The sequence below is a fragment of the Blastomonas sp. UPD001 genome, from assembly GCF_003426715.1.
GTDB lineage: Bacteria > Pseudomonadota > Alphaproteobacteria > Sphingomonadales > Sphingomonadaceae > Blastomonas.
This window is the reverse complement of the sequence record NZ_QKVT01000001.1, coordinates 2,267,472-2,314,844: the sequence shown is the minus strand read 5'-3', so window position 1 is coordinate 2,314,844 and position 47,373 is coordinate 2,267,472. Positions and strand designations below refer to the sequence as shown.

54 protein-coding genes, 2 tRNA genes and 2 pseudogenes are annotated in these 47,373 nt (G+C 66.0%); 30 read left to right on the top strand and 28 right to left on the bottom strand.

What is annotated here, in order from left to right:
• Positions 1–188: 188 nt before the first annotated feature.
• The 11 genes from DM995_RS11785 to DM995_RS11735 form a co-directional block, all read right to left on the bottom strand.
• A complete protein-coding gene (locus DM995_RS11785; RefSeq protein WP_116969545.1) occupies positions 189–587 on the bottom strand; it encodes a GFA family protein in 399 nt (132 codons plus the stop codon).
• A 162-nt stretch (positions 588–749) separates the two neighbouring features.
• Positions 750–1,412 carry a cell wall hydrolase gene (locus DM995_RS11780; RefSeq protein WP_023839449.1) on the bottom strand — a complete coding sequence of 221 codons (663 nt, stop codon included), beginning with the start codon at positions 1,410–1,412 and terminating at the stop codon, positions 750–752.
• 197 nt (positions 1,413–1,609) lie between these two features.
• Positions 1,610–1,963: a DUF1491 family protein gene (locus DM995_RS11775; protein ID WP_116969544.1), complete on the bottom strand. Its 354-nt coding sequence runs from the start codon at positions 1,961–1,963 to the stop codon at positions 1,610–1,612.
• Positions 1,960–2,445, bottom strand: coding sequence for a PaaI family thioesterase (locus DM995_RS11770; protein WP_198669337.1), 486 nt, complete (start codon positions 2,443–2,445; stop codon positions 1,960–1,962). Before DM995_RS11770 ends, DM995_RS11775 begins: the two co-directional genes overlap by 4 nt.
• Positions 2,432–2,893, bottom strand: coding sequence for a PTS sugar transporter subunit IIA (locus DM995_RS11765; protein WP_023839446.1), 462 nt, complete (start codon positions 2,891–2,893; stop codon positions 2,432–2,434). The genes DM995_RS11770 and DM995_RS11765 overlap by 14 nt, the downstream gene beginning before the upstream one ends.
• Positions 2,894–3,091: 198 nt before the next feature.
• Positions 3,092–3,658: a ribosome hibernation-promoting factor, HPF/YfiA family gene (gene hpf, locus DM995_RS11760; RefSeq protein WP_023839445.1), complete on the bottom strand. Its 567-nt coding sequence runs from the start codon at positions 3,656–3,658 to the stop codon at positions 3,092–3,094.
• Positions 3,659–3,798: 140 nt separating this feature from the next.
• The gene (gene dnaQ / locus DM995_RS11755; RefSeq protein WP_116969543.1) at positions 3,799–4,500 is read right to left on the bottom strand and encodes a DNA polymerase III subunit epsilon; all 702 of its coding nucleotides are present in this window, start codon (positions 4,498–4,500) and stop codon (positions 3,799–3,801) included.
• 25 nt (positions 4,501–4,525) lie between these two features.
• Entirely contained in the window at positions 4,526–5,164 is a 639-nt protein-coding gene (gene coaE / locus DM995_RS11750; RefSeq protein ID WP_198669336.1) for a dephospho-CoA kinase, read from the bottom strand.
• Positions 5,161–5,973 carry a shikimate dehydrogenase gene (gene aroE / locus DM995_RS11745; RefSeq protein WP_116969542.1) on the bottom strand — a complete coding sequence of 271 codons (813 nt, stop codon included), beginning with the start codon at positions 5,971–5,973 and terminating at the stop codon, positions 5,161–5,163. Before aroE ends, coaE begins: the two co-directional genes overlap by 4 nt.
• 145 nt (positions 5,974–6,118) lie before the next feature.
• Positions 6,119–6,712, bottom strand: coding sequence for a Maf family protein (locus DM995_RS11740; RefSeq protein ID WP_023839441.1), 594 nt, complete (start codon positions 6,710–6,712; stop codon positions 6,119–6,121).
• Positions 6,713–6,739: 27 nt separating this feature from the next.
• On the bottom strand, positions 6,740–7,594 hold the full coding sequence (locus DM995_RS11735) for a pyruvate, water dikinase regulatory protein (RefSeq protein WP_031318747.1): 855 nt from the start codon (positions 7,592–7,594) through the stop codon (positions 6,740–6,742).
• Between the two features lie 283 nt (positions 7,595–7,877).
• Here DM995_RS11735 and hemE point away from each other — a divergent pair, with 283 nt between their 5' ends.
• The 6 genes from hemE (at position 7,878) to DM995_RS11705 (ending at position 13,161) form a co-directional block, all read left to right on the top strand.
• Entirely contained in the window at positions 7,878–8,930 is a 1,053-nt protein-coding gene (gene hemE, locus DM995_RS11730; protein ID WP_502696588.1) for a uroporphyrinogen decarboxylase, read from the top strand.
• A gap of 28 nt (positions 8,931–8,958) precedes the next feature.
• Positions 8,959–9,423, top strand: coding sequence for a CopD family protein (locus tag DM995_RS11725; RefSeq protein WP_116969541.1), 465 nt, complete (start codon positions 8,959–8,961; stop codon positions 9,421–9,423).
• A gap of 320 nt (positions 9,424–9,743) precedes the next feature.
• Positions 9,744–11,000, top strand: a complete 1,257-nt coding sequence (rho, locus tag DM995_RS11720) for a transcription termination factor Rho (RefSeq protein WP_023839438.1) — start codon at positions 9,744–9,746, stop codon at positions 10,998–11,000.
• Between the two features lie 24 nt (positions 11,001–11,024).
• Positions 11,025–11,696, top strand: a complete 672-nt coding sequence (locus DM995_RS11715) for a TerC family protein (RefSeq protein WP_023839437.1) — start codon at positions 11,025–11,027, stop codon at positions 11,694–11,696.
• A gap of 83 nt (positions 11,697–11,779) precedes the next feature.
• Positions 11,780–12,787, top strand: a complete 1,008-nt coding sequence (locus DM995_RS11710; protein WP_232824346.1) for a Vgb family protein — start codon at positions 11,780–11,782, stop codon at positions 12,785–12,787.
• A 50-nt stretch (positions 12,788–12,837) separates the two neighbouring features.
• Positions 12,838–13,161: a c-type cytochrome gene (locus DM995_RS11705; RefSeq protein ID WP_116969540.1), complete on the top strand. Its 324-nt coding sequence runs from the start codon at positions 12,838–12,840 to the stop codon at positions 13,159–13,161.
• A gap of 118 nt (positions 13,162–13,279) precedes the next feature.
• On the opposite strand, the gene DM995_RS11700 is transcribed toward DM995_RS11705, so the two are convergent.
• Positions 13,280–13,678, bottom strand: a complete 399-nt coding sequence (locus DM995_RS11700) for a nuclear transport factor 2 family protein (RefSeq protein ID WP_116969539.1) — start codon at positions 13,676–13,678, stop codon at positions 13,280–13,282.
• Positions 13,675–14,385 carry a dienelactone hydrolase family protein gene (locus DM995_RS11695; protein WP_116970434.1) on the bottom strand — a complete coding sequence of 237 codons (711 nt, stop codon included), beginning with the start codon at positions 14,383–14,385 and terminating at the stop codon, positions 13,675–13,677. Before DM995_RS11695 ends, DM995_RS11700 begins: the two co-directional genes overlap by 4 nt.
• A gap of 116 nt (positions 14,386–14,501) precedes the next feature.
• On the opposite strand from DM995_RS11695, the gene DM995_RS11690 reads away from it, so the two are divergent.
• Genes DM995_RS11690 through DM995_RS11665 form a run of 6 tightly spaced genes read left to right on the top strand, consistent with a single transcriptional unit; the run spans position 14,502 to position 20,246 of the window.
• Complete coding sequence (locus DM995_RS11690; protein ID WP_023839432.1) at positions 14,502–14,753, top strand: DUF6489 family protein; 252 nt, start codon at positions 14,502–14,504, stop codon at positions 14,751–14,753.
• A gap of 19 nt (positions 14,754–14,772) precedes the next feature.
• A complete protein-coding gene (gene mnmE / locus DM995_RS11685; protein WP_116969538.1) occupies positions 14,773–16,074 on the top strand; it encodes a tRNA uridine-5-carboxymethylaminomethyl(34) synthesis GTPase MnmE in 1,302 nt (433 codons plus the stop codon).
• Positions 16,071–17,828 carry a tRNA uridine-5-carboxymethylaminomethyl(34) synthesis enzyme MnmG gene (gene mnmG / locus DM995_RS11680; RefSeq protein WP_232824345.1) on the top strand — a complete coding sequence of 586 codons (1,758 nt, stop codon included), beginning with the start codon at positions 16,071–16,073 and terminating at the stop codon, positions 17,826–17,828. The genes mnmE and mnmG overlap by 4 nt, the downstream gene beginning before the upstream one ends.
• The gene (gene rsmG / locus DM995_RS11675) at positions 17,825–18,517 is read left to right on the top strand and encodes a 16S rRNA (guanine(527)-N(7))-methyltransferase RsmG (protein ID WP_116969537.1); all 693 of its coding nucleotides are present in this window, start codon (positions 17,825–17,827) and stop codon (positions 18,515–18,517) included. The genes mnmG and rsmG overlap by 4 nt, the downstream gene beginning before the upstream one ends.
• Positions 18,514–19,299: a ParA family protein gene (locus DM995_RS11670; protein WP_116969536.1), complete on the top strand. Its 786-nt coding sequence runs from the start codon at positions 18,514–18,516 to the stop codon at positions 19,297–19,299. Before rsmG ends, DM995_RS11670 begins: the two co-directional genes overlap by 4 nt.
• Positions 19,299–20,246 (top strand): ParB/RepB/Spo0J family partition protein, encoded by a 948-nt coding sequence (locus tag DM995_RS11665; RefSeq protein WP_116969535.1) that lies wholly within the window; start codon positions 19,299–19,301, stop codon positions 20,244–20,246. The genes DM995_RS11670 and DM995_RS11665 overlap by 1 nt, the downstream gene beginning before the upstream one ends.
• A 108-nt stretch (positions 20,247–20,354) precedes the next feature.
• Here DM995_RS11665 and DM995_RS11660 read toward each other — a convergent pair whose 3' ends face one another.
• The 4 genes from DM995_RS11660 to ftsE are packed head-to-tail and all read right to left on the bottom strand — an operon-like array spanning position 20,355 to position 23,270.
• A complete protein-coding gene (locus DM995_RS11660; protein WP_023836917.1) occupies positions 20,355–21,068 on the bottom strand; it encodes a lysophospholipid acyltransferase family protein in 714 nt (237 codons plus the stop codon).
• 2 nt (positions 21,069–21,070) lie between these two features.
• Positions 21,071–21,601 (bottom strand): YdcF family protein, encoded by a 531-nt coding sequence (locus DM995_RS11655; protein WP_023836916.1) that lies wholly within the window; start codon positions 21,599–21,601, stop codon positions 21,071–21,073.
• Positions 21,598–22,494, bottom strand: coding sequence for a cell division protein FtsX (locus tag DM995_RS11650; protein ID WP_116969533.1), 897 nt, complete (start codon positions 22,492–22,494; stop codon positions 21,598–21,600). Before DM995_RS11650 ends, DM995_RS11655 begins: the two co-directional genes overlap by 4 nt.
• Positions 22,491–23,270 (bottom strand): cell division ATP-binding protein FtsE, encoded by a 780-nt coding sequence (gene ftsE, locus DM995_RS11645; RefSeq protein ID WP_023836914.1) that lies wholly within the window; start codon positions 23,268–23,270, stop codon positions 22,491–22,493. The genes DM995_RS11650 and ftsE overlap by 4 nt, the downstream gene beginning before the upstream one ends.
• Positions 23,271–23,406: 136 nt before the next feature.
• On the opposite strand from ftsE, the pseudogene DM995_RS22775 reads away from it, so the two are divergent.
• From DM995_RS22775 to DM995_RS11635, 3 genes and pseudogenes are all read left to right on the top strand, one after another.
• A pseudogene (locus DM995_RS22775) lies at positions 23,407–23,571 on the top strand (MJ0042-type zinc finger domain-containing protein); the annotation flags it as partial.
• A gap of 93 nt (positions 23,572–23,664) precedes the next feature.
• Positions 23,665–24,258: an FxLYD domain-containing protein gene (locus DM995_RS11640; protein ID WP_232824499.1), complete on the top strand. Its 594-nt coding sequence runs from the start codon at positions 23,665–23,667 to the stop codon at positions 24,256–24,258.
• A gap of 131 nt (positions 24,259–24,389) precedes the next feature.
• Positions 24,390–24,476: transfer RNA gene (locus DM995_RS11635), tRNA-Leu, on the top strand.
• A gap of 32 nt (positions 24,477–24,508) precedes the next feature.
• Here the strand turns inward: DM995_RS11635 and asd are convergent.
• The 4 genes from asd to DM995_RS11615 form a co-directional block, all read right to left on the bottom strand.
• The gene (gene asd / locus DM995_RS11630; RefSeq protein ID WP_116969531.1) at positions 24,509–25,360 is read right to left on the bottom strand and encodes an archaetidylserine decarboxylase; all 852 of its coding nucleotides are present in this window, start codon (positions 25,358–25,360) and stop codon (positions 24,509–24,511) included.
• A gap of 50 nt (positions 25,361–25,410) precedes the next feature.
• Positions 25,411–26,442, bottom strand: a complete 1,032-nt coding sequence (locus DM995_RS11625) for a carotenoid oxygenase family protein (protein WP_286164961.1) — start codon at positions 26,440–26,442, stop codon at positions 25,411–25,413.
• A gap of 91 nt (positions 26,443–26,533) precedes the next feature.
• Positions 26,534–27,406: a manganese catalase family protein gene (locus tag DM995_RS11620; protein ID WP_031317716.1), complete on the bottom strand. Its 873-nt coding sequence runs from the start codon at positions 27,404–27,406 to the stop codon at positions 26,534–26,536.
• A gap of 54 nt (positions 27,407–27,460) precedes the next feature.
• Positions 27,461–27,649 carry a hypothetical protein gene (locus DM995_RS11615; protein WP_023836814.1) on the bottom strand — a complete coding sequence of 63 codons (189 nt, stop codon included), beginning with the start codon at positions 27,647–27,649 and terminating at the stop codon, positions 27,461–27,463.
• 234 nt (positions 27,650–27,883) lie between these two features.
• Between DM995_RS11615 and glf the strand changes: the two genes are divergently transcribed.
• Complete coding sequence (gene glf, locus DM995_RS11610; RefSeq protein WP_232824343.1) at positions 27,884–30,223, top strand: UDP-galactopyranose mutase; 2,340 nt, start codon at positions 27,884–27,886, stop codon at positions 30,221–30,223.
• Positions 30,220–31,656: a glycoside hydrolase 5 family protein gene (locus DM995_RS11605; protein ID WP_116969529.1), complete on the top strand. Its 1,437-nt coding sequence runs from the start codon at positions 30,220–30,222 to the stop codon at positions 31,654–31,656. Before glf ends, DM995_RS11605 begins: the two co-directional genes overlap by 4 nt.
• Here the strand turns inward: DM995_RS11605 and DM995_RS11600 are convergent.
• Genes DM995_RS11600 through DM995_RS11590 form a run of 3 tightly spaced genes read right to left on the bottom strand, consistent with a single transcriptional unit; the run spans position 31,653 to position 33,335 of the window.
• On the bottom strand, positions 31,653–32,198 hold the full coding sequence (locus tag DM995_RS11600; RefSeq protein WP_116969528.1) for a CinA family protein: 546 nt from the start codon (positions 32,196–32,198) through the stop codon (positions 31,653–31,655). The two genes, DM995_RS11605 and DM995_RS11600, sit on opposite strands and share 4 nt — an antisense overlap.
• 15 nt (positions 32,199–32,213) lie before the next feature.
• The gene (locus tag DM995_RS11595) at positions 32,214–32,717 is read right to left on the bottom strand and encodes a hemerythrin domain-containing protein (protein WP_023836818.1); all 504 of its coding nucleotides are present in this window, start codon (positions 32,715–32,717) and stop codon (positions 32,214–32,216) included.
• A gap of 24 nt (positions 32,718–32,741) precedes the next feature.
• Positions 32,742–33,335 (bottom strand): hemerythrin domain-containing protein, encoded by a 594-nt coding sequence (locus DM995_RS11590; RefSeq protein WP_116969527.1) that lies wholly within the window; start codon positions 33,333–33,335, stop codon positions 32,742–32,744.
• A 154-nt stretch (positions 33,336–33,489) separates the two neighbouring features.
• Here DM995_RS11590 and DM995_RS11585 point away from each other — a divergent pair, with 154 nt between their 5' ends.
• The 5 genes from DM995_RS11585 to DM995_RS11565 all read left to right on the top strand — a co-directional run bounded on the left by DM995_RS11585 (position 33,490) and on the right by DM995_RS11565 (position 38,784).
• Positions 33,490–33,738, top strand: coding sequence for a hypothetical protein (locus tag DM995_RS11585; protein ID WP_116969526.1), 249 nt, complete (start codon positions 33,490–33,492; stop codon positions 33,736–33,738).
• Positions 33,739–33,765: 27 nt separating this feature from the next.
• On the top strand, positions 33,766–34,749 hold the full coding sequence (locus tag DM995_RS11580) for a DNA topoisomerase IB (protein WP_116969525.1): 984 nt from the start codon (positions 33,766–33,768) through the stop codon (positions 34,747–34,749).
• A gap of 74 nt (positions 34,750–34,823) precedes the next feature.
• Positions 34,824–35,579 (top strand): trehalose-phosphatase, encoded by a 756-nt coding sequence (gene otsB, locus DM995_RS11575; RefSeq protein ID WP_157973179.1) that lies wholly within the window; start codon positions 34,824–34,826, stop codon positions 35,577–35,579.
• A gap of 8 nt (positions 35,580–35,587) precedes the next feature.
• The gene (locus DM995_RS11570; RefSeq protein ID WP_116970432.1) at positions 35,588–37,369 is read left to right on the top strand and encodes a glycoside hydrolase family 15 protein; all 1,782 of its coding nucleotides are present in this window, start codon (positions 35,588–35,590) and stop codon (positions 37,367–37,369) included.
• A complete protein-coding gene (locus tag DM995_RS11565) occupies positions 37,366–38,784 on the top strand; it encodes an alpha,alpha-trehalose-phosphate synthase (UDP-forming) (protein ID WP_116969524.1) in 1,419 nt (472 codons plus the stop codon). Before DM995_RS11570 ends, DM995_RS11565 begins: the two co-directional genes overlap by 4 nt.
• A gap of 90 nt (positions 38,785–38,874) precedes the next feature.
• On the opposite strand, the gene DM995_RS11560 is transcribed toward DM995_RS11565, so the two are convergent.
• Positions 38,875–39,588, bottom strand: a complete 714-nt coding sequence (locus tag DM995_RS11560) for a DUF4142 domain-containing protein (RefSeq protein WP_232824342.1) — start codon at positions 39,586–39,588, stop codon at positions 38,875–38,877.
• Positions 39,589–39,703: 115 nt separating this feature from the next.
• Positions 39,704–40,120: a response regulator gene (locus DM995_RS11555; protein ID WP_023836826.1), complete on the bottom strand. Its 417-nt coding sequence runs from the start codon at positions 40,118–40,120 to the stop codon at positions 39,704–39,706.
• Positions 40,121–40,229: 109 nt separating this feature from the next.
• On the opposite strand from DM995_RS11555, the gene DM995_RS11550 reads away from it, so the two are divergent.
• The 5 genes from DM995_RS11550 to DM995_RS11530 all read left to right on the top strand — a co-directional run bounded on the left by DM995_RS11550 (position 40,230) and on the right by DM995_RS11530 (position 44,168).
• Entirely contained in the window at positions 40,230–40,988 is a 759-nt protein-coding gene (locus tag DM995_RS11550; RefSeq protein WP_198669334.1) for a Crp/Fnr family transcriptional regulator, read from the top strand.
• Entirely contained in the window at positions 40,978–41,976 is a 999-nt protein-coding gene (locus DM995_RS11545; RefSeq protein WP_198669333.1) for a sensor histidine kinase, read from the top strand. The genes DM995_RS11550 and DM995_RS11545 overlap by 11 nt, the downstream gene beginning before the upstream one ends.
• A gap of 160 nt (positions 41,977–42,136) precedes the next feature.
• Entirely contained in the window at positions 42,137–42,751 is a 615-nt protein-coding gene (locus DM995_RS11540) for an SRPBCC family protein (protein ID WP_023836829.1), read from the top strand.
• A 44-nt stretch (positions 42,752–42,795) separates the two neighbouring features.
• Complete coding sequence (locus tag DM995_RS11535; RefSeq protein ID WP_116969521.1) at positions 42,796–43,965, top strand: zinc-dependent alcohol dehydrogenase; 1,170 nt, start codon at positions 42,796–42,798, stop codon at positions 43,963–43,965.
• A 23-nt stretch (positions 43,966–43,988) separates the two neighbouring features.
• Positions 43,989–44,168: a PLDc N-terminal domain-containing protein gene (locus DM995_RS11530; protein WP_023836831.1), complete on the top strand. Its 180-nt coding sequence runs from the start codon at positions 43,989–43,991 to the stop codon at positions 44,166–44,168.
• 13 nt (positions 44,169–44,181) lie between these two features.
• Here DM995_RS11530 and DM995_RS11525 read toward each other — a convergent pair whose 3' ends face one another.
• Positions 44,182–44,700, bottom strand: coding sequence for a DNA-deoxyinosine glycosylase (locus DM995_RS11525; protein ID WP_116969520.1), 519 nt, complete (start codon positions 44,698–44,700; stop codon positions 44,182–44,184).
• A 76-nt stretch (positions 44,701–44,776) separates the two neighbouring features.
• Positions 44,777–44,850, bottom strand: a tRNA-Gln gene (locus DM995_RS11520).
• 195 nt (positions 44,851–45,045) lie between these two features.
• On the opposite strand from DM995_RS11520, the gene DM995_RS11515 reads away from it, so the two are divergent.
• The 3 genes and pseudogenes from DM995_RS11515 to DM995_RS21845 all read left to right on the top strand — a co-directional run.
• Entirely contained in the window at positions 45,046–46,266 is a 1,221-nt protein-coding gene (locus tag DM995_RS11515) for a Ppx/GppA phosphatase family protein (protein WP_232824341.1), read from the top strand.
• On the top strand, positions 46,263–47,045 hold the full coding sequence (locus DM995_RS11510) for an RlmE family RNA methyltransferase (RefSeq protein ID WP_116969519.1): 783 nt from the start codon (positions 46,263–46,265) through the stop codon (positions 47,043–47,045). The genes DM995_RS11515 and DM995_RS11510 overlap by 4 nt, the downstream gene beginning before the upstream one ends.
• Before the next feature lie 95 nt (positions 47,046–47,140).
• Positions 47,141–47,373 (top strand): annotated as a pseudogene (locus DM995_RS21845) (hypothetical protein); the annotation flags it as partial.

The window sequence follows — 47,373 nt, the reverse complement described above, 5'->3', positions numbered from 1 at the left end:
CGAAACGATCGCCAGCGGCCAGCGCGCGATGGTGACGCTGATCGCCCGCGCCGAAGCCGGCGAGCGCTTCAAGCCCGGCGAGCGCATTGCCGTCGGCAGCTGATGCCCCTTCTCGATTACCAAACCCTTGGTAAACCCGACTGGACCGGTAGCCCCAAGCTGCCGGTCCTTTTCTTTGTCCGCCGGGCTCAGGCGTAATGATCGATCCCTTCGCCCACCACGTCTAACCAGCCATGCTTGCGATCCTCGTACACCGAATATTCCGGCGCGGGAAATCGCGGATCGGCGAAGAGACCGACGGGTATCGCCACCAGGCCGGGCATGGAATCGACCCGGTACATCACGCTGACCCCGCATTCGGGACAGAAATGGAAGCAGGCGGTCGAGCCGCCATCGCCGCGGCGGGTCCACACGCGCGCCTGTCCGCTCACGGCGACATCGCCATCGGGCCACAGCGCCTGCACCGCACAGACGCTACCGCTGCGACGCTGGCAATCGAGACAATGACAGACCGAGACCCGGCGGGGTTCTCCGCGACATTCGAGTGTCGCCTGGCCACAGGCGCAGCTTGCCTTGCGAACGGTCACATCTCTCTCCGCACCTTGCCCCGGGGTCCCTAGATCGGTGGGTCGAGCATGGCCGGATGTCAAGACAGGTCGAGGCGGGCGCTAGAGGAGCGCCCGCCGCAGTCCTTTGCGACCCAAAGGACTAGCTCTGAAGCTGTCGGGGCTGGTCCTGAGACCAGCCGATCAGCGATAGAAGACGTGATTGTCGACGGCGGCGAGGCGCTGCATGCGCCAGCCGGGCGAGACATGGCGCGCGTGGAAGAACAGCGCGCCTTCGACCGGGCTGTCCCAGCTGTCCTTCATCGCGATCTGCGCGATGGCGACGGCTTCCTTCCAGTCCTGGCTGGCGGTGGGAATGGCGGGCATGCGGCCGCCACGGACGAACGAGAACTGGCTGGGCTGATAGACCACACCGCACAGGCTGCTGGCAAAGCGGCCCGAATCGCGGCGTGCGATCACCACCTTGGCGACGGCGAGCTGGCCGTTCAGGGTTTCGCCCTTGGATTCGAAATAGACGGCACCGGCGAGGCAGCGGGTCTCTTCGTCGATCTCGGCGGGAATGTCGGACATCGACACGAGCTGCGCCAGGCTTTCGGCCTTGAGCGGCGGCTGGGCAGTCTGGGTGTCGATCTGCTGGGAGGCGGTTTCGGCCGTGGCGGCACCGGCTTCGACAGCGGCTTCAGCGGCGCTGGAGGCGGTGGTTTCGCTGCTCTGGGCGGGAACCGGCTGGATCATGTCGGCTATCAGCGGCGATGCAAAGGCGGCTGACGCGTCGGTGAGAGAGAGAGTGACAATCGAATAGACTGCCATGGCGGCCATGCTGGCGACCTTGAGGACCTTACTCATTGCAAACTTTGACTGTGCGGTGGATCACCACAGCCGGAACAGGAATCGGGCAGCAAGGCCCGGCCGGTTCCGGAAGGGAAACCCCCCGTCTGCGTGCTAGCCCCTGTTTTTCCCGGTCCTGCAAAAGACCGCGGAACCATGAAGGCCGCCTGCGCGTTGATCGGTGCAGCGGCCCCTCTAGCAGGGGGCTCGGCGAGTCAACTCGGCTCGTCGATTATAGCGTTGAACTGTGCGCGGCTGGCGACATCCAGTTCGATAATCCACAAATCCGCATCGCGCGCGCGCCGACGGTCGATATAGTCGGCCATGCTGCCATGGCGCGCGGGTGGTGCAGAATCTTCCGTCCACACCTCGTTCCAGCGCGCCTTGCCGTCGAGGCCGCTGAACATTTCGAACAGTGCTTCGTCCTGCCCGCGCACGCTGCGCGCGATGAGAATGGCGCCCGATACCGGATCACCCCTGGCGATGATCGTGGCAAATCCACCCGCTGCCGCAGTCAGCCGCTTGAGCGCCTCGATGCGGACGCTGGCCGCCAGCCGAGGCTCGATCACGGGCTGTCCGCGATCGGCTGCTTGTAGCCCTCCAGCCCCGACAGCGCGATATGCGAGCGCATGAAGGTACCGGTGCCGCGCGCGATTTCCTCGCCATGGCTATCGACCAGCCGCGATTCCCCCACCCAGACGCGCCGGCGCCCGCTCACCCAGTGCCCCTCGGCATAGACCGGGCCTGCACGCACCGGCGCGGTGAAATGCAGGTTGAACGCGGTGGTGAGCAGGAAGCGGTCGGTGACCAGCGCGTTGCACGCGTAGAAGGCGGCGTCATCGAGCATCTTGAAATACAAGGTGCCATGCGCCGCGCCCGCAGCGTGAAAATGCTCGGGCGTCACGTCGAAATCGATCCGCGCCTTGCCCGCAGCGGTGATCGTCAGCCGCGACGGGAACAGCCGGTTGATCGCGGCAGCGGCATAAAGGCGTTCGAGCGCGCGGAAATGCGCTTCCTCGCCCGGGCCTGTCGCCCGGTCAGGCAGCGTCACGATCCAGCTCGGCGGTGACCAGCGCATAGATCGCATCGGGATCGTCCGCGCCCTTGATCTTGGCGAGCGTCTTTTCGTCGCGCGTCAGCCGCGAGATGTGCGCCAGCGCCTGGAGATGCATCGCACCGGTGGCGACGGGCGAGAGCAGCGCGATCACCAGATCGACCGGCAGATTGTCGATCGAGCCGAACTCGATCGGCTTGCCCAGCCGCAGCACCACCGCCACCGAATGGTCCAGCCCGTCGAGCTTGCCATGGGGAATGGCGACGCGGCGGCCGAAGCCGGTCGAGCCGAGCTGTTCGCGTTCGAGCAGGCAGCCGAGCACCTTGTCGGCATCCAGCCCGTAGCAATGGCCGAACTGCTCGGCGGCCAGTTCCAGCGCCTGGTGCTTGTCCGCGACGCGCGCAGAGATCAGCACCGCCTGCTTGTCGAGTTCGAACCACGCCATGACAGTCAAAATTCTCGATTCTGTCGCGCCGCCTCCGGTCGTTGCGGAAGCGGCGCGTACGAATGGTGTTCAGATCATCGCCGGCCCTGCCGGGAGGGGGTTGCCTCATCCCGCCGACGCATTGCTGGCGCGCCCATGCACCATATCGCCCGAAAAACCAAGCCATGCGATGCACAGGCGCACAGTGCGCCAGATTTTTCAGGCGCGCGGTTCGACCCAGCCGATCGAACCATCGGGGCGGCGATAGACCATGTTGTGGCGCCCGGTGCCGGTATTCTTGAAGAACAGCGCATTGGTGTTGCGCAGGTCGAGCATCATCACGGCATCCGAAACGGTCGCCTCGGGCACGTCGACCCGGGTTTCGGCAATCACCACCGGGGCGTCACCGAGCACCTCTTCCTCTTCGCTGGCGCTTTCGAACACCACATAGGCGGCCTCTTCCTCGCGCGCGGCGTGCTGGAACTGTTCGTGGCGGCCCTTGAGGCGGCCCATATAACGGCGCAGCTGCTTCTCGATCTTGTCCGCCGCGCCGTCGAAGCCGACATGCGCATCCTGCGCGAGGCCATGGCCCTTGAGGATCAGGCCCTGCATCACATGCGTGACGATATCGCACTGAAACTGTTCGTGCGGCCCTCGAGAGAAGGTCACCTGACTGGATATGGCCTTCGAGAAATACTTTTCGACAATCGCATTGAGCCGGTCCGCGACGTGCACCTTGAGCGCTTCGCCCGTGTCGACCTGATGACCAGAAATACGAATGTCCATGTTATTCTCCATTTTTGGGGCCAGCCGTCAGACCATTGCCGCGACGGGCCGGATCGATACATCCTTGGCGTCTCACGCTAAGGATCGGGTGACAATTCGGGTAAAGACCTCCTTTCCGGGGTGGATTTCAGTAAAAAAGGTTAGCGTGTCGACAGCCAGAGCGGCTGCTTGATCTTGCCCAGAAATTCCGCATGCGCGGCCAGCTCTTCCGCGCTGGCGGAAAACGGGCGCGGCAGGCGGTGCGGACGCTGGACGCTGGGAATGAGACGGGGACGCGCGCCGGCGACGGTCGCCGCGTCGGCGCTGTCATCGGCCAGCCCGAGCCCGATCTGGCGACCCCCGGTCAGCTCGATATAGACCTGCGCCAGCAGCTCGGCATCGAGCAGCGCGCCGTGGAGCACGCGGTGGCTGCGGTCGACGCCAAAGCGCTTGCACAGTGCATCGAGGCTGGCGGGCGATCCGGGGAACTTGGCGCGCGCCATCGCGACGGTATCGATCACGCGGCCCATCGGGATGGCGGGCCTGCCGACCATGGCCAGTTCCGCATTCAGAAAGCGCATGTCGAACCCGGCATTGTGCGCGACCAGGGTCGCATCGCCCAGAAAGTCGAGCAGATCCTCGACGCCGGCGCCGAACAGCGGCTTGTCGGCGAGAAACGCATCGCCCAGGCCGTGCACCTTCTCGGCTTCGGGCGGCATCGGGATTTCGGGATTGAAATAGGCGTGGAAGGTGCGGCCCGTCAGGCTGCGACCGACCATCTCGATGCATCCGATTTCCACCATCCTGTGTCCTTCATCGGGGGACAGGCCGGTGGTTTCGGTATCGAAAATGATCTCTCTCATTTCCAATACTATTGGACCGATTTGCTCATCGTGCAAGGGCCGAACGTAAATTCTGAAGCAGCCCGCGCACCGCCTGCCGCGTCGCCAATTTGGTGCCGCCGGTGGGGATCACCCAATCGGCATGCGCACGCTTGTGGTGATCGGCCATCTGCAGGTGACGGATGTGGCGCAGGCGCGCCGCGGTCATTCCCGGTCGCGCGAGCACGCGCTTGCGCTGCTGCCACAGTGCGGCGGAGACGACGACGATGCCGTCGACATTCTGCGTGCCGCCCTTCTCGAACAGCAGCGGGATATCGAACACGATGATCCGGCGCGAGCGATGGGCGCGGACGAACGCCGCGCGCGCGCGCGCCACCGCCGGATGCACGATATGCTCGAGCCTCTTGAGCGCCGCCGGATTGCCGAACACCGCCGCGCCGAGCTTCGCCCTGTCCACCCCCCGCGGCCCGGTGGTGCCGGGGAACGCCGCCTCGATCGCGGGAAGCAGGGCGCCGCCCGGGCCCTGCAGGACGTGCACCTCGGCATCGGCATCGAAGACCGGAACGCCCTCGGCGCGCAGCATCTTCGCCACCGCCGACTTGCCCATGCCGATCGATCCCGTCAGCCCCAGCACCATCGGCCGGTGACGGTGGTGCGGCGGCAGACGCTTGATCGGGGCCATCATGCGGTGAGCATCGCCCGAAGCTCGTCGTCGCGATCCCGCGGTGGCGCGGCACCGAAAAAGATCTCGAACGCGAGCGCCGCCTGGCCGATCAGCATCTCGAGCCCGTCGACCGTCTCCAGCCCGCGCGCGCGCGCCGCCTTGAGCAGGCCGGTTTCGAGCGGATTGTAGACGATGTCATAGACCAGAGCGCTCTCGGGCAGCGGGTCGAGGTCGAGCACCAGCGGGTCGAAGCCCTTCATGCCGAGCGGGCTGGTGTTGACCAGCAGATCGACCTCGCCCAGCGGATCGTCCATACCGCGCACCTGGCCCTTGAGCGCGAAGCTCGCGAGCAATCCCATGGCCTTGAGCGGATTGCGTGCATGGATCGTGACGCTGCCGACCTCCATCCGCGCGAGGGCGAACAGCACCGCGCGCGCAGCGCCGCCCGCGCCGATCACCGCGACATCGGCGCCGGTAAAATCGCTCTGCCCCAGCGGGGCATAGAATCCGCCCGCATCGGTATTGGTGCCGAACAGCGCGCCCTGCTCATCGCGCGCGATCGTGTTCATCGCACCGATCGATCCGCGCACGTCGCCCGGATCGGCGACATGCTCCATCACCGCGATCTTGTGCGGAATGGTGACGTTGCACCCGCGCCAGAGCGGATCGGCGCGGCGTTCGGCGATATAATCGGCCAGCGCGTCGGGCGTGACATGGCACGCGCGGTACTCCGCGTCCGACCCGAGCTGTTTCAGCCAGAAATTGTGGATAAGCGGCGATTTGCTGTGCGCGATCGGGTCGCCGATCACCTCGGCATAGGGTTTGGACATTGTTGAACCCTTGGGCAAGCGTCCCTCGACGTCGCTCGGGACAAACGGAACAGGGTGTAGCGTTGCTAATTACCGGAAAAACTTTCCGAGTTCCCGAGCGAAGTCGAGGGACGTTGTGCGAAGGTTGCCACCAAGCGCAAAACCATCAGCTCGGCATCAGTTCGCGCTGGCGCAGGAAGCCGAGCAGCGGCAACAGTGGCATTCCTTGAACGGTGAACACATCGCCCTCGATATGGCTGAAAAGCTGGGCTCCGGCGCCCTCGATCTCGTAACAGCCCACCGTGTATCCAATGGTTTCCCAGTGCTTTTCCACATAGTCACGCACAAAGGCGGTGCCCAGCGGACGCACGTGCATCACCGCCTTGTCGACATGCCGCCAGATCGGACGGCCGCCCTCGACGATGACGGCGGCGCTCCACAGGCGGTGCGGCTTGCCCGACAGCGTTTCGAGTTGGCGGATCGCATCGTCGGGCGTCTGCGGCTTGCTCAGCATCTCGCCCTCGCTCGTTTCCAGGATCTGGTCCGAACCGAGCACCATCGCCTCGGGCCGCCGCGTGCCGACGCGCATCGCCTTGGCCTCGGCCAGCGCATCGGCAATGTCGCGCGGGCTCGTCCCCTCGGCGTGGAGCGAGGCGCGGATCGAGGATTCGTCGATATGCGCCGCGACGACCGAAAAGGGCACGTCGGCGGCATCGAGCATGGCCCGGCGCGCGGTGCTTTGCGATGCGAGTATCAGCATTTCCGTCGTCCTTATGCCTTGTGCAGTCTAGGCTTTATCCATTGGCGCGCTTGCCTGCCGCCTGTTTTCGCGCGCGGCTTCGCGCTCGTTGAACAGGTTGATGATCGCCGCCGCCGATTCCTCGATCGATCGACGCGTCACGTCGATCACCGGCCAACCATTATCCGCAAACATCCGCCGGGCAAAGGCCAGCTCGGCCTTCACCTTCTCGTCATTGACATAATCGGTTTCGGGGGCCTGGTTCAAGGACAACAGCCGGTTGCGGCGCACCGCGATCAAGCGTTCGGGATTGGTGGTCAGCCCGACGACCAGCGGATGCCTGAGCGTGAACAGCGCGGACGGCGGCGGGGATTCGATCACGATCGGGATATTCGCGGTCTTGTAGCCGCGATTGGCGAGATAGATCGAGGTCGGCGTCTTCGACGAGCGCGACACCCCGGCGAGCACGATGTCGGCCGCCTCCCAGTTTTCCCAGTTCTGCCCGTCGTCGTGTGCGATGGTGAACTGGATCGCTTCCACGCGCGCGAAATAGGCGGCGTCGAGCACATGCTGCCGGCCGGGCCGCGCCTTGGCCGCCTGGCCGAGCAGGTTGGACAAGGCATCGCTCACCGCATCGAGCGCGGGCACCATCGGCAGCCCGAGCACGCGGCAGCGCCGCTCCAGCTTGGCGCGGATATCGGGATTGACCAAAGTGAACAGCACCAGCCCCGGATTGGCCGCGACCTCGTCGAGGATGCGGTCGAGATGCGTCTCGGAGCGCACCATCGGCCAGAAATGCTTGATCACCTCGACCGCGTCGAACTGCGCCAGCGCCGCCTTGGCGATATTCTCCAGGGTCTCGCCCGTGGAATCCGACAGCAGATGCAGGTGAATGCGGCTCATGGCTCTGGTCTGTGGGCAGCGCGGGGATAAATCAAGGCATGATGTTGTGGGCAAAACCGGGGATGTTTTTGCTCCCCCCTGACCGGGGATTCATCACAGCGCTTGTCCACAAGGGACAGCTTTACCCACAGGGTGTTGATAGTGGGCACAAATTTGCCGACTCGTCAGGCAGCTGCGATTTGGCGACTGTCAATCTGTCGATACATAGGGCAAGAAAGCGTCATGCCGGTTTTCCAGCGGCCTTCTTCAACAGAATCCCTATATAAAGGATATAAGAATTAAGATGGGTGGGGACACAGCTCTGACGACGGCGCGAAAGGCGCCCTTGCTCGATTGCTTGAACGGACATGTGGCCACGGTGCCGCCGATGTGGATGATGCGCCAGGCCGGGCGCTACCTGCCCGAATATCGCGCCTTGCGTGCAGAGAAGGGCGGCTTTCTCGAGCTGGTCTATGACAGCCCTGCCGCGGCCGAGATCACGCTGCAGCCGCTGCGCCGGTTCGAGCTCGATGCCGCGATCCTGTTTTCCGACATCCTCATCGTCCCCTATGCGATGGGCCAGGACCTCAAGTTCCTGGTGGGCGAAGGGCCGCACCTGTCGCCCCGGCTGCTCGATCATGCGCTGGAGAGCCTGCAGCCGGTCCCTGAGCGGCTCGAGGCGATCTACGAGACCGTGCGGCTGGTAAAGGCCGAGTTGGCGCCTGAGAAGACGTTTCTGGGCTTTGCAGGGTCTGCCTGGACCGTTGCGACCTATATGGTCAACGGCGAGGGCAGCAAGGACCAGCACGCCACGCGCGAATATGCCTATCGCGATCCCCAGGGCTTCCAGGCGCTCATCGACGGAATCGTCGACCTCACCATCGAATATCTGATCGGCCAGATCGATGCCGGGGTCGATGCCGTCCAGATTTTCGACAGCTGGTCGGGGTCATTGGCACCGGCGCAGTTCGAACGCTGGGTGATCGCGCCCAATGCGCGGATCGCCGCCGCCATCCATGAAGCGCGACCGGGCGTTCCCGTGATCGGCTTTCCCAAGGGCGCGGGCGAGAAGCTCGCCGCCTATGCGCGCGAGACCGGGGTCGATGCCCTGGGGCTCGACGAGACGATCGATCCGGTCTGGGCCGCGGCGAACATCCCCGCGCATCTGCCGGTCCAGGGCAATCTCGATCCGCTGGCGCTGCTCGCGGGCGGCGAGCAGATGGAAAATGCGGTCCGCCACATCCTGCGCACCTTCGAAGGGCGGCCGCATATTTTCAACCTCGGCCATGGCATATTGCAGCAGACGCCCATTGAACACGTGCATGCACTGCTTACACTGGTGAAGCAGGGCGTATGACCGCCCTGCCGGATCCACGGCAGAACCCATGAACGAGCTTCTTCTGACAACGGATTATGTTCTCTCCATGCTTTATCTCTGGCTGAAAGCGGCGCATCTCATCTTCGTCATCTTCTGGATGGCCGGCCTGTTCATGATGCCGCGCTTCCTGGTCTACCACCAGGAGGCCGAGCACGGTTCGCCCGAGGCGACGCGCTGGATCGACCGCGAGTCCAAGCTCAGGAAGATCATCCTCAACCCCTCGCTGATCATCGTCTGGGTGCTGGGGCTGGTCCTGGCCAGCCAGGGCAACTGGTGGACCGCCGGCTGGCTGCACGCCAAGCTGCTCTTCGTGCTTCTGCTCAGCGGCTATCATGGCTGGATGATCGGCTATGCGCGGAAACTGGCCAAGGGCGAGCGCAAGCTGACCGGCAAGCAGTTGCGGCTGATCAACGAGGTCCCGGGCATCGCTGCCGCGGTGATCGTGATCCTGGTGATCGTGAAGCCGTTCTGATCCCCTTCTCCCCTCCCCTTGGGGAGGGGCAGGCCCGGTCTTCCGGGCCGGGGTGGGATAGGAGCACCACGGGTGGTCAGGCCCACCCCGGCCTTCGGCCACCCCTCCCGCATGCGGGAGGGGAGAGGTGAGTCTGTCGTCTCATCGCAGGCCCGATTGACTTTTGCGCGGCCTCCGCCTATTTCCGCTGGCGTCCCGTCCGGGACCTTCGACGACCCGCTTCATCAGTGACCGGATTACCGGTTGGGCGTCCCGCATCTCTTTCCAGACTGCCGCGTTGCGATTGTTGGCGGCACCCTTCCCACGGAATCCTGCACCTCATGCATCTCAAAGAACTCAAGCAGAAAACCCCCGCCGAACTCGTCACCATGGCCGAAGAGCTGGGCGTCGAGGGCGCATCGACGCTCCGCCGCCAGGACCTGATGTTCGCGATCCTCAAGGAACTCGCCGAAGACGGCGAGCAGATCATGGGTCTGGGCACCATCGAGGTGCTGTCCGACGGTTTCGGTTTCCTGCGCAGCCCCGAGGCAAACTATCTCGCCGGGCCCGACGACATCTATGTCTCGCCAAACCAGGTGCGCCGCTTCGGCCTGCGCACCGGCGACACGGTCGAGGGCGAAATCCGCGCGCCGCGCGATGGCGAGCGCTATTTCGCGCTGACCAAGCTGACCGCGGTCAATTTCGACGATCCCGATGTCGTGCGTCACCGCGTCAATTTCGACAACCTGACCCCGCTCTATCCGAACGAGAAGCTGCGGCTCGACACGCTCGACCCCACGGTCAAGGACAAGTCGGCGCGGGTCATCGACATCGTCTCGCCGCAAGGCAAGGGCCAGCGCGCGCTGATCGTCGCGCCGCCGCGCGTCGGCAAGACCGTGCTGCTGCAGAATATTGCCAAGGCGATCACCGACAACCATCCCGAAGTCTTCCTGATCGTGCTGCTGATCGACGAGCGCCCGGAAGAAGTCACCGACATGCAGCGCAGCGTGAAGGGCGAGGTCATCAGCTCGACCTTCGACGAGCCCGCGCAGCGCCACGTCCAGGTCGCCGAGATGGTCATCGAGAAGGCCAAGCGCCTGGTCGAGCACAAGAAGGATGTCGTCATCCTGCTCGACTCGATCACGCGCCTCGGCCGCGCGTACAACACCGTCGTCCCCTCGTCGGGCAAGGTGCTGACCGGCGGTGTCGATGCCAACGCGCTGCAGCGTCCCAAGCGTTTCTTCGGCGCGGCGCGCAACATCGAGGAAGGCGGTTCGCTCTCGATCATCGCCACCGCGCTGATCGATACCGGCAGCCGCATGGACGAGGTCATCTTCGAAGAGTTCAAGGGCACCGGCAACAGCGAAATCGTGCTGGATCGCAAGGTCGCCGACAAGCGTATCTTCCCCGCGCTCGATGTCGGAAAGTCCGGCACGCGCAAGGAGGAACTGCTGGTGGAAAAGGACATCCTTTCCAAGATGTGGGTGCTGCGCCGCATCCTGATGCAGATGGGCACCATCGATGCGATGGAGTTCCTGCTCGACAAGATGAAGGATTCGAAGACCAACGAAGACTTTTTCGATTCGATGAACCAGTAACCGCCAAGGGCTACGACACCCATCATGATGGAATTGTGGAACCATATCGTCGCCGATTTCTCGAACATCGGCTCCCCCTCCGCGCTGGCCGCCTTTGGCCAGGTGCTGATGATCGACGTGCTGCTGGCGGGCGACAATGCGATCGTCGTCGGCGCGCTGGCGGCGGGCCTGCCCGCGGACCAGCGCCGCAAGGTGATCCTGATCGGCATCATCGCCGCTCTGGTGCTGCGTATCGCCTTCGCGCTGGTCGTCACCCAGCTGATGCAGATTGTCGGCCTGATCTTCGCCGGCGGGCTGCTGCTGCTGTGGGTATCGTGGAAAATGTACCGTGAACTGCAACCGGCGGGCCCGGCCGGCGGTTCGCCCGAGGTCGAGGGCGACGAGCATAGCGGCGTCAAGCCCGCCAAGAGCTTTGCGGCCGCTGCCTGGGCGGTCGCCGTGGCCGATGTCAGCATGAGCCTCGACAACGTGCTCGCGGTCGCGGGCGCGGCGCGCGAGCATCCCGGCATCCTCATCGTCGGTCTGATCCTGTCAGTCGCGCTGATGGGCATCGCGGCCAATTTCATCGCCAAATATATCGAGCGCTATCGCTGGATCGCCTATATCGGGCTGGCTGTGATCCTCTATGTCGCGGGCAAGATGATCTATGACGGCTTTGTCGATCCCGGCGTCGGCGTGGTGACGCTGTTCAGCTGACCGTCCTATAACGCGCAACATTTCCTCTCCACCGGTGTTTGATCCCTGATAGGATCGCAACATCGGTCGGGGAGGATTTTTGCATGATCAGACTGGGCGCCGTTGCCGTTTCGCTCGCCGTGCTCGCCAGCACGCCGATTGCAGCCACCGCCAGGGAGAAGGCGCAGATTGCCGCCTCGGCCGAGATCGGACGCCATGTCCGGTTGTTCGAGCTTCCCAAGGGCTCGCGCCCGCACGATGTGGCGCCCGCGCCCGACGGCAAGATCTGGTACACCGCGCAGAAACAGGGCGCGCTGGGCATTCTCGATCCGGTGACCGGCCAGGTGGTGCAGGTTCCGCTCGGCCCGGACTCGGCCCCGCACGGGGTCATCCAGGGGCCCGACGGCATGGCCTGGATCACCGATGGCGGGCAGAACGCGATCGTTCGCTACAACCCTGCGGGCGGCAAGCTCGACGTCTGGAAGCTGCCCGCGGACACCGGCTATACCAACCTCAACACCGGCGCCTTCGACGGCCAGGGCACGCATTGGTTCACCGGACAAAACGGGATTTACGGCCGGGTCAGCGCGCGCGACGGCAAGGTGCAGGTCTGGAAGGATCCCAAGGGCCGCGGCCCCTATGGCATCGCCACCGCCCCCGATGGCAATGTCTGGTATGTCTCGCTCGCGGGCAGCCATCTCGCGCGTATCGACAGCGCCACCGGGGAGATCAGCGTGATCGAGCCGCCCACGAAAGACGCAGGGCTTCGCCGCGTCTGGGCCGACAGCAAGGGCGATCTGTGGATCACCGGCTGGAACAGCGGCGAGCTCTATCGCTACCGGCCTTCGAACAAGGGCTGGAAGACCTGGAAGCTGCCCGGAACCGCACCCAAGGCCTATGCCGTTTATGTCGACGAGCGCGACATGGTCTGGGTGAGCGATTTCGGCGACAATTCGACCCGGGTATTCGATCCGCGCAGCCAGCAATTCGTCGCGCGCTATCCCGGCAGCGGCGAGGGGGCGAATGTCCGCCAGATCCTGGGCCGCAAGGGCGAGGTGTTCCTGCCCGAATCGGGCACCGAGCGGCTGATGGTCATCCGGACCGACAAGTGAGTTGGCGATGGTCACTGGCGCTGCTGGCGGCGTCGCTGCCATCCTCCGCGATGGCGCAAGCGACGAACCAGGCGGGTGAGCGCGCGTTCCAGCGCTGCTATAGCTGCCATTCGGTTCAGAAGGGCGAAACGGGGCTGAGCGGACCCAATCTCCACCGCCTCGGCCAGCGCCCGGTCGCGGGCGACAAGACCTTCGTCTATTCCAAGGCTTTCAAGGCCTTCGCGGCCACGAACCCGCGCTGGACCCCCGAACTGCTCGACCGCTTTCTCACCGATCCCGAAGCATTGGTCCCCGGCAACCAGATGGGCTTTTTCGGCCTGCGCTCGGCCGAGAACCGCAAGGCGATCATCGGCTATCTGTTGCCAGGAAAATAACCGATAAGGTTAATTATCCCCGTCACCCCCGCGAAGGCGGGGGTCCCGCTTCCTCCGAACCGAAGCGCCGAAGCGGGGTGCCCGCGTGCGCGGGAATGACGAAGCTGGCTGAAAAAGCCTATCCCGCCTTGGCCAGCATCTCGCCCATTTTCTCCCAGACCTTGTTGATCGCCTTCAACGGCCGCACCATCACCTTGAAGTCCTCGATCTGGCCGTCGGCATTCCAGCGTACCATGTCGACGCCGTTGACCTCGATGCCGTCGAGCACCAGCGCGAATTCGAGCACGGCGGTGTCGCCATCGACGATCTCGCGGACATAATGGAAGCTGTCATTGCCCAGCACGTGCGACGCCGCATGCAGATAGGCGAAGACCTTGGCCTTGCCTTCCTGCGGGGTGTGGACGACCGGCGAATGGAACACCGCGTCGTCCGCCAGCATGGCCTTGAGCTTCTCGGGATCCGAGCCGCCGTGCATGTAATCATGCCAGGCGGCGATTCCGGCCTCAGCGACGCTCATGCCAGATGCTCCGCAAAAAAGGCGGCGGTGCGGCTGTCGGCGAGCTGCGCTCCGGCCTCGTCGCGGCGGTTGCCCATCTCGGCGGCAAAGCCGTGATCGAGCCCTTCATAATCATGCAGCGTGACCTTGGGGTGATCGTCGAGCCCGGCATGGATCGCCGCCTGCGCCTCGTGTCCGACGAAATGATCGGCGGTGGGGATGTGCAGCATCAACGGATTGGCGATCGCATGCGATTCGCCGAGCATCTGGTCGATCATCACGCCATAATAGCCCACGCTGGCGTCCACATCGGTGCGCGCCGCGGTCATATAGGCGAGCCGTCCGCCGAGGCAGTAGCCCACCGCGCCGACCTTGGCGACACCGTCCAGCCCGCCGATTCCCGAACGGATTGCGCGGATCGTCGCCTCGATATCCTTGACCCCGTCATTGGGATCGTATTGCCCGAAATAGCCGAACGCCTCCTGCAGCTCGGCCTCGACATCGGGGTCGAGCTCGATGCCGGGCTTGATGCGCCAGAACAGGTCGGGCGCGACCGCGAGATAGCCCTGCGCCGCCCAGTCGTCGCATTTCTTGCGGATGCCCGGATTGACGCCGAAAATCTCCTGGATGACGATGATCGCGGCCTTGGGGCTCCCTTCGGGCGCGGCGACATAGGCATCGAAATTGCCGTCATGGTCGAAAGTCGGGATGCTGTGCGTCGAAGCCATATTGCTCTCCATCATCAATTCGATTGATTTGAGTCGGATTTATACCCACTTTAGCGGGGCTGGTAAGCGGCAATTAGGGGCCGGGGGGCCTTTGTGCCAAGAGAGGATCGAAGCGCATGAAAGTGAATATCGAAGTCGATTGTTCCCCCGAAGAAATGCGCCGGTTCATGGGGCTACCCGATGTGTCGGATGTCAACCGGACCTATGTCGATGGTGTCGTCAATGCGATGAAGGGCACCAGCAATGTCGACCAACTGCAGAACATCGCCAAGAACATCGCGCCGATGGGCGAAATGGGGCTGCGCTTTTTCCAGCAGATCATGGACGCCGCGGCCGCGGGAGCAAGCGGCAAGAAGTCCTCGGACTGACCTTCCCCTTCATTAGACCATGACGGCGGGTGCGACGATCTATGCGCTGTCGAGCGGCGCACCCCCCGCCGCGCTGGCGATCATCCGGATCAGCGGGCCCGATGCCGGTGCGGCGCTGGCGGCGCTTGTTGGTGCGCTGCCCGAACCGCGCCGCGCTTCATTGCGGACCCTGCGCGATCCCGCATCGAACGATATTTTGGACCGAGCGCTTGTCCTCTGGTTTCCCGGTCCGGACACGGCCACGGGCGAGGATCTGGCCGAACTGCATCTGCACGGGGGCAGGGCGGTGGTGCGCGCGGTCGAGGCCGGGCTGTCGGCAATGGAGGGACTGCGGCTGGCGGAGCCGGGCGAGTTCACCCGCCGGGCATTCCTCAACGGGCGCATGGACCTGGCCGAGGCCGAAGGGCTTTCCGATCTGCTGTTCGCCGAGACCGAGGCGCAGCGCGTCGCCGCCATCCGCATGGCGAGCGGGCACCTGTCGCGCCAGGTCGAGACGTGGCGGCGCGAGGTGCTCAGGCTCTCCGCGCTGGTCGAGGCCGAGCTCGACTTCTCCGATGAGGACGATGTGCCCGAGCATGCCGTTGATGCGGTGGGCGAGGGGATTAGCGCGCTGGCGGGCGAGATCGACCTGACGCTGGCGCGTCCGCGCGCCGAGCGGCTGCGCGACGGCATCCGCGTTGTGCTCGCCGGACCGCCCAATGCGGGCAAGTCCACATTGCTCAACGCCTTGCTGCAGCGCGAGGCGGCAATCGTATCGGACATCGCCGGCACCACGCGCGACGTCATCGAAGCGCCGGTGGCGCTTGGCGGAATTCCCTTCTTGCTGACCGATACCGCCGGGCTGCGCGAGGAGGGCGCCGAGGAGATCGAGAGCATCGGGATCGTGCGCGCGCAACAGGCGATGGCGGGCGCGGATATCGTCCTGTGGCTGGGAGACGAGGGCGAGGGCCCGGATCATCCCCGGCTCTGGGAGATCGAAGCGCAGATCGACCGGGGCGGTGTTTCACGTGAAACAAGGCGCTCAGCGAGGCATCGGCTGTCCGCCAGGACGGGCGAAGGGTTGGAGGCGCTGGTCGCCGATCTGATCGAGACGGCGCGGACGCTCCTTCCTGCGAGCAACGACGTCGCGCTCAATGCGCGCCAGCACCGGCTGCTGTGGGAATGCGCCTCCGCTCTCCACGGAGCCGAAGTGCAATCCGACCTGTTGCTCCGCGCCGAAGGTCTGCGGCTCGCACGGCATGCGCTCGACCAGCTGCTCGGCCGCACGCATGTGGAAGACATGCTCGACGCGCTGTTCGGGGCGTTCTGCATCGGGAAATGAACCTTTCCCTTCCCGCTGGCGGCGCGATGTCGTGCAATCCGGCGATCGGCGGGCTCGGCAAGGGTCATCTGGTGCGCGAGGTCGATGCATTCGACGGGCTGATCGCGCGCGCGGCGGACCAGGCCGCGATTCACTATCGCATGCTCAACAGCTCGAAGGGTAGCGCGGTGCAGGGCCCGCGCGTCCAGGCCGATCGCAAGCTCTACAAGGCGGCGATCCAGGCGATGCTGGCCGCGCAGCAGAACCTGTCGACAGTCGAGGGCGAGGTCGCGGCGCTGCGGCTCGAGCAGGGCCGGGTAATGGGTGTCGATTTGGCCGATGGCAGTGCGATTGTCGCGCGCGCCGTGGTGCTGGCGACGGGGACCTTCCTGGGCGGGCGTCTGTTCCGCGGCGAGGAGCGGCTCGAAGGCGGCCGCATCGGCGAGCCCGGCGCGAGCCTGCTGGCGCAGCAGTTGCGCGCGGCCGATCTTCCGATGGCGCGGCTCAAGACCGGCACGCCGCCGCGCATCGATGGGCGCACCATCGACTGGGCACAGCTCGACGAACAACCGAGCGATGGCGAGGTCTGGACGATGTCGCCGCTGAGCGAGCGGCGCACGGTGCCGCAGGTTTTCTGCGCCATCACCCGCACCAGCCAGCAGACGCATGACATCATCCGCGCCAATCTGGATCGCTCGCCGCTGTTCAGTGGCGCGATCGGTGCGCAGGGGCCGCGCTACTGCCCCTCGATCGAGGACAAGATCCACCGCTTCGGTGACCGCGACGGGCACCAGGTCTTCCTCGAGCCCGAAGGGCTGGATACGCATCTCGTCTATCCTAACGGCATCTCGACCTCGCTCCCCACCGATGTGCAGCTCGCCTTCGTGCGAAGCATGGCAGGTCTCGAACGCGCCGAGATCGTCGTGCCGGGCTATGCGGTCGAATATGATCATATCGATCCGCGCGCGCTCGACCATCGTCTCGAGGTGCGCGCGATCCCCGGCCTCTATTGCGCGGGCCAGATCAATGGCACCACCGGGTACGAGGAAGCCGCGGCACAGGGACTGGTCGCAGGCATGGCGGCGGCCGGCGCAGTGCTCGGCCGCGATATCGCGCTGCCCGATCGCGCGAGCAGCTATCTTGCCGTCATGATCGACGATCTGGTGCTGCAGGGGGTGACCGAACCTTATCGCATGCTCACCGCGCGCGCCGAGTATCGGCTGAGGCTGCGCGCCAACAATGCTGGCGACCGGCTGACGGCAATGGCCATCGCCAATGGTGCGGTGGGCGAGGAGCGTCAGCGCTGGTTCGAACAGCGTCAGTCGGCCAAGGCGGCGGCTCTCTCGGCGCTCGAGCGCCAGGCGAGCTGCACCGAGCTTGCCGCGCTCGGCCTGCCGGTCAAGGCGGATGGAAGCCGCCAGAGCCTGTATGACTGGCTGCGATTTCCCGCGATCGATCTTGCCTCGCTCGCGCCGCTGCTGCCCACAGAGATGGCTGCGCTGCCCGACGACCTGTGCGCCGAGATCGAGGAGGATGCGGTTTACGCGCCTTATCTTGCCCGGCAGGACGCCGAGTTGCGTGATCTGCGCGCCAACGAGAAGGTGCTGCTCGGTGCCGATATCGATTATCGCGCGATCACCGGTCTTTCGAACGAGATGGTCGAGCGGCTCGATCTGGCGCGGCCCGAGACGCTGGCCGAGGCCGGACGCGTGCGCGGTGTGACCCCGGCGGCGCTCGCCGCCATTCTTGTCCACGCCCGCAAGCGCGCCGCATGATCCTGCATAGCGAGGAAGAGGCGCGCGCCTGGGTCGCCGCGCTGCCCGGTGTTTCACGTGAAACAATGGATCGGCTCGATGCGCTCGCCGCCTTCGTCGCGGACGAGGCGAAGCACCAGAACCTTGTCTCTGCTGCCACGCTCGCTTCGATGTGGCAGCGGCACATCACCGATAGCGCGCAGCTGCTGCGCTTTGCCGAGCCGCAGCCGGATGAGCATTGGGTCGATCTCGGCAGTGGGGCGGGGTTTCCTGGATTGGTCATTGCACTGCTCGCACCATGTCGGGTGACGCTGGTCGAATCGCGAGCGCTGCGAATCGGCTATCTCAACAGAGCCATCGACCGGTTCGGGTTGCGGGGCAGGGTGGGGGTTGCAGGCCGCGCACTCGACAAGGTCGAGAGCTTTGCTGCCGATTACATATCCGCGCGCGCCTTTGCCCCGTTGGCGCGCCTGCTCGAAGGCGCGGGCCGTTTTTCCACAGAAAACACACGCTGGCTGCTGCCAAAGGGGCGCAACGCGCGCAGGGAACTGGAAAGCATCGCTGCGCCGTGGCAGAAACTGTTCCACGTGGAACAGAGCCTCACCGATGCCGATGCCGCGATTCTCGTCGGAACGGGATGCGTGACGCCGCTGGAAAGCCCGAAGGCGCCGCGCCGCAAGACCGAGCGCAGACACAGGAGCAAGTCATGATCCGCATTGCGGTCGCGAATCAGAAAGGCGGGGTGGGCAAGACCACGACCGCGATCAACCTCGCGACGGCGCTCGCAGCGACGGGCCTGTCGGTGCTGCTGATCGATCTCGACCCGCAGGGCAATGCCTCGACCGGGCTCGGCATCGCGCGCAACGATCGCGAATTCTCGAGCTATGACCTGCTGACCAACGAAAGCTCGCTCGCGCAATGCTGCGTGCCGACGCAGATCCCGGGGCTCGACGTGATTCCGGCGACCGTCGATCTTTCAGGCGCCGAGATCGAGATGGTCGATCTGGAAATGCGCACGCACCGGCTCAAGGCTGCGATGGACGGTGCCCCCGGGGATCGCTGGCAGGTGTGTCTGATCGACTGCCCGCCCTCGCTCGGGCTGCTGACGCTCAATGCGCTCGTTGCGACCGACCAGGTGCTGGTGCCACTGCAATGCGAGTTCTTCGCGCTCGAGGGACTGAGTCAGCTGCTGCAGACGGTCGAACGGGTGCAGCAGCGGTTCAATCCGGATCTGTCGATCATCGGTGTGGTGCTGACCATGTATGACCGCCGCAACCGCCTGACCGACCAGGTATCGGATGATGTTCGCGCGGTGCTCGGACGGCTCGTGTTCGACACCGTCATCCCGCGCAATGTGCGGCTTTCCGAAGCGCCGAGCCACGGCATGCCGGCGCTGATCTACGATCATCGCTGCGTCGGCTCGGAAGCCTATATCGCGCTCGCACGCGAATTCATCACCCGCATGCCGCGCCTGGAAGAGGAAGCAGCCTGATGGCCGAAGACAATAGCGGTCTGCCCGATATCGCCAAGGCGCTGGGGCGCAAGCGTCCGACGGGTCTGGGGCGCGGGCTCAACGCGCTGCTCGGCGAGGTGGGACGCGAGGAACCGCTGGCGCGGCGCGACGAGGGCGGCGAGGGCCAGGCCAGCACGACCACCGGGCTGCGCACATTGCCGCTCGCCGACATCCGTCCGCATCCCGGCCAGCCGCGCCGCTATTTCGACGAGGAAGCGCTCGACGATCTGGCGCGCTCGATCGCGCAGCGCGGGGTGATCCAGCCGGTCATCGTCCGCCCGCGCAAGGGCGGCGGGTACGAGCTGGTCGCCGGCGAACGCCGCTGGCGCGCGGCGCAGCGCGCGCGGCTGCACGAGATCCCGGCGATCGTTCGCGAACTTAGCGACCCCGACACGCTGGCGCTGGCGCTGATCGAGAATATCCAGCGCGAGGACCTGAACCCGGTCGAGGAGGCCGAGGCCTATCAGCGGCTGGTCGGCGATCAAGGCTATTCGCCGGTCGAGGTCGCCCGCATGGTCGACAAGTCGCGCAGCCATATCGCCAACCTGATGCGGCTGCTCGCGCTGCCGCAGCCGGTGCTCAAGATGGTGGCCGACAAGAGCCTGAGCATGGGCCATGCCCGCGCGCTGATCAACGTGCCTGATGCCGAGGCGATCGCCGCCGAAGTGGTCGATCGCGGGCTTTCGGTGCGCGAGGTCGAGAAGCTCGTGCGCCGCGCGCGCAGTGATGCCGGGGGCAAGTCGGGCGGCAAGCCGCGCGCCGGGGGAGCATCCGAAGGCAGCAATGCCGATATCGAGGCGGTCGAGCGGCATCTGGAAGATCTGCTCGGCCTCAAGGTCAAGATCAGCGCCGAGGCCAACCAGCGCAGCGGCAGCGTGACCATCCGCTATGGCAATCTCGACTATCTAATTATTACAAATATTTAAGCTGTCATTCCCGCGAACGCAGGAATCCCGCTTCAAGTGCGAACGTTCAAGGCAGCGGGACCCCCGCCTGCGCGGGGGTGACGATGGAAAGGGGCAGGGGAAGAACCTTCAGCCCCGCTCGACCACGTTCAGCTCGTTGATCGCCTTGTGCACCCGCGCCTCGATCTCCTCGCGCGACAGCCCTGCGGGGATCATCTCGCCGAAGCGATAGACGATGATGCCGGGGCGCTTGATGAAGCCGCGCCGGGGATAGAGATGCCCGCTTGCCAGCGCGATCGGCACCACCGGCAGCTTGGCGAGCTTGTACAGCCCGGCAAAGCCCGCCTGGAGCGGCGGCTGCTCGCCCGGCGGGGTGCTGGTGCCTTCGGGGTAGATGACGATCGAGCGCCCCTCCGCGACGAAGCGGCGCACCTCGGCCATCATGTTTCGCAAGGCCACCGCGCCGCCCGCGCGGTCGATGAAGATCATGCCATAGGTGCGCGCGATATGGCTCCACAAGGGAATGCGCGACAGCTCGATCTTGGCGACGACGGCAGGCCGGTTGAAGATGCGCAGCAGCTCGATCGTCTCGAAAAAGCTCTCGTGCTTGATCGCATAGAGCACCTGGCCCTGCGGTATCGGCCCCTCGATGCGCACGCGGATACCGAGAAACGTCCGGGCGCAGCAATAATGATACATGCCCCAGCCGCGCGCCATGCTCTGCAGCCGGTGGCGCGAAAAGGGCAGGATGATGAAGGCGATGATGACGATGAACACCGATCCGCCGTAAAAGGCGATGGTGAACAGGATCGACCGGAGGATGGCCAGCAGCGTGCGCGCCATGATCAGACCCCGAACAGTCCGGCGATGACGCGCAGCACCAGCTTGTTATACTCGCGCCACAGCGTCATCAGGCTGGGCTTGCTCGCGACCGCATCGGGATAGATGGCGATATCGTCGGGCAGCGCGCGGTGCAGCTCGTATTCGGCGCGGCGCATGTGCCAGTCGGTGGTGACCAGCCGCACCGATTTCACCTTGCGCTGCTTGGCCCAGCGCGCGGTTTCCAGCCCGTTCGAGCGCGTGTCATAGGCGCGGAAGCCCAGATCGACGCAGCAGTCGAACAGCGCCACCGATCCCGGATATTGCGCGCTCAGTTCGGCGGGGCGGACATCGCGATCGACGCCCGAAATCAGCATGCGCTCGGCCCATTTGTTGCGCAGCGCCTCCAGTCCGCGGTCGATGCGCAGCGGGCCGCCGGTCGGCACGACGACGGCATCGGTCTGCTGGTCGCCCAATGGCTGCGGCAGCAGGATCGCAAACCAGGCAAAGCCCAGGATCCAGGCCAGCAGCACCGATGACAACAGGCGAACGATCACAGCTTCTTCCTGAGCGCGCCGAGCACCGTCACCCGCGCGGTGAATACAGCCAGCGCAATACCCGCTATCGGCACAGTTGCAAGCAGCAGCCAGTCGACCGGGCCGAACGATCCGGCGGAGACCAGCCCCGAATCGAGCCGCGCCGCGGCGCGCCCAAGCATCCACAGCACCGGCGCAGCGAGCAAGCAGCCGATCAGCGCGCCCAAGGCGGCATCGAGCGCGATGCGCCGCTGGAACAGCCGCGCGATCTGCTGGTGCGTGCTGCCGAGCAGGTGCATGATGTCGATCGTGTCGGCATGCGCGGCAAAGCTGCTGCGCGCCGAGAGCATGACCGAGGCGGTGGTCGCGAGGGCAAGCAGCGCGACCAGCGCGATCGCCAGCCAGCGCAGCGTCGCGATCAGATCGAACACCGGTTTCAGCCACTGGCCATGCGCATCGATCCGCGCATCGGGTGCAACGGGTTGCATCGCGCGGCGCAGCCGGGTCAGCGTGGCGCCATCGGCCTGCGCGCGAAAATCGACGTCGATCAGCGCGGGCAGGGGGATGTCGCGGCTCGTCGCGCCGCTGCCCAGCCATGGCGTCAGCAGCGCGCGGACCTCGGCCTCGCTCACCTGGGTGACGCTCGCCACCGCGCGGTCGGAACGGAGCAGCGCCTCGGCCGCCAGCGCCTGTTTCTGCCGTGCGTCGCCATCGGCATTGACGATCTGCACCGTCGCGCGCCCGGCCAGATCGGCGTTGATCTGCCGCGCGGCGCTGCCCAGCGCCAGCGCGGCGGCGGCGGCGAGCAGCGTGAGGAACAGCATCACCGCGATCACCCAGGGCATCGGCCCAGTGAGGCGCGCCTGCGGGATCAGCCGGCGATCGTGGCCGGTGGGGAAGAGCGCGCCGATCATCGGCGCGGCTCGCCCTGCTGCGGTGCCTTGTCGGCCCAGCCGGTCATATCCGAGGGGCGCGGCGGATAGCGCAGCGCGCCGGTGGGGTCGGACAGACGCCCCGCTTCCAGCCGCATCATCTGCGCGCGCTTGATCCGCGTCATCAGGTGCACGTCGTGCGTCGCGACGATGATCGTCGTGCCCATGCGATTGAGCGCCTCGAACAGCCGGAGCAGCTTGACCGCCATGTCGGGATCGACATTGCCCGTCGGCTCGTCCGCCACGAGAATGTCGGGCCGGGTGATGACCGCGCGCGCGATGGCGACACGCTGCTGCTCGCCGCCCGAAAGCGTCGCGGGCAGGGCATCGCCGCGCGCGCTCAATCCCACCCAGTCGAGAATCTCGCGCACCGGTGTCGCGATATCCTGGTCGCGCATGCCGGCGATGCGCAGCGGCAGCGCGATATTGTCGAACGCGGACAGGTGCGGCACCAGCCGGAAATCCTGGAACACGACGCCGATGCGGCGGCGGAAGCCCGGCAGCCGGTCGCGCGCCAGCGTCATGAGGTCGCTGCCGAACAGCCGGATCATGCCGCGGCTGGGGCGCTGCGCGAGATAGAGCAGTTTGAGCAGCGAGGACTTGCCCGCGCCCGACGGCCCGGTGAGGAAATAGAACTGGCCAGAGAACAGCGTGAACGAAAGGTCGATCAGCGCCTCTGGCCCGGTGCCATAGCGCAGCCCCACATTCTCGAACTGGACGATGCTTTCGACCGAAGGGGCCATCTGCGGGGCGCTCATGCAGCGGCGATAGCGCGGCGCGGGCCAAACAGGCAATGGGAATGCGCACCTTGGCGTCACCCGCACTGCCAAATCCCGCTCGCTTGACGTCAAGCCGTTGAAAAACCGGCCTTGGGCGCAATCAGCAGTGGAAAACATGGGGTCACCCCATGGGCAGGCGGCGCAAGCCCCTTGCGGCGATTCGCCCATCATGGTTAGAAACGCCATGATTATTGCGTGCCCTGCGTGCAACACCCGCTATGCGGTTCCCGACAGCGCCATCGGTATCGATGGACGATCGGTGCGTTGCGCCAAATGCGGGCACAGCTGGTTCCAGCATGGTCCGGACGTTCCTGCGCCGGCGCCGACTCCGGCCCCCGTCGCAGAACCTGCGCCCCAGCCAGCGCCTGCACCGGTGCCTGCCGCATCCGCCGCACCGGCGGCGGCGCCGGCCCCGGTCGAACCCGAACCGAAGCCCGCAGCGCCTGCGCTCAGCCGCCCGATCGTGGCGAGCTATGCCGATGATGCGCTGGCCGACCGGCCGAGCAGCTTCAACCACGAACCGCCGTTCCGCCCGCGCCGCAACCCTGCCAAGCTGTGGATGATCGGCGCGGTCGCCTTCGCGCTGGTCGCGTCGGGCGCCGCTGTCGCCATCCAGACCTTCGGTCTGCCCGGTTTCATCGCCGATGCCAGCCTGCCCTTTGCCGAGGTCGAGCCCGATCTGGTGATCGATTTCCCGCCCAGGAAGCAGGAACGGCGCACGCTTCCCAACGGCACCGAATATTTCAGCGCCTCGGGCACGATCAGGAACCTGAGCCAGCGTGCGCAGGACGTGCCGCCGATGCTGGTGGTGCTGCGCGATGCGCAGGACCGGGTGGTGTTCAACTGGATCATCAACCCGCCGGTCGAGAAGCTGGAGCCGGGCCAGTCGGCCGATTTTCGCCAGGCGATGGTCGATGTTCCGCGCTCGGCCACCTCGGCCGAGATCGCCTGGGCCAAGCGCAACTGATCGCGCGCACCGGCTGGCAGGCTGGCAAGATTCCCTTGTTGCTATGGGCGTTGCGCTTTGCTAATGGCGCGGCCTGCCACGCGGGCAGGGCCTTCAGAAACGGCCGAAATCCCCGCGAATTGCTGGACTGTGCGGTCATGGCGGAATTGGTAGACGCGCAACGTTGAGGTCGTTGTGGGCGAAAGCCCGTGGAAGTTCGAGTCTTCTTGACCGCACCAGTCATCCAGGGTTCCGCCGCTCAGGCGGCCCCTCAGATTCCCGACAATCGCTCCCCGATCGCCTGGCCCATACGCAGCGGCGCGCCGGGCTGTAGCGCGTCGTGCCAGGCGACACGGCCCGGCTCGAACAGCAGCACCACGGTCGATCCCAGATAGAAGCGGCCCATCTCGTCGCCAGCCTGGAAGCGATGGGGGCTGCCGGTGAAATCCTCGGCGACCGGGCTGGTCTCGTGGTCGTGAAAGCGGTGCGGCCAGACGGTGTCGATGCCTGCAACGATCATCGCGCCGACCATCACGCTCGCGAACAGGCCGTCAGGGCCGTCGAACAGACAGGCGAGCCGCTCGTTGCGCGCAAACAGCCGGTCGACCCCGGCAGCGGTGCCCGGATTGACCGAGAACAGCTTGCCGGGAAGGTACACGGTCGATTGCAGCATGCCCGCAGCGGGCATGTGCACGCGGTGATAGTCGCGCGGGCTCAGGTAAATCGTGACGAACTGCCCGCCATCGAACCGGTGCGCGTCGCCGCCCTGGCCACCGAGCAGTTCATCGACGCTGTAGTCGCGCCCCTTGGCCTGGATGATCCGGCCATCGCGGATCGGCCCGAGCTGGCTGACCGCGCCGTCGGCCGGGCTGAGGATGAACCGATCGGCATCCGCCAGCGGTCGCGCGCCGGGCTTGAGCTCGCGGGTGAAGAAGTCGTTGAAGCTGGCAAACTGGCCGAAGCCGCGCGCCGCCTCGCCCATGTCGACACCATAGGCGGCGGCGAAGCGGCGGATCATCGAATCGCGCAGCCAAGGGCTCTCGCTTGCCGCCAGCCTTCCGGCGAGCCGGGTCAGGGCGTGCTGCGGCACCAGATGCTGTAACGCAATGAAGGCAGAGGACATGGCACGGCTCTACCCCACGCATCGCTGCCCGGCCACCTTTATCGCGACGATCAGGCGGCCACCCAGCTGCCATGGAAGCTGAGCGGCAGCGCGACGTCGCTGCGCCAGCTCGCCACTGGACCATCGGCGATGCGGCGCGCATCGAACAGGTGAAGTTCGGTGGCTTTTGCATCGAGGTTGAGCGTGGTGCCGATCAGGTGATGCTGTCCGGCGGGCACGAATTCCTCGACCAGATGTCGCGTTCCGAAATCGAAGCTGTCATGGCGGCCCCTGACCCAGTCCCAGCTGCCGACGCTGCGCGCGAACGGGCGGTTGCTGCCATAGCCGCCGACATGCACCGTTGCCGACCGGGGCAATCCGGCGAGCTCGGGCGCGCTGCGCGGGAATTCGGCGGTAATCCCGGCGGGCGTCAGCGTGGCGCGGCCGTCGGGGTGCAGCGCGACCAGGTTGAGCTCGGGCCGCTCGACATGGACATAGCGTCCCTCGACCAGCCCCGGCGCGCCTTCGACCGCAAAGGTCACGTCCTTGTGGAAGCAGCCGTCGAAGCGGATCGTGCCGTCCTTCTCTTCCCAGGCATCGCCCAGATGGAAGAAGGAGAGCGGCGGCAGATCGAACACGCTGGCCTTCGACAGGTCGTCCTTGTCGAGCACCAGCACCTTCGATCCCAGCTCGGGCTGCCAGGTCAGGCTCTTCGAGAAGGGCAGCTTCATCGCGCCCGCGATCCAGGGCTGGCACAGGATCACCAGATGCCGCGCGGTCGCGGTGAAATCGTGGATATAGCTCGCCATCGGCAGCTTCACCGCCTCGCCTGCCTCGAACGCGCCGTCCTTCGACAGCCGCCAGACACAGACCGCCGCGCCGCCCGATCCGATGTTCCAGATGCGGCCATCGGGCTCGATGCGCGGATGCGCGAGGAACGGCATGTGCTTGAGATCGTCGCGAAAGGTGACCTGTCCCTGCGTCTCGAGGCTGGCCGGATCGAGCGCGGTGGCGGAGCCCGCCTCCCACAAGGCCAGCAGGCGATTGCCCGCCTTGATGACATGCGTGTTGGCGGCGTTGGTGTCATCCGAGCTGCCGACGATCGCGCCGGGCTGCTGCAGCGTGCCGACGCCAGTTCAGTCATGGGCGTGGGCCGGGTGGAGAGGGGTCAAGCCTGGCATCGTCAGTACAGGGTCAGACCTGCTTCATGCCGAGTTCGGCACCGGTGACCGGATCGACCGTGGGGTCCGATGCGGTGCGCTCGGCCATCGCCAGCACGGTGCGCAGCTGGTCCTTGGGCAGTTCGACCTCGGCGGTGCCGTCGCCGCCATCGACCGGGCCATGCGCCTCGAGATCGTCGATCCGCTGCCACTGGTCGCCGCTGTTCCACGGTCCTTCGGTATCGCCGGGGCCAGTCGACGCGTTGACATAGAGCGAATCATAATCGCCCATCGCGCCAAGCTTGCCCGGCGGGAAATTGTCCGCGATCGTGTAAAGCGCCTTCTCGAACGACTTCTGGTGGGCGATCTCGCGCGTCATCAGAAAGCCGAGCGCATCCTTGATGCCCGGATCGTCGGTCACGTTGATCAGCCGCTCGTAGACGATCTTGGCGCGCGATTCGGCAGCGATATTGCTGCGCAGGTCGCAGGTCGGGTCGCCGCGCGAGTCGACATAGGCCGCGGTCCATGGCACGCCCGACGAATTGGTGAGCGCGGGGCCGCCGCCATAGAGGATCGCCTGGGTATGGCTGTTGCCGCCTGCGGTGAGCGACCGGTACAGGTCCGCTTCCTCGAGCGCGGCTTCGGCAAGGTCACCCTTCGCCCCCTTGTTGAGCATCGCGACGATCGAGCCGATCACCTCGAGATGGCTCAGCTCCTCGGTGGCGATGTCGAGCAGCATGTCCTTGCGGCCGGGATCCTCCTCGGCGAGGCCTTGCGTGAAATAGCGCATGGCCGCGGCGAGCTCGCCATCGGGGCCGCCGAACTGTTCGAGCAGCAGCGAGCCGAGCACCGGGTTCGGCTCGGACACGCGGACGGTATATTGCAGGCGTTTGTTATGGGTGAACATGCAGGTTTCCTTGGCGAAGGGCAACCCGGACCGGGATGATCCGGGGCGTCGAGATCAGGTGGCCGTGGTCGTGGGGTGGGCCGTCGTCATGGTGGCGGCATGGCCGACCCGCTCTTCGCGGCGCAGCGTGCGCGGGATGGTGTTGTGCCGGGGCGCAGGCAGCGCGAGCGTGATCAGCGCACCGATCAACGGCGCGCCCATGATCCACAGAGGCAGCAGCGGAAAGCCGAGAAAATAGGTCATGGCGGTTGCTCCATAGGGCCGGGGCGGGGTGTCCCGGCAGGATGGCGCAAGGCTGGGCCTCGATCGGCCCGCCCCCAATAACATGGGTCAGGTTCGGCCAAATTGGCCGGAATCGCGGGGCCTCACCTATGTAAGATTGCCGCGAGCCACGCTCGGCTAGGTGCCGGATCAGTCCGCTAGCGACACGCCCGTCCGTTCCAGGACCGGCGGCCACCTTCGATCCGGAGATACCCGATGCACCGCCCGTTCCAGCACAGCCAGACCCCTGCCCTCTCGGTGCGCCCGGTGATCGTCTGTTTCTCGCACCTTCGCTGGGACCTGGTGTTCCAGCGGCCGCAGCACATCATGACCCGTCTCGCCAGCCAGTTCGACGTGACCTATTGGGAGGAACCGCGTTTCGATGCGGCGTGCGATTCTCCCCGGCTCGACCGCAGCAGCGTCGAGGGCGGGGTGACGCGGCTGGTTCCGGTGCTGCCCGAAGGCCTTGACGGCGCCGCCATCGATCGGGCGCTCGGCGCCTTGCTCGAGGCCGAGGTCGCGGGCCACCGCGGACCGCTGGTCTTCTGGTACTATACCCCGATGATGCTGGCGTTCAGCGCCGCGATGCAACCCGATTTCACCGTCTATGACTGCATGGACGAGCTCGCCAATTTCGCCTTCGCGCCCGCCGATATCGCGCAGCGCGAGGCGAGCCTGATGGCGCGCGCCGACCTGGTGCTGTGCGGCGGGCGCAGCCTCTACGAGGCGCGGCGGAGCCGTCATCCGAACGTCCACTGCTATCCTTCGGGCGTCGATATCGCACATTTCGCGCGCGATGCCGCGACCACCGCAGAGCCCGAGGACCAGGCAGCATTGCCGCGTCCGCGCCTCGGCTTCTATGGCGTGATCGACGAGCGCATGGACCTGGCGCTGCTCGCCGAACTCGCGGCGCTGCGCCCCGACTGGGCGTTCGTGATGATCGGCCCGGTGGTCAAGATCAGCCCCGACGATCTGCCGCGCGCGGCCAATATCCACTGGCTGGGCGGGCGCGATTACGCGCAGCTGCCCGATTATGCGGTGCACTGGGACGTGGCGCTGATGCCGTTCGCGCTCAACGCCTCGACCCGGTATATCAGCCCGACCAAGACTCCCGAATACATGGCGAGCGGGCTTCCGGTGGTCTCGACCCCGATTGCCGATGTCGTCGCGACCTATGGCACGCTCGGCAGCATCCGCATCGCCGCGGACGCGCGCGGGTTCGTGTCCGCGTGCGAAGCGCTGCTTAGCGCCGATTCGCGGACCAGCGCCGCCTGGAGAGCCGAGGCGGAGACGTGCCTCGCCGACAAGAGCTGGGACGGCACCGTCGCCCGGATCGCGCGCCAGCTGCAGGATGGCCTTGTCGCGCGGCAGGTCGCGCGCATCTCGAGCGCGCGCGCCGTCAATCGCGCGCGTCATTATGACGTGCTCGTCGTCGGCGCGGGTTTTGCCGGTGCGGTGATGGCCGAGCGGATCGCGGCGGGATCGGGCAAGTCGGTGCTGGTGATCGACAAGCGCGACCATATAGCGGGCAATGCCTATGACCATCATGACGATGCGGGCATCCTGGTGCACAAGTACGGACCGCATATCTTCCACACCAACAGCCGCGACATCCTCGATTATCTCTCGCGATTTACCGGCTGGCGGCCCTATGAGCATCGCGTGCTCGCAGCAGTCGACGACCGGCTGGTGCCCATGCCGATCAACCGGACAACGCTCAATGCGCTCTACGGCCTGAACCTCGAGACCGAGAAGGACGCCGCCGCCTATCTGCAATCGGTCGCGATCGATGTCGGCGAGGTACGCAATTCGCGCGATACCGTGGTGTCGCAGGTGGGCGAGGACCTCTATGCCAAGTTCTTCGAGGGCTATACCCGCAAGCAATGGGGCGTGGATCCGCGCGAACTGGACAAGTCGGTGGCGGCGCGCGTGCCGGCGCGCACCAATACCGATGACCGATATTTTACCGATGTGCACCAGTGCATGCCCGACAACGGCTATACGAAGATGTTCATGGGGATGCTGAACCATCCGCAGATCGACGTGCTGACCGGCCAGGGCTATGACGACCTGCCCGAGACGATCAGCTGGGATCATCTGGTCTGGACCGGGCCGATCGACGAATATTTCCACCACCGGCTCGGCCGCCTGCCCTATCGTTCATTGCGCTTCGAGCACGAGACGCTGGAACAGGAACAGGCGCAGCCCGTCGCGACGGTCAACTATCCGGATTATGACGTACCCTTTACCCGCATCACCGAGTTCAAGCATCTGACCGGGCAGCAGGCCGAGGTGACCAGCATCATGCGCGAATATCCGGCGGACGAGGGCGATCCCTATTATCCCGTGCCCAATGCCGCGGCGCAGGACATGTACCGGCGCTATGCGGCGCTGGCGCGCGATTGCCCGGACGTCACCTTTGTCGGGCGGCTCGCCACCTATCGCTATTACAACATGGACCAGATCGTCGGCCAGGCGCTGGCAACCTGGCGCAGGCTCGATGCGCGCTGGCGGCTCGACGCGCTTTCGACCCTGGGCGTGGTGGCTGCCGAATGAAGCATGTCACCGAGCTCGAACCCGCCGCGATCCGCCGCGTCGCCGCCCCGCATCCCGACCGGGACTGGGTGCGGTGCGCGAGCGGCGCGCCGTATTTCCAGACCGAATCGGGCACGGCCTGGGCGCCGGTCGGGCATAACGAGGCGATCACCTGGCCGCATCTCGCGCCGCTCTATCGCCGGCAGGATGTCGCATCGGTCGACCGGCATTTCGCCGCGCTGAAGGCGAGCGGCGTCAATTGCCTGCGCCTGATGCTCGATTACAACCAGGTCCGCCACCGCCATCTGGAAAGCCGCTGCGGCCATTTCAGCCCGGCCATGGTGCGGATGTGGGACGATCTCATCCAGCTGGGCGAGCGGCACGACATCCGCTTCCTGCTCACCCCGTTCGACACCTTCTTCATGGCGCGGCGCTGGAAGACGCACCCTTATGCGCAGGCGACCGGGGGCCCGTGCAAGTCGCCGCGCCACATGTTCACCTGCGAAGCCACGCGCGCGGCGATCATCAACCGGCTGCTGTTCGCGACCCGCCGCTGGGGGCACAGCCAGGCGGTGTTCGGCTGGGACCTGTGGAACGAGATCGACAGCTTCTATGCCGGCGGCGACATGGCGGCGGTGCACGATTTCGTCGGCGAGGTTTCGGCCGCGCTACGGGCCGAGGAGCTGCGCGTGCATGGCCGCAGCCATCCGCAGACGGTGTCGGTCTATCTCCCCAACCTGCTGCTCCGCCCCGAGCTCGGCGAGGTGATCTTCCGCCACCCCTCGCTCGATTTCGCCAGCGTGCACCTGTACGAAAAGGGCACGATCGACCATCCGCGCGGCACGCTCGCCCCAGCCGAGGCGACCGCGCGGCTGATGACGGCAGCGGTCGAGCAATGCCCGGTCGATCGGCCATTGCTCGATACCGAGCACGGCCCGATCCATGCCTTCAAGGACCGGCACATCACGCTTCCAGATGATTTCGACACCGAACTGTTCCGCCGCATGCAATGGGCGCATCTGGCGAGCGGCGGCGCAGGCGGCGGAATGCGCTGGCCCTATCGCCATCCGCATGTGCTGCTGCCCGCGATGCATCAGGCGCAGGGCGTGCTCGCGCGCTTCCTGCCGCTGATCGACTGGCGCAGCTTCCGCCGGCAGCCGCTCGGCGAGCGCCTGCGCGCGCCCGGATTCGACGGGCTCGCCCGCGGATGCGGCGATGCCCGCCAGGCGGTCGTGGTGCTGATGGCCAACCGCGCGCAATGCGGCCATGCCTTTGCGCTCGACATTCTGGGGCTCGAGCCCGGCGTCTACAGCGTCACCCAGGTGAACACGCTGACCGGAGAGGCGGAAACCGCTCAGGTCCAGACGATGCAGGACGGAACGCTCACCGTGCTGGCGGGCGGGACGGGACAGGATGTCGCGCTCGCGGTGGTGCGCACCGATTCGAGCGACTAGTCACCGCGCCGGTCGCGCGCGGTGCGCAGACCGATCGCGAGCGCGGCCAGCGTGACCATGTTGCGGATGTCGCGCCGCGGCCGCTCGCCGTAATCGACACGATAGACCCAGGACTGGTCGGGCACCGCGACGCCGATATAGGCAACGCCAGCGCCCTCGCTTTCGTCAGGGTCGGACGATCCCGCAAAGCCGGTAATGCCGAGCGAAAGCTGCGCGTCGGCAAGACAGAGGCTGTTTTCGGCGAGCGCGCGCGCCACCGGTTCGCTCACCGCGCCCTGCTCGTCAATCAGCCCCGGGTCGATGCCCAGCATGTCGTGCTTGGCCGCGACCGAATAGCAGACATAGCCCCGGTCGAGGCAATGGCTCAGTCCCTCGACATCGGTGAGCAGCGACGACAGGAAGCCGCCGGTGCAACTTTCCGCCGTCGCCAGCTTCCAGTCCATCCTGTCGAGCATCGCCAGCAGAGCGCGCGCCGCCGCGGTCAACTGCGCGGAATCGGGCACCACACGTTCGTCGCGGTCCTGTTCGGGTGCTTCGGTCATGCCCGGCCCGTGCGTTCAGCTCGCCAGCGCGACCAGTTCGGGCCGGGGCAGACCTTCGGCCTTGGCCTGGGCCAGCAGTTGCTGCTTCAGTTCGGCCATCTGCGCGCCGAGCGCGACCAGATCGATCTCCGCCTTGCGTACCTGCGCGAAGATGCTGCCGCGCTGGCGCTCCTCCTCATAGACGTGATGCTCGACCTGCTCTTTCAGCACGCTTACCTTGGCGTCATAATAGGCGTCCGAAGGCGAACCCTGCTGCAGCGAGAGGATCAGCGTCTTGGCGCTGTCATGCTCGACCTGCGCCTCGTCCATCATGTCGTCGTCCACCGCTTCGCGGATCCCGGGATAGAAGACCTGTTCCTCGACCATCGCGTGGATCGTCAGCTCCTGGCAGATCTGCTGCACGATCTTCTTCTGCGCCGCCTCGCCGCGCGCATTGTCGTATTTCTCGAACAGCGCTTCCACCGTCCGGTGGTCGTCGGCGAGCATCTGCAACGCGTCGCGGCTTTCCTTCTGGGCCATCTCTCACTCCTTTTTCGGGCAGGCTCAGGCGAGGATCAGCCCGGCCATGTTCATCTCGCGGCTGAGCTTCTTGTTCTCCTCGTCGCTCAGGCGCTCGCGCAGCGCGGGGAACAGCTCGTCCTCTTCCTGGCGCATATGCTCCTCGAGCGCGCCGCGCAGGCGGCCGAGCGTTTCGTTGAACGCCGGATCGCCCTTGTCCATATGGCCGAGCTCGTAGAGCATCGCCTTGACCTCGCCATGGTCGCTGTTGAGCGACCTGGCCGCATCGCCCTCGCCCCCCTGGCCGAGCACGGGATAGATGACATTCTCTTCCTGCATCGCGTGCTTGGTGATCATGTGCTTGAGGTTCATCAGCAGCATCGCGCGGCGCTCGCTCTGGTCGGGCGAGAGCTGTTCGAGCTTGTCGATCACGGCCAGCGTCGCCTTGTGCTCCTTGATCAGCCCTTCGCACCAGTCCTGCGCCATGGCGGTGGGGGCCTGGACCGCCATCTTGCGGCCGATATTGGCGATCGCCGCCACGCCTGCGGTGAGCAGCAGGCCCTTGACCGAGCTGCTCAGGATCGAGCTTCCGCCCTGTCCATTGGGGGTGCGTCCATTGTGCGTTCGTGAATGGGCCATGGGTATTCCTCTCGATGGGGGCCGCCGATTCGGGGAGGGGGCGGCTTCAGACCCTGTGTCGCGCACCCGCCATCGGTCCACACACGCCTATGTTAACGCCTGCGCGAATTGCCGCGCCTAGCCTTGGCGGCTCATTTTCCATGAGGACGGAGCCATGACCGACAAGAAGCGTATCCCCGACGACATGAAAGCGCGGACCGGCAAGGGCGGTGCGGGGGAATCGGGCGGCGGCGCCTATCCCAACCCGCATACCGGCAAGGAATTGCGCGGCGAAAAACGGGGTTTCATCGAAGGTGGACAGAGCGAGAACCGCTATTACGGGCCGAAGGATGCGCAAGGCAATGCCGCCAAGAACGCAGGGCGCGACGATCTGGCAGGCGACAAGGACCATGAGGGCATGTGATCTGCCCGGCGCCGGTGCCATCTTTCCATGAGCGAGCCGGACGCGCTGGTCTTCACCACCGACGACATGCCCGGCATCACCCGCAAGCGGCGCGGCAAGGGCTTCAGCTATCATGATGCCCAGGGCCGGCTGGTCCGTGACAAGGCGGTGCGCAAGCGCATCGACAGCCTGGCCATCCCGCCCGCATACGAGCAGGTGTGGATCTGCCCTGATCCCAATGGCCATCTCCAGGCGACCGGACGCGATGCGCGCGGGCGCAAGCAGTATCGCTATCACCCCGCCTATCGCGAGCGGCAGGACGCGGCCAAGTTCGCGCGGCTCGCCAGTTTCGGCGCCAAGCTGCCCGCAATCCGCGAACGGGTGGAAAAGGACATCTCGTCGAAGGGAACATCGCGCACGTGCGTGATGGCGACGATCATCCATCTGCTCGATTGCACCGCGATCCGCATCGGCAACGCGCTCTATGCCAAGCAGAACCGCTCCTATGGCCTGACCACGCTGCACTGCCGCCATGTCGCGCTCGAGGCCTCGCAGATCCGCTTCCGCTTCAACGGCAAGAGCGGGCGCAAATGGGACGTCAGCCTGCGCCACAAGCGCGTCGCCAAGGTGCTGCGCGGCCTGCAGGAACTGCCGGGCCAGCAGCTGTTCCGGTACAGGGATGGCGACGAACTGCGCGCGGCCACCTCGGACGATATCAACGCCTATCTGCGCGAGATCGGCGGCGAGGATTTTTCGGCCAAGGATTTCCGCACCTGGTGCGGCACCGTCACCGCCTGTTCGGTGCTGTGCGAGCTGCGCCAGCAGGAACAGTCCCCGCCCACCGAAAAGGCGATCCGCGAGGCGGTGGCGCGCGCCGCCGATGCGCTGGGCAACACGCCGACCATCTGCCGTCAGTCGTACATCCATCCCGAACTGCTCGAAGCCTATCGCGAGGATGACCCGATGTTCCGCCGCACCGATCCCGACGAGGCCGAGCCTGCGGTGCTCAAACTCCTGAAAAAGCGCGGCTGAGGGGGAACCCGGACGGCGGTGGTGCGTGTCCCTTGCATACCTTCATGAATGGACCCCAAAGGAGCCGCATCCGCGTGCCTGAAAGCCTTGCGCAGACGATCGACCCCGCCAGTACCGATGGAGACAGCAGGCCGCTTGCGCTGTTGCTCGATTTTGACGGAACGCTGGTCGAGATCGGCGAGACCCCCGATGCGGTTGCGTTGAGCGCTGCCATGGCCGAAACGCTTGCCGATGCGGCGCGGCGGCTCGACGGGCGGATCGCGGTGGTCAGCGGCCGCTCGCTCGAACAGCTCCACCGGTTGCTGCCGGGCGCGCTGGCAGGCGGGGTGGTGGCGGCGAGCCATGGCCAGGAACTGAGCGTCGACGGCGCGGTCCAGGCCCCTCGTCCCACGCGGCTGTTCGCCGATCTCGCGTTCGAGGCGGCGCTGCATTTCGAGGACTTTCCCGGGATCGTGATCGAGGAAAAGAGCTTCGGGCTCGGCGTGCACTACCGGCTTATGCCGCAGCTGCGCGACCGCGCCGAACAATGGGCGAGGACACAGGCGGCGTCGCACGGGCTGATCGTGCAGCAGGGCGACATGGTGTTCGAGCTGCGCCCCGGTGGATCGGACAAGGGCGATGCGGTGCGCCACATCATGACGCTCGACCGGTTCCGCGGCAGCGCCCCGGTGTTCATCGGCGATGACCTGACCGACATTCCGGCCTTCGAGGCCGCGCGCGCGCTCGGCGGGACCGCGATCAGCGTGGGCTCGCGCACCGCCGACCATGCCAACGAACGGATCGACAGCGTCGAGGGCGTGCGCCGGCGCATTGCGGCGCTGGTCGCATGAGCCCGGCGATGAACGGAGCGATGAATCTCTGGCCGATCGGCAATTGCGAGATCGCGGCGCTGGTCGATCCCAATGCCCGGATCGCCTGGGGCTGCCTGCCGCGCTTCGATGGCGATCCCGTCTTCTGCTCGCTGCTCGAACCCCAGCAGGATCATGGCTATTGGGATATCGTGCTCGAGAATTGCGCGCACAGCGAACAGCGCTATATCCGCAACACCCCGGTGCTGGTGACGCGCATGTCGTGTGACGCGGGCAATGTCATCGAGGTGATCGATTTCATGCCGCGCTTCCCGCGCCACGGGCGGATGTTCCGCCCGGTCGCGATCGCGCGCATCGTCCGCGTGATCAGCGGCAGCCCGCGCATATCGGTTCGCCTGCGACCCGCTTATGCCTGGGGCGAGGGTTCGCCCCGGCTCACTTCGGGCTCCAATCACATACGCTATATCCTGGGCGAGCAAGTCCAGCGATTGACCTCGAACGCCCCCTTGGGGTGGATCAGGGACGAGCGCATGTTCAGGGCAGAACGCGATCTCTATTTCTATTTCGGCCCCGACGAGGGGTTCGACGCGCAGCTCGAGGCGCGGATGGAGGCGATGCTCGACGAGACCGTCTCGACCTGGCAGCACTGGGTGCGCGGGCTCAACCTTCCGCTCGAATGGCAGGAGGCGGTGATCCGCGCCGCAATCACGCTCAAGCTGTGCCAGTACGAGCAGACCGGCGCGATCGTCGCGGCATTGACCACGTCGCTGCCCGAGCATGCCGATTCGGGGCGCAACTGGGACTATCGCTTCTGCTGGATCCGCGATGCCTATTTCACCGTCCAGGCGCTCAACCGGCTGGGCGCGCTCGACGTGCTCGAATCGTACCTGCACTATCTGCGCAACATCGTCGATGCGGCGCGCGGCGGGCATATCCAGCCGCTTTACGGCATTGGCGGCGAGGCGACCCTGACCGAGCACGTCATGCCCGGCCTGAACGGCTTTGCCGGCATGGGGCCGGTGCGATCGGGCAACCAGGCCTATGAGCAGATTCAGCACGACGCCTATGGCCAGATCGTGCTGTCGAGCGTGCAGGCGTTCTTCGACCAGCGGCTGCTGCGCCAGGCGACGGTGCAGGATTTCGAGGCACTCGAGGTCGTCGGCCACCGCGCCTTCGCGATGTTCAACGAACCCGATGCCGGGCTTTGGGAGCTGCGCACCCGCGCGCATGTCCATACTTATTCCGCCGCGATGTGCTGGGCGGCGTGCGATCGCCTCGCCAATGCCGCCGGGGCCATTGGGCGGCCCAAGGCGGCGATGTTCTGGGGCGAGCGTGCCGAGCATATCCGCGCGCATATCGACGCGCATGCCTGGAGCCATGCGGGCAACCATTATTCGGCGGTGCTCGGCGAGCGCACGCTCGATGCCAGCCTGTTGCAGCTGCTCGATCTCAAGTTCATCCGCGCCGACGACCCGCGCTTCATCGCGACGCTCGATGCGATCGAGGGTGGGTTGAGGCGCGGCAGCCATATGCTGCGCTATGCCGACGAGGACGATTTTGGACCGCCGCAATCGGCGTTCAACGTCTGCACCTTCTGGCTGATCGAGGCGCTGCACGCCACCGGCCGCTATGGCGACGCGCGCGCGCTGTTCGAGGAGATGCTGCACCGGCGCACCCCCGCCGGCCTCTTGTCCGAAGATATCGACCCCAGCACCGGGGTGCTGTGGGGCAATTATCCGCAAACCTATTCGCTGGTTGGGCTGATCCAGTGCGCAGGCCTGCTCTCCCGGCCCTGGAGCGACGCGCGATGAACCGGCTGATCTGCATATCGAACCGCGTCCAGGCGGCCAATGGCGGCGCGAGCAGCAATCGCGGCGGGCTGGCGGTCGCGCTGTCGGCAGCCCTGCGCGAGAGCAACGGCATCTGGTTCGGCTGGTCGGGCGAGCAGACCGACCATTTCACCGGGCAGATCAGCTTCCGCCGTCAGGACGGGGTCGCCACCGCGACGATCGACCTGGAAGCGCAGGATATCGAGGAATATTATAACGGCTTTGCCAACCGCACCTTGTGGCCGCTGTTCCATTACCGGCTCGACCTGACCGAGATCGCGCGCGACTTTGCCGGGGGCTATGCGCGCGTCAACCAGCGCTTTGCCGAGACCGTGGCGCCGCTGATCGAACCCGACGACATGATCTGGGTGCACGATTATCATCTGATGCCGCTGGGCCAGCGGCTGCGCGAGCGCGGGTTCGACAACCGGCTCGGCTTCTTCCTGCACACCCCCTGGCCGCCCGCCAGCCTGATGATGTCGCTGCCGGGGCATCGCGAACTGGTCAAAAGCCTGCTCAGCTATGACGTGATCGGCTTCCACACCGACGAATGGCGCGCGTCGTTCATCGACTATATCGTGACGCATCTGGGCGCCGAGCTCGACGGCGATCATGCGCTGCTCGACGGACGATCGACCCGGCTGCTGATCTGCCCGATCGGGCTCGACACCGCCGAATTCACCTCCGCGCTGGGCACGCCCGCCGCGCGCGATGCCGAACAGCGGCTGATCACCAGCGCGGTCGGACGGCAGGTGATCGTCGGCGTCGACCGGCTTGACTATTCCAAGGGCCTGCAGGAGCGCTTCCTGGCTTATGAGCAGCTGCTCACCACCCGGCCCGAATTGCGCGAGAAGCTGTTCCTGCTGCAGATCGCCCCGCCCTCGCGCGGCGACGTGCCGAGCTATCAGCAGATCCGCGCCGAGCTGAACGCGCTGTCGGGCGGGATCAATGGCGAGTTCGCCTCGATCGACTGGGTGCCCGTGCGCTATGTCAACAAGGGCTATGCCCGCGAGGAGCTGTTCGGCATCTACCGCGCCTCGCGCGTCGGCCTTGTCACCCCCTTGCGCGACGGGATGAATCTGGTCGCGAAGGAATATGTCGCGGCGCAGGACCCCGAGGACCCCGGCGTGCTGGTGCTGTCGCGCTTTGCCGGAGCCTCGGTGCAGCTCGATGCCGCGCTAATCATCAACCCGCACAGCAGCGAGGACATGGCCGATGCGATCGCGCGCGCGCTGGTCATGCCGCTCGAGGAACGCCGCGAGCGCCATGCCGCGATGCTGGCATCGGTGGTCAAGCAGGACGTGCGCTGGTGGAGCGCGCGCTTCATTGCGGCGCTGCAGCCGCCCCAGCCGAGCGAGGACCGGCCCCGGCTGGCGCTCGCCGGCGGCAAGGGCTGAACGCCGCCCGTTCCATCTGCAAAAAAATGGCGACCCGAAGGCCGCCAGTGAGGTGGAGAGAAGGAGCGGTCCCGCCCTGGTTATCCGCCGTTACTGATCGGTGGTGGAGCCGGTCGCGCGCGGCGCGCGGTTGGTGCTGGCCGACCCGCCCGTGCTGGTGGTGCCGGACATGCCATCCTGCATCGCACCGCTGGGGTTGCCCGTGGCTGCGCCTGCGGCGGTGCCGGTGCCGGTCATCCCCTGCCCGTTCTGCTCGAGCCAGTCATGATGCTTCTGCACCACCGGGACCACCTTGGCGGCAAAGCCCTTGAGCTCGGCATTGTCGCCGCTCTGCGCATAGCCCTGGTGCAGCGCCAGCGCCTTGCGGTGCGCCGCCATCTGCTGGGTCATGTATTCGCGGTCGAATGCCTCTCCCCTGGCGGCCTTCAGCCGGTCGATCATCGCCTGATGCTCGGCATCGAGCCGTGCCGGGGGCTGAGTGCCCAGATTCGCGCGGGTCACCATCGCCTTCATCTCCTGCGAGGACTTGGTGTGGTCGGTGACCATCATCCGGCCGAAATCCTTGACCTGCTGCGACTGGCCGTTCTTCGTTGCCAGTTCGCCCGCCTGAATCTCGTACATGTCCGAATTCGCAGCCTGCGCCACATAGGTTCCGGTCGATACCGGCGTGGTCGCCATGGCCGCGTCATCCGCAGCACCGGTCGCCATTTCGTCCTGCTGGGTTCCGGCCGCATCGCCCGCTGCCGTGTCCGAGCGTGCCCCATCGGGTGCATCGCATGCCGCCACCAGCAGGGCTGCCGTCAAGATTGCCATATTCCGCATCGCCACATCCTTTCGAAGATTGGTGCGGCAGCGATAGGCGGTACGGCGGAAGGAGGAACTTACATAGGAAAGTCCGCAGGCAAGTCCATGCAGGCCTTCAGCGCAACGGACCTCCGCGCGAACTCTGCATCATGCGCGCGATCATGTGCACCATCTCGGCAAAACCCTGGTGCGACAGCGGCTTTTCGAAGCGGGTGACCTCGCGAAAGCAGTTCGCAATCGGGTCTTCGCCATAGCCGGTGCAGAAGAGAAAGGGGATTCCCATCGCCTCAAGATGCTGGGCGAAGGGAAAGATCAGGGTGCCGCGCAGATTGATGTCGAGCACCGCAATATCGATCCTGCGCGCGGCATCGAGCAGCTCGCGCGCCCCGTCAAGCGTGGCGGCCGGCCCCGTGATCTCGGCCCCGAAAGCGGCCAGGCGCCGCGCAAAATCATCTGCAATCAGGAAATCATCTTCCACGACGAGCACGCGACAACCGCGCAGCAGGCCTTCGTCAGAGGGCAGCGAAGTCATTGATCACTCTGGATAACTGAACCGGGAAGGGAGATCGAAAGGGCATATGCAACATACCCGCGAGGCATGCGTAAGTTCCACCTGACGACGCCATGGGAGGCCCGGGAAGTTGACGCCGCACGTCACCCTCAAATTGCGCGGTTTCGGGGAGCTGGAAACCGCCTCGGAAGATTGGCTGGCCGAGCAGGTCCGGCGCGACGTGCGCCGCCTGCCGCCGCGGGTCGATCTCGTGCGCCAGGGCGAAGGGACCGGCCCGCTGCACGTGCTGATCGAGGGCTGGGCAGTGCGCTACAAGACGCTCGAGGATGGTCGCCGCCAGATCCTCTCGGTGCTGATCCCCGGCGATATCTTCGATATCAACGGTCATCTCGCCCGATCGATGGACCACAGCATTGCCACGCTGACCCCGACGCGGGTCGCGCTACTCGACGACGATTTCCTCGATATCGCACGCGCGCACCATTCCGATCTCGAAAAGCTGCTCTGGTGCGACATGCATGTATCGTCCGCCATCCAGCGCGAGCGCTCGACCTCGCTGGGCCAGCGCACCGCGCGCGAGCGCATGGCGCATATCCTGTGCGAGCTGTTCCACCGCCAGCGCTCGGTGGGCCTCGCGACCGGGCAGCGGTGCAGCTTCCACCTCACACAGACCGAGCTGGCCGAGGCGCTGGGCATGACTCCGGTCTATGTCAACCGCACGCTGCAGGACCTGCGCCGCGAAGGCGTGATCCAGCTCGAGCAGAAATGCCTGACGGTGCTCGATCTGCCGCGGCTCGAGGCGACGGCTTTGTTCGACGCCGGATATCTCAAGATCTGCGAGGCCGATGGCGCGGCAGGTTCGCACAAGGAGAATGCCCATGCCTTCTAGCTGGTCCGGCCCGGTCCAGACGCTCAACCATTTCATCGTCACGCTGCCGCTGCTCGTCTGGCGGGCTGGGCGCGATGGTGCGTGGTTGTGGGCGAGCCCGCAATGGGAGGCATTCACCGGCCAGAGCGAGCCCGATTATGTCGGCGATGGCTGGCTGAATGTCGTGCATCCCGATGACCGCGAGGCCGCGCAGGCAGCCTGGCGCCTCGCGTCGGACCGGCAGAGCTTCGAGGTGGAGTTCCGCATCCGCAACGCCGAGGAGGACCGCTATTACTGGCACAAGACCCGCGCCGGGCCGGTGTTCGACGATGACGACACGATCATCGAATGGCTGGGCACCTCGACCGATATCGACGACCTCAAGCGACTGCGCGACCAGGAGCGGTCGCTGCTGGGGGAGTTGCAGCATCGCGTCCGCAACACGCTGGGCGTGGTGCGGGCGCTGTCGCGGCGCACGGCGGACCATTGCGATACCATCGAGGATTTCGTCGCCAAGTTCGACGGGCGGATCAACACCTTCGCGCGCACCCAGTCGCTGTCGACCCGCTCGGCCACCGGGCAGGTCAACCTGGCCGATCTCGTCCATGACGAGCTGCTCAGCCATCACCTCAATGACGAGGACCAGGTCCGCGCCGAAGGGCCGGACATCATGCTGGGGGTCAAAGCCGCCAACATGCTGGGCCTCGCAATCCACGAACTGGCGAGCCACGCGGTGACATTCGGCGATCCGGGCGATCCGCCGCCACGGCTGCGGGTGCGCTGGGGGATCGACGCTAGCGGGGCGAGGCCGCTGCTGACGCTGGTGTGGAGGGAAGAGGGGCGCAATCTTGCCGATCCCGACCAGGCCCTGGGTGCCCTCGCCCGCGACTTTGTCGAGCGTGCGCTGCATTACGAGATGGACGCCGAGACCGCGATCCAGACGCTGCCCGGCGGGCTGGTGTTCGATGTGCGCCTGCCGCTGGCGCGCGCGCAGGATCGTGACAGCTGATGGCAGATTTGGCGGATTTTATCGGGACTTACCAACCCATGTGATGATCGCGACCGGCCTGGCCGCCTAATCCTGAACCCGACACGGTGCCTTTACCCACCCCCCGACGAGCCTTGAGGGGCACCGTGTCACCATACTTCACAACCAGGGACACACGCCCATGCCCATCGCCAACTGGGCCCGTTACGGGCTCGCCGCCACGCTTGCCACTGCGGCAGGCGGGGTCCTGATCTATCGCCGCAAGCCGGGCATCAACCATGATGCCGCGCCCGCGCGCAGCGCCCGGCATCGCCGACGCTTCGGCGATTATCGCGTCACCGGTGCCACCGTCACCATCCGCGCCACCCCCGAGCAGATTCGTGCCTGCTGGCAGGGCAATGCGCAGCTCTGGCCGGAGCTAGAATATCTGCCCTTTCCCGAAGGCAACCAGCCCGATCTGTTGCTGCCGCCGTCCGAGCTGCGCGACATGGCCTCGCGCCCGTTGCTCACCCGGATCGTCGCCGAGCGCGAGGACGAACTGGTCGCCTGGCGTTCCGAGGGCGACGGCCATGCCGACATGCACGGCCGGCTGCGCTTTCGCGACAATGGCGCGAAGGGCACCGCGGTCGAGGTGATCATGGCGGTTCGTCCGCACCATTTCGCCTCCGCCTGGAAGACCGAGGCGATGATGGCCGAAGCGCTCGAGCTTGGCCTGCTGCGCGATCTGCGCCGATTGAGAATGCTGATCGAGACGGGCGAGATCGCCACCGCCCGGATGCGCCCCGACGCGGCCTGAGCCGCAGCGCATCGCCGATCCAGCAAGACAGAGGAATTCAAGCCATGCGAGCTGCCACCTTCCAGGGCAAGGGCGATATCGACGTCCGCCAGATGCCCGATCCCGCCATCGTCAATCCGCGCGATTGCATCATCGAAGTCACCTCCACCGCGATCTGCGGGTCGGACCTGCACCTGTATGACGGCGTCATTCCCGGCGTCGAAAAGGACGACATTCTGGGCCATGAGTTCATGGGCCGCGTCGTCGCCGTGGGCAAGGAAAGCACGCTCGAGGTTGGCCAGCGCGTCGTCGTGCCCTTCACGATCTTCTGCGGCCAGTGCTTCCACTGTTCGGAGCAGCGCTACAGCAATTGCGACAACAGCTGCCCGGTCGAGGACCAGGAGGTTGCCGAAAAGGCCTTTGGCCACCCGATGGCGGGCATGTTCGGCTATTCGCACCTGACCGGCGGCTTTGCCGGAGGCCAGGCTGAATATGTCCGCATCCCCTATTCGGACGTCGTGCCCTTGGTCGTGCCCGAGGATATTCCCGACGAGCGGCTGCTGTTCCTCTCGGACATCCTGCCCACCGGCTGGATGGCCGCGCTCAACGCCGAGATCGCGCCGGGCGACACCATCGCGGTCTGGGGCTGCGGCCCGGTCGGGCTGTTCACCATCCTCAGCGCCTTCCAGCAGAAGGCCGGACGCGTCATCGCGATCGACGGCGTCAAGGGCCGACTCGACATGGCCGAGCAGCTGGGCGCCGAGCCGGTCAATTTCCACGAGACCGACATTCTCGACGCGCTCAAGCAGATGACCGGCGGCATCGGCCCCGATGCGGTGATCGATGCGGTCGGCATGGAGGCGCACGGCTTTGCGATCGACAACATGGCCGACCGGGTGAAGCAGGCGGTGGGCATCGGACAGGACCGCGCGCATGTGCTGCGCCAGGCGGTCATGGCCTGCCGCAAGGGCGGGCGCGTCTCGGTTCCCGGCGTCTATGGCGGCAAGGCGGATCTGTTTCCGCTGGGCGCGATGATGCAGAAGGGGCTGCAGCTGCGCACCGGCCAGACGCATGTCCGACGCTATACGGCGGAACTGCTCGACCTCATCGAGCGTGATGTCATCGATCCCAGCTTCCTGATCAGCCACCGGCTGCCCCTCGACGAGGCGGCGACCGGCTATCGCAATTTCCGCGATCAGCAGGACGAGTGGATCAAGGTGGTCATGCACCCGTGACCCGGCATTGAAGGAGATTTCCCATGGAATACGGCATTTTCGGCATCGTCATCCTCATCCTCGACCTGATTGCGCTGTTCAGCGTCTGGTCGAGCGGTGCGACGACCGCGACCAAATTGCTCTGGACGCTGCTGATCATCATCCTGCCGGTGCTCGGCCTGATCGCCTGGTTCTTCGTCGGCCCCAAGCGCGCACGCGTGTGACCCCTGGCGTCGCCTATCCGGGCGGCAGGATGAAAGCGCGCAGCGCCTGCCAGGCTTCGGCCTTGGCGGCGAGGGGCAGCGTATAGGCCGGGCTGCTCGAGGGGAGCGCAACGATCGGCAGGTCGTGCCCGGCCAGCGCCCGCATCGCGCCACGCGCCGAAAGCGCGCCGTTGCAGCCCACCGCGCGCAGATACGGCAGGCGCTCGACCAGCGGGGCAAGCGGGTTGACCGTGGCCTCGCGGATATCGTCATCGAGGCTCGAGCCGCGCCGTGCCGAGCCGATGACGTCCCAAAGCCCGACCCCGCGCGCGCCGAGCCGCGCGAGCCGCTCCGGATAATCGAGCGCGACCAAAGGTTCGCCGATCACCCCTTCCATCAGCGCCCAAAAATGATTGCGCGGGTGCCCGTAATAACGCGAAGCCGCCAGCGAGACGCGCCCCGGCAGGCTGCCCAGCACCAGTAGCGTGCAGCGCTCCGGAACCACCGGCGGCAGGCCGGTCACGGGTTCCGTCGAGGAGGGGAGGCGCGTCATCACCTCGTTTCAGCCGGAAAGCACAAATCGCGCCCTATCCTGTGCAAGGCGAATCGGCCCGTCAATGTCAGGAGAATGGATGCCCCCCAAGGATTCGAACCTTGATTAACGGAGTCAGAGTCCGTGGTCTTACCATTAGACGAAGGGGCAATAGGCGGTCGCAATTAGGCGCGTCGGCTTGTGCGGTCAAGACCCAAATCGCAGCGAATCGGCGGCGTGCTTGCGCATTCGTCGCATATTGGCTAGCCTTGGCCTCAAGTACCGGCGAAGCGCGGACATTTTGGCCGCGTGGGCATGCCCGGATGAGAAAAAGAGCAATTTGGCATGGTGGAGCGACCCACTTCCATGCCGCAGGCCGACCCGCTGGCAATCGCCCCGTCCGATGGCGGCAAGATGGCCAAGGATCCGGCGAAACCCGGCAGGACTGGCCGGAATGCGGCAAGACAGCGAGGCAGGCAGAAGCCTGTCACCCATGTGGGCGAACGCAGCCCCACCCCCCCTGCCGGTGCGCAACCGCGAATCGCCGACTCCCGATCGGGCAGGAATGCTTCGAGCGACCGCGGCGGCTGGAATGCCCGCCGCGCCTATGCCGCGATCGACCTTGGCACCAACAATTGCCGGCTGCTGATCGCCAAGCCGGCGGCGGACGGCTTTGTCGTGGTCGATGCGTTCTCGCGCGTGGTGCGGCTGGGCGAAGGGCTGGGGCAGAGCGGACGGCTGAGCGATGCGGCAATGGACCGCGCCGTCGCCGCATTGTCGATTTGCGCCGACAAGCTGCGCCGCCGCCATGTCGCGCTGGCGCGATCGGTGGCGACCGAGGCGTGTCGCAAGGCGAGCAACGGCCCGGCCTTTATCGAGCGCGTGCGGCGCGAGACCGGAATCGTGCTCGACATCATCACCGCCGAGGAAGAGGCGCGGCTCGCGGTGCTGGGCTGCCACATCCTGCTCGAACCCGGCGATGGCCCGGCGCTGATCTTCGATATCGGCGGCGGATCGACCGAATTGGTGCTGGTCGACAGCTCGGGCCCGGTGCCCGACATTCTCGACTGGATGAGCGTGCCCTGGGGCGTGGTAACGCTCACCGAGAGCGAGCGATTCGACCATGACGATCCCGAGGCGCGTGCTGCCGCCTACACGCGGATGCGCGAACGCGTGATGGAAGGCTTTGCGCCCTTTGCGCGGCGGCTGCCCTGTCTGCCCGATGCCGAACGGCGGCTGCTCGGCACCAGCGGCACGGTGACGACGCTCGCCAGCCTGCATCTCGACCTGCCCTGCTATAATCGCGACGCGATCGACGGGCTGATCGTGCCGTCCGAATCGATGCGCAGCATCAGCGCGCGGCTTGCGGGGATGAGCCTCAACCAGCGGCGCGAACTGCCGTGCATCGGAAAGGAACGCGCCGATCTGGTGGTGGCGGGTTGCGCGATCCTCGAATCGATCCTCGACATCTGGCCGGCGATGCGGCTGGGCGTTGCCGATCGCGGCATTCGGGAGGGCATCCTGCGCGCGCTGATGGGCCGCGACGCCCCGCATCCCAACCGTGCAGCGCACGAGCAGCGCGCATGAGCGGCGACGACAAGAATGGCGGCGGCAAGGGCGGAAGCAGCGGGTCGGGTGGGGGCCGGATCCCCGGCGACAGCCGGCGCAAGGCGACCGGAAAATATGGCGATGGCCTCAAGCAGCGGGTCAAGACCGCGCGCGGGCGCACCGCCTCGTCCAACCGCTGGCTCGAGCGCCAGCTCAACGATCCCTATGTGCGCAAGGCCAAGGCCGAGGGCTATCGCAGCCGCGCGGTGTACAAGCTGATCGAGCTCGACGAGAAATTCGCCATCGTGCGCAAGGCGCGGCATGTGGTCGATCTGGGCATAGCGCCCGGCGGCTGGTCGCAGCTGGTGCGCCGGGTCAACCCCAGGGCCGCGGTCGTCGGGATCGATCTGCTGCCGGTCGACCCGATCGAAGGCGTCACCATATTCCAGATGGACTTCATGGCCGATGATGCGCCGGACAAGCTGATCGAGGCGCTGGGCGGCACGCCCGATCTGGTGCTCTCGGACATGGCGGCCAACACCGTCGGCCACAAGCAGACCGACCATCTGCGCACCATGGGACTGGTCGAGGCGGCGGCGCATTTCGCGGTCGATCATCTGGCCGAAGGCGGCACATTCGTCGCCAAGGTGCTGGCCGGGGGTACCGACAACGATCTGCTGACGCTGCTCAAGCAGCATTTCAGGACCGTGAAGCACGCCAAGCCGCCCGCCAGCCGCAAGGGCAGCAACGAATGGTATGTCGTCGCGCAAGGTCGCAAGCCGAGAGCGGCGAGCGAGGACCACGACGACCTGGCCTGAAACCGGCGGTGATTCGCCTTGCCCTGCGCGGCGGAATGGCGATGCTGGGGGCAGATGCAGCCCGAACGATGCGCTGCCATGGACGCGGGGGCGGCATGATCGATCGAAACTTGCTGGTGCTGGCGTCGATCGTGTTCATCGACATGGCGGGCATCGGGCTGATCGTGCCGGTGATGCCGACGCTGATCCAGTCGCTGACGGGCCAAGGCCTCGATCAGGCGGCGACCTGGGGCGGCTGGCTGCTGTTCACCTATGCGATGATGCAGTTCCTGTTCGCGCTGTTCGGCGTGTTGCTGGTGCTGACCCAGGGCGTGCTGTCCGGCAGGGC

Coding starts and splice junctions, on each gene's coding strand:
- DM995_RS11585 (WP_116969526.1), top strand. CDS start 33,490: ATGACCGACAAGAAGCGTATCCCCGACGACATGAAAGCGCGGACCGGC.
- DM995_RS11700 (WP_116969539.1), bottom strand. CDS start 13,678: ATGAGCGTCGCTGAGGCCGGAATCGCCGCCTGGCATGATTACATGCAC.
- hpf (WP_023839445.1), bottom strand. CDS start 3,658: ATGGACATTCGTATTTCTGGTCATCAGGTCGACACGGGCGAAGCGCTC.
- DM995_RS11780 (WP_023839449.1), bottom strand. CDS start 1,412: ATGAGTAAGGTCCTCAAGGTCGCCAGCATGGCCGCCATGGCAGTCTAT.
- DM995_RS11510 (WP_116969519.1), top strand. CDS start 46,263: ATGAGCGGCGACGACAAGAATGGCGGCGGCAAGGGCGGAAGCAGCGGG.
- DM995_RS11570 (WP_116970432.1), top strand. CDS start 35,588: ATGAACGGAGCGATGAATCTCTGGCCGATCGGCAATTGCGAGATCGCG.
- DM995_RS11665 (WP_116969535.1), top strand. CDS start 19,299: ATGGCCGAAGACAATAGCGGTCTGCCCGATATCGCCAAGGCGCTGGGG.
- DM995_RS11615 (WP_023836814.1), bottom strand. CDS start 27,649: ATGACCTATTTTCTCGGCTTTCCGCTGCTGCCTCTGTGGATCATGGGC.
- DM995_RS11735 (WP_031318747.1), bottom strand. CDS start 7,594: ATGAGCCGCATTCACCTGCATCTGCTGTCGGATTCCACGGGCGAGACC.
- DM995_RS11555 (WP_023836826.1), bottom strand. CDS start 40,120: ATGACTTCGCTGCCCTCTGACGAAGGCCTGCTGCGCGGTTGTCGCGTG.
- glf (WP_232824343.1), top strand. CDS start 27,884: ATGCACCGCCCGTTCCAGCACAGCCAGACCCCTGCCCTCTCGGTGCGC.
- ftsE (WP_023836914.1), bottom strand. CDS start 23,270: ATGAGCGCCCCGCAGATGGCCCCTTCGGTCGAAAGCATCGTCCAGTTC.
- DM995_RS11740 (WP_023839441.1), bottom strand. CDS start 6,712: ATGCTGATACTCGCATCGCAAAGCACCGCGCGCCGGGCCATGCTCGAT.
- DM995_RS11660 (WP_023836917.1), bottom strand. CDS start 21,068: ATGGCGCGCACGCTGCTGGCCATCCTCCGGTCGATCCTGTTCACCATC.
- DM995_RS11670 (WP_116969536.1), top strand. CDS start 18,514: ATGATCCGCATTGCGGTCGCGAATCAGAAAGGCGGGGTGGGCAAGACC.
- DM995_RS11525 (WP_116969520.1), bottom strand. CDS start 44,700: ATGACGCGCCTCCCCTCCTCGACGGAACCCGTGACCGGCCTGCCGCCG.
- dnaQ (WP_116969543.1), bottom strand. CDS start 4,500: ATGAGAGAGATCATTTTCGATACCGAAACCACCGGCCTGTCCCCCGAT.
- mnmG (WP_232824345.1), top strand. CDS start 16,071: ATGAACCTTTCCCTTCCCGCTGGCGGCGCGATGTCGTGCAATCCGGCG.
- DM995_RS11515 (WP_232824341.1), top strand. CDS start 45,046: ATGCCGCAGGCCGACCCGCTGGCAATCGCCCCGTCCGATGGCGGCAAG.
- rho (WP_023839438.1), top strand. CDS start 9,744: ATGCATCTCAAAGAACTCAAGCAGAAAACCCCCGCCGAACTCGTCACC.
- DM995_RS11540 (WP_023836829.1), top strand. CDS start 42,137: ATGCCCATCGCCAACTGGGCCCGTTACGGGCTCGCCGCCACGCTTGCC.
- DM995_RS11580 (WP_116969525.1), top strand. CDS start 33,766: ATGAGCGAGCCGGACGCGCTGGTCTTCACCACCGACGACATGCCCGGC.
- DM995_RS11535 (WP_116969521.1), top strand. CDS start 42,796: ATGCGAGCTGCCACCTTCCAGGGCAAGGGCGATATCGACGTCCGCCAG.
- DM995_RS11545 (WP_198669333.1), top strand. CDS start 40,978: ATGCCTTCTAGCTGGTCCGGCCCGGTCCAGACGCTCAACCATTTCATC.
- DM995_RS11705 (WP_116969540.1), top strand. CDS start 12,838: ATGGCGCAAGCGACGAACCAGGCGGGTGAGCGCGCGTTCCAGCGCTGC.
- hemE (WP_502696588.1), top strand. CDS start 7,878: ATGGGTGGGGACACAGCTCTGACGACGGCGCGAAAGGCGCCCTTGCTC.
- DM995_RS11765 (WP_023839446.1), bottom strand. CDS start 2,893: ATGGCGTGGTTCGAACTCGACAAGCAGGCGGTGCTGATCTCTGCGCGC.
- DM995_RS11530 (WP_023836831.1), top strand. CDS start 43,989: ATGGAATACGGCATTTTCGGCATCGTCATCCTCATCCTCGACCTGATT.
- DM995_RS11605 (WP_116969529.1), top strand. CDS start 30,220: ATGAAGCATGTCACCGAGCTCGAACCCGCCGCGATCCGCCGCGTCGCC.
- DM995_RS11590 (WP_116969527.1), bottom strand. CDS start 33,335: ATGGCCCATTCACGAACGCACAATGGACGCACCCCCAATGGACAGGGC.
- DM995_RS11695 (WP_116970434.1), bottom strand. CDS start 14,385: ATGGCTTCGACGCACAGCATCCCGACTTTCGACCATGACGGCAATTTC.
- DM995_RS11565 (WP_116969524.1), top strand. CDS start 37,366: ATGAACCGGCTGATCTGCATATCGAACCGCGTCCAGGCGGCCAATGGC.
- coaE (WP_198669336.1), bottom strand. CDS start 5,164: ATGATGGCCCCGATCAAGCGTCTGCCGCCGCACCACCGTCACCGGCCG.
- aroE (WP_116969542.1), bottom strand. CDS start 5,973: ATGTCCAAACCCTATGCCGAGGTGATCGGCGACCCGATCGCGCACAGC.
- DM995_RS11710 (WP_232824346.1), top strand. CDS start 11,780: ATGATCAGACTGGGCGCCGTTGCCGTTTCGCTCGCCGTGCTCGCCAGC.
- DM995_RS11715 (WP_023839437.1), top strand. CDS start 11,025: ATGATGGAATTGTGGAACCATATCGTCGCCGATTTCTCGAACATCGGC.
- DM995_RS11595 (WP_023836818.1), bottom strand. CDS start 32,717: ATGGCCCAGAAGGAAAGCCGCGACGCGTTGCAGATGCTCGCCGACGAC.
- mnmE (WP_116969538.1), top strand. CDS start 14,773: ATGACGGCGGGTGCGACGATCTATGCGCTGTCGAGCGGCGCACCCCCC.
- DM995_RS11725 (WP_116969541.1), top strand. CDS start 8,959: ATGAACGAGCTTCTTCTGACAACGGATTATGTTCTCTCCATGCTTTAT.
- DM995_RS11650 (WP_116969533.1), bottom strand. CDS start 22,494: ATGATCGGCGCGCTCTTCCCCACCGGCCACGATCGCCGGCTGATCCCG.
- DM995_RS11600 (WP_116969528.1), bottom strand. CDS start 32,198: ATGACCGAAGCACCCGAACAGGACCGCGACGAACGTGTGGTGCCCGAT.
- rsmG (WP_116969537.1), top strand. CDS start 17,825: ATGATCCTGCATAGCGAGGAAGAGGCGCGCGCCTGGGTCGCCGCGCTG.
- DM995_RS11690 (WP_023839432.1), top strand. CDS start 14,502: ATGAAAGTGAATATCGAAGTCGATTGTTCCCCCGAAGAAATGCGCCGG.
- asd (WP_116969531.1), bottom strand. CDS start 25,360: ATGTCCTCTGCCTTCATTGCGTTACAGCATCTGGTGCCGCAGCACGCC.
- DM995_RS11620 (WP_031317716.1), bottom strand. CDS start 27,406: ATGTTCACCCATAACAAACGCCTGCAATATACCGTCCGCGTGTCCGAG.